At 48.2% G+C, this 55,285-nt stretch carries 65 protein-coding genes and 1 pseudogene; 16 read left to right on the top strand and 50 right to left on the bottom strand.

Features of this window, described 5'->3' with window-relative positions:
- Together EA392_10105 and EA392_10100 are read left to right on the top strand one after the other, a co-directional pair.
- A partial coding sequence (locus EA392_10105) for a transposase (GenBank protein TVR38439.1) occupies positions 1-162 on the top strand: 162 nt, incomplete at its 5' end.
- A 193-nt stretch (positions 163-355) separates the two neighbouring features.
- Positions 356-517, top strand: a pseudogene (locus EA392_10100) (transposase).
- Between the two features lie 218 nt (positions 518-735).
- Here EA392_10100 and EA392_10095 read toward each other — a convergent pair.
- From EA392_10095 to EA392_09905, 39 genes are all read right to left on the bottom strand, one after another.
- A complete protein-coding gene (locus EA392_10095; protein ID TVR38444.1) occupies positions 736-1,647 on the bottom strand; it encodes a 1-aminocyclopropane-1-carboxylate deaminase/D-cysteine desulfhydrase in 912 nt (303 codons plus the stop codon).
- Positions 1,648-1,769: 122 nt separating this feature from the next.
- Complete coding sequence (locus tag EA392_10090) at positions 1,770-3,053, bottom strand: phosphopyruvate hydratase (protein TVR38438.1); 1,284 nt, start codon at positions 3,051-3,053, stop codon at positions 1,770-1,772.
- A gap of 12 nt (positions 3,054-3,065) precedes the next feature.
- On the bottom strand, positions 3,066-4,181 hold the full coding sequence (locus tag EA392_10085) for a carbamoyl-phosphate synthase small subunit (protein TVR38443.1): 1,116 nt from the start codon (positions 4,179-4,181) through the stop codon (positions 3,066-3,068).
- A 74-nt stretch (positions 4,182-4,255) separates the two neighbouring features.
- Entirely contained in the window at positions 4,256-4,927 is a 672-nt protein-coding gene (locus tag EA392_10080) for a 50S ribosomal protein L17 (protein TVR38437.1), read from the bottom strand.
- Positions 4,928-4,966: 39 nt separating this feature from the next.
- Positions 4,967-5,959: a DNA-directed RNA polymerase subunit alpha gene (locus EA392_10075; protein ID TVR38436.1), complete on the bottom strand. Its 993-nt coding sequence runs from the start codon at positions 5,957-5,959 to the stop codon at positions 4,967-4,969.
- 33 nt (positions 5,960-5,992) lie between these two features.
- Positions 5,993-6,598: a 30S ribosomal protein S4 gene (locus EA392_10070; GenBank protein TVR38435.1), complete on the bottom strand. Its 606-nt coding sequence runs from the start codon at positions 6,596-6,598 to the stop codon at positions 5,993-5,995.
- A gap of 24 nt (positions 6,599-6,622) precedes the next feature.
- Positions 6,623-7,009, bottom strand: coding sequence for a 30S ribosomal protein S11 (locus EA392_10065; GenBank protein TVR38434.1), 387 nt, complete (start codon positions 7,007-7,009; stop codon positions 6,623-6,625).
- A 9-nt stretch (positions 7,010-7,018) separates the two neighbouring features.
- Positions 7,019-7,396 carry a 30S ribosomal protein S13 gene (locus EA392_10060; GenBank protein TVR38433.1) on the bottom strand — a complete coding sequence of 126 codons (378 nt, stop codon included), beginning with the start codon at positions 7,394-7,396 and terminating at the stop codon, positions 7,019-7,021.
- A 17-nt stretch (positions 7,397-7,413) separates the two neighbouring features.
- Complete coding sequence (locus EA392_10055; GenBank protein TVR38432.1) at positions 7,414-7,530, bottom strand: 50S ribosomal protein L36; 117 nt, start codon at positions 7,528-7,530, stop codon at positions 7,414-7,416.
- 30 nt (positions 7,531-7,560) lie between these two features.
- Complete coding sequence (locus EA392_10050; GenBank protein ID TVR38431.1) at positions 7,561-7,779, bottom strand: translation initiation factor IF-1; 219 nt, start codon at positions 7,777-7,779, stop codon at positions 7,561-7,563.
- Positions 7,780-7,787: 8 nt separating this feature from the next.
- Entirely contained in the window at positions 7,788-9,128 is a 1,341-nt protein-coding gene (secY, locus tag EA392_10045; protein ID TVR38430.1) for a preprotein translocase subunit SecY, read from the bottom strand.
- A 5-nt stretch (positions 9,129-9,133) separates the two neighbouring features.
- Positions 9,134-9,580, bottom strand: coding sequence for a 50S ribosomal protein L15 (locus tag EA392_10040; GenBank protein TVR38442.1), 447 nt, complete (start codon positions 9,578-9,580; stop codon positions 9,134-9,136).
- A gap of 22 nt (positions 9,581-9,602) precedes the next feature.
- Positions 9,603-9,785: a 50S ribosomal protein L30 gene (locus EA392_10035; protein TVR38429.1), complete on the bottom strand. Its 183-nt coding sequence runs from the start codon at positions 9,783-9,785 to the stop codon at positions 9,603-9,605.
- An 11-nt stretch (positions 9,786-9,796) separates the two neighbouring features.
- Positions 9,797-10,315, bottom strand: a complete 519-nt coding sequence (locus EA392_10030; GenBank protein TVR38428.1) for a 30S ribosomal protein S5 — start codon at positions 10,313-10,315, stop codon at positions 9,797-9,799.
- A gap of 13 nt (positions 10,316-10,328) precedes the next feature.
- A complete protein-coding gene (locus EA392_10025) occupies positions 10,329-10,682 on the bottom strand; it encodes a 50S ribosomal protein L18 (GenBank protein TVR38427.1) in 354 nt (117 codons plus the stop codon).
- A gap of 13 nt (positions 10,683-10,695) precedes the next feature.
- The gene (locus EA392_10020; GenBank protein ID TVR38426.1) at positions 10,696-11,250 is read right to left on the bottom strand and encodes a 50S ribosomal protein L6; all 555 of its coding nucleotides are present in this window, start codon (positions 11,248-11,250) and stop codon (positions 10,696-10,698) included.
- A gap of 10 nt (positions 11,251-11,260) precedes the next feature.
- Positions 11,261-11,659 (bottom strand): 30S ribosomal protein S8, encoded by a 399-nt coding sequence (locus tag EA392_10015; protein ID TVR38425.1) that lies wholly within the window; start codon positions 11,657-11,659, stop codon positions 11,261-11,263.
- A 21-nt stretch (positions 11,660-11,680) separates the two neighbouring features.
- Positions 11,681-11,950 carry a 30S ribosomal protein S14 gene (locus EA392_10010; protein ID TVR38424.1) on the bottom strand — a complete coding sequence of 90 codons (270 nt, stop codon included), beginning with the start codon at positions 11,948-11,950 and terminating at the stop codon, positions 11,681-11,683.
- A gap of 7 nt (positions 11,951-11,957) precedes the next feature.
- On the bottom strand, positions 11,958-12,506 hold the full coding sequence (locus tag EA392_10005; GenBank protein TVR38423.1) for a 50S ribosomal protein L5: 549 nt from the start codon (positions 12,504-12,506) through the stop codon (positions 11,958-11,960).
- Positions 12,506-12,829, bottom strand: a complete 324-nt coding sequence (locus EA392_10000) for a 50S ribosomal protein L24 (protein TVR38422.1) — start codon at positions 12,827-12,829, stop codon at positions 12,506-12,508. The genes EA392_10005 and EA392_10000 overlap by 1 nt, the downstream gene beginning before the upstream one ends.
- Before the next feature lie 13 nt (positions 12,830-12,842).
- Positions 12,843-13,211 carry a 50S ribosomal protein L14 gene (locus EA392_09995; GenBank protein TVR38421.1) on the bottom strand — a complete coding sequence of 123 codons (369 nt, stop codon included), beginning with the start codon at positions 13,209-13,211 and terminating at the stop codon, positions 12,843-12,845.
- 23 nt (positions 13,212-13,234) lie between these two features.
- Positions 13,235-13,492, bottom strand: coding sequence for a 30S ribosomal protein S17 (locus EA392_09990; GenBank protein ID TVR38420.1), 258 nt, complete (start codon positions 13,490-13,492; stop codon positions 13,235-13,237).
- A 4-nt stretch (positions 13,493-13,496) separates the two neighbouring features.
- A complete protein-coding gene (locus EA392_09985; protein TVR38419.1) occupies positions 13,497-13,697 on the bottom strand; it encodes a 50S ribosomal protein L29 in 201 nt (66 codons plus the stop codon).
- Between the two features lie 13 nt (positions 13,698-13,710).
- On the bottom strand, positions 13,711-14,130 hold the full coding sequence (locus EA392_09980) for a 50S ribosomal protein L16 (protein ID TVR38418.1): 420 nt from the start codon (positions 14,128-14,130) through the stop codon (positions 13,711-13,713).
- A gap of 32 nt (positions 14,131-14,162) precedes the next feature.
- Positions 14,163-14,873 carry a 30S ribosomal protein S3 gene (locus EA392_09975; GenBank protein ID TVR38417.1) on the bottom strand — a complete coding sequence of 237 codons (711 nt, stop codon included), beginning with the start codon at positions 14,871-14,873 and terminating at the stop codon, positions 14,163-14,165.
- A gap of 24 nt (positions 14,874-14,897) precedes the next feature.
- Positions 14,898-15,293, bottom strand: a complete 396-nt coding sequence (locus EA392_09970; GenBank protein TVR38416.1) for a 50S ribosomal protein L22 — start codon at positions 15,291-15,293, stop codon at positions 14,898-14,900.
- Positions 15,294-15,315: 22 nt separating this feature from the next.
- Positions 15,316-15,585, bottom strand: a complete 270-nt coding sequence (locus tag EA392_09965) for a 30S ribosomal protein S19 (GenBank protein ID TVR38415.1) — start codon at positions 15,583-15,585, stop codon at positions 15,316-15,318.
- Between the two features lie 7 nt (positions 15,586-15,592).
- Entirely contained in the window at positions 15,593-16,417 is an 825-nt protein-coding gene (locus EA392_09960) for a 50S ribosomal protein L2 (protein TVR38414.1), read from the bottom strand.
- A 17-nt stretch (positions 16,418-16,434) separates the two neighbouring features.
- Positions 16,435-16,725 (bottom strand): 50S ribosomal protein L23, encoded by a 291-nt coding sequence (locus tag EA392_09955; protein TVR38413.1) that lies wholly within the window; start codon positions 16,723-16,725, stop codon positions 16,435-16,437.
- Positions 16,726-16,730: 5 nt separating this feature from the next.
- Complete coding sequence (locus EA392_09950) at positions 16,731-17,360, bottom strand: 50S ribosomal protein L4 (GenBank protein ID TVR38412.1); 630 nt, start codon at positions 17,358-17,360, stop codon at positions 16,731-16,733.
- The gene (locus tag EA392_09945; protein ID TVR38411.1) at positions 17,351-17,977 is read right to left on the bottom strand and encodes a 50S ribosomal protein L3; all 627 of its coding nucleotides are present in this window, start codon (positions 17,975-17,977) and stop codon (positions 17,351-17,353) included. Before EA392_09945 ends, EA392_09950 begins: the two co-directional genes overlap by 10 nt.
- 22 nt (positions 17,978-17,999) lie before the next feature.
- Positions 18,000-18,305 carry a 30S ribosomal protein S10 gene (locus EA392_09940; protein ID TVR38410.1) on the bottom strand — a complete coding sequence of 102 codons (306 nt, stop codon included), beginning with the start codon at positions 18,303-18,305 and terminating at the stop codon, positions 18,000-18,002.
- 15 nt (positions 18,306-18,320) lie between these two features.
- The gene (fusA, locus tag EA392_09935) at positions 18,321-20,429 is read right to left on the bottom strand and encodes an elongation factor G (protein TVR38409.1); all 2,109 of its coding nucleotides are present in this window, start codon (positions 20,427-20,429) and stop codon (positions 18,321-18,323) included.
- 25 nt (positions 20,430-20,454) lie between these two features.
- The gene (locus EA392_09930; GenBank protein TVR38408.1) at positions 20,455-20,922 is read right to left on the bottom strand and encodes a 30S ribosomal protein S7; all 468 of its coding nucleotides are present in this window, start codon (positions 20,920-20,922) and stop codon (positions 20,455-20,457) included.
- A gap of 19 nt (positions 20,923-20,941) precedes the next feature.
- On the bottom strand, positions 20,942-21,316 hold the full coding sequence (locus tag EA392_09925) for a 30S ribosomal protein S12 (GenBank protein ID TVR38407.1): 375 nt from the start codon (positions 21,314-21,316) through the stop codon (positions 20,942-20,944).
- A 254-nt stretch (positions 21,317-21,570) separates the two neighbouring features.
- The gene (locus tag EA392_09920) at positions 21,571-25,092 is read right to left on the bottom strand and encodes a hypothetical protein (GenBank protein ID TVR38406.1); all 3,522 of its coding nucleotides are present in this window, start codon (positions 25,090-25,092) and stop codon (positions 21,571-21,573) included.
- Positions 25,093-25,286: 194 nt separating this feature from the next.
- Positions 25,287-26,408 (bottom strand): DUF3078 domain-containing protein, encoded by a 1,122-nt coding sequence (locus EA392_09915; GenBank protein ID TVR38405.1) that lies wholly within the window; start codon positions 26,406-26,408, stop codon positions 25,287-25,289.
- On the bottom strand, positions 26,350-27,156 hold the full coding sequence (locus EA392_09910) for a mechanosensitive ion channel family protein (GenBank protein ID TVR38441.1): 807 nt from the start codon (positions 27,154-27,156) through the stop codon (positions 26,350-26,352). Before EA392_09910 ends, EA392_09915 begins: the two co-directional genes overlap by 59 nt.
- A gap of 191 nt (positions 27,157-27,347) precedes the next feature.
- Entirely contained in the window at positions 27,348-28,517 is a 1,170-nt protein-coding gene (locus EA392_09905) for an MFS transporter (protein TVR38404.1), read from the bottom strand.
- A gap of 219 nt (positions 28,518-28,736) precedes the next feature.
- On the opposite strand from EA392_09905, the gene EA392_09900 reads away from it, so the two are divergent.
- Positions 28,737-30,104, top strand: coding sequence for an insulinase family protein (locus EA392_09900; protein ID TVR38403.1), 1,368 nt, complete (start codon positions 28,737-28,739; stop codon positions 30,102-30,104).
- Positions 30,105-30,116: 12 nt separating this feature from the next.
- Complete coding sequence (locus EA392_09895) at positions 30,117-31,487, top strand: insulinase family protein (protein ID TVR38402.1); 1,371 nt, start codon at positions 30,117-30,119, stop codon at positions 31,485-31,487.
- A gap of 43 nt (positions 31,488-31,530) precedes the next feature.
- Here EA392_09895 and fabD read toward each other — a convergent pair whose 3' ends face one another.
- The gene (gene fabD, locus EA392_09890; GenBank protein TVR38401.1) at positions 31,531-32,412 is read right to left on the bottom strand and encodes a [acyl-carrier-protein] S-malonyltransferase; all 882 of its coding nucleotides are present in this window, start codon (positions 32,410-32,412) and stop codon (positions 31,531-31,533) included.
- 194 nt (positions 32,413-32,606) lie between these two features.
- On the opposite strand from fabD, the gene EA392_09885 reads away from it, so the two are divergent.
- The 10 genes from EA392_09885 (at position 32,607) to EA392_09840 (ending at position 43,891) form a co-directional block, all read left to right on the top strand.
- Entirely contained in the window at positions 32,607-33,398 is a 792-nt protein-coding gene (locus EA392_09885) for a hypothetical protein (protein TVR38440.1), read from the top strand.
- The gene (locus tag EA392_09880) at positions 33,395-34,186 is read left to right on the top strand and encodes a nucleotidyl transferase AbiEii/AbiGii toxin family protein (protein ID TVR38400.1); all 792 of its coding nucleotides are present in this window, start codon (positions 33,395-33,397) and stop codon (positions 34,184-34,186) included. Before EA392_09885 ends, EA392_09880 begins: the two co-directional genes overlap by 4 nt.
- 440 nt (positions 34,187-34,626) lie before the next feature.
- Positions 34,627-35,106, top strand: a complete 480-nt coding sequence (locus tag EA392_09875) for a hypothetical protein (protein ID TVR38399.1) — start codon at positions 34,627-34,629, stop codon at positions 35,104-35,106.
- A gap of 391 nt (positions 35,107-35,497) precedes the next feature.
- On the top strand, positions 35,498-36,310 hold the full coding sequence (locus EA392_09870) for a hypothetical protein (GenBank protein ID TVR38398.1): 813 nt from the start codon (positions 35,498-35,500) through the stop codon (positions 36,308-36,310).
- A 20-nt stretch (positions 36,311-36,330) separates the two neighbouring features.
- Positions 36,331-37,791 carry a hypothetical protein gene (locus EA392_09865; protein ID TVR38397.1) on the top strand — a complete coding sequence of 487 codons (1,461 nt, stop codon included), beginning with the start codon at positions 36,331-36,333 and terminating at the stop codon, positions 37,789-37,791.
- Between the two features lie 14 nt (positions 37,792-37,805).
- Complete coding sequence (locus EA392_09860) at positions 37,806-38,726, top strand: nuclear transport factor 2 family protein (protein ID TVR38396.1); 921 nt, start codon at positions 37,806-37,808, stop codon at positions 38,724-38,726.
- A 48-nt stretch (positions 38,727-38,774) separates the two neighbouring features.
- Positions 38,775-40,208 (top strand): PEGA domain-containing protein, encoded by a 1,434-nt coding sequence (locus EA392_09855; GenBank protein ID TVR38395.1) that lies wholly within the window; start codon positions 38,775-38,777, stop codon positions 40,206-40,208.
- Positions 40,209-40,212: 4 nt separating this feature from the next.
- The gene (locus EA392_09850) at positions 40,213-41,424 is read left to right on the top strand and encodes a PEGA domain-containing protein (GenBank protein ID TVR38394.1); all 1,212 of its coding nucleotides are present in this window, start codon (positions 40,213-40,215) and stop codon (positions 41,422-41,424) included.
- Between the two features lie 11 nt (positions 41,425-41,435).
- Positions 41,436-42,776, top strand: a complete 1,341-nt coding sequence (locus EA392_09845) for a PEGA domain-containing protein (protein TVR38393.1) — start codon at positions 41,436-41,438, stop codon at positions 42,774-42,776.
- A 2-nt stretch (positions 42,777-42,778) separates the two neighbouring features.
- Entirely contained in the window at positions 42,779-43,891 is a 1,113-nt protein-coding gene (locus tag EA392_09840) for a DUF1566 domain-containing protein (GenBank protein TVR38392.1), read from the top strand.
- Positions 43,892-44,035: 144 nt separating this feature from the next.
- Here the strand turns inward: EA392_09840 and EA392_09835 are convergent, their stop codons facing one another.
- The 10 genes from EA392_09835 to EA392_09790 form a co-directional block, all read right to left on the bottom strand.
- Complete coding sequence (locus tag EA392_09835) at positions 44,036-45,001, bottom strand: hypothetical protein (protein ID TVR38391.1); 966 nt, start codon at positions 44,999-45,001, stop codon at positions 44,036-44,038.
- Positions 45,002-45,240: 239 nt separating this feature from the next.
- Positions 45,241-46,224 carry a hypothetical protein gene (locus EA392_09830; protein ID TVR38390.1) on the bottom strand — a complete coding sequence of 328 codons (984 nt, stop codon included), beginning with the start codon at positions 46,222-46,224 and terminating at the stop codon, positions 45,241-45,243.
- A 56-nt stretch (positions 46,225-46,280) separates the two neighbouring features.
- The gene (locus EA392_09825) at positions 46,281-46,850 is read right to left on the bottom strand and encodes a hypothetical protein (protein TVR38389.1); all 570 of its coding nucleotides are present in this window, start codon (positions 46,848-46,850) and stop codon (positions 46,281-46,283) included.
- A gap of 185 nt (positions 46,851-47,035) precedes the next feature.
- Positions 47,036-47,368, bottom strand: a complete 333-nt coding sequence (locus tag EA392_09820) for a hypothetical protein (GenBank protein TVR38388.1) — start codon at positions 47,366-47,368, stop codon at positions 47,036-47,038.
- Positions 47,369-47,663: 295 nt separating this feature from the next.
- Positions 47,664-47,897, bottom strand: coding sequence for a hypothetical protein (locus EA392_09815; GenBank protein ID TVR38387.1), 234 nt, complete (start codon positions 47,895-47,897; stop codon positions 47,664-47,666).
- 142 nt (positions 47,898-48,039) lie between these two features.
- Complete coding sequence (locus EA392_09810; protein ID TVR38386.1) at positions 48,040-48,270, bottom strand: hypothetical protein; 231 nt, start codon at positions 48,268-48,270, stop codon at positions 48,040-48,042.
- Positions 48,271-48,292: 22 nt separating this feature from the next.
- A complete protein-coding gene (locus EA392_09805; protein ID TVR38385.1) occupies positions 48,293-48,742 on the bottom strand; it encodes a hypothetical protein in 450 nt (149 codons plus the stop codon).
- 111 nt (positions 48,743-48,853) lie between these two features.
- On the bottom strand, positions 48,854-49,279 hold the full coding sequence (locus EA392_09800; GenBank protein ID TVR38384.1) for a hypothetical protein: 426 nt from the start codon (positions 49,277-49,279) through the stop codon (positions 48,854-48,856).
- Between the two features lie 236 nt (positions 49,280-49,515).
- Positions 49,516-50,010 carry a hypothetical protein gene (locus EA392_09795; protein TVR38383.1) on the bottom strand — a complete coding sequence of 165 codons (495 nt, stop codon included), beginning with the start codon at positions 50,008-50,010 and terminating at the stop codon, positions 49,516-49,518.
- Between the two features lie 74 nt (positions 50,011-50,084).
- Positions 50,085-50,621 (bottom strand): hypothetical protein, encoded by a 537-nt coding sequence (locus tag EA392_09790; protein ID TVR38382.1) that lies wholly within the window; start codon positions 50,619-50,621, stop codon positions 50,085-50,087.
- A 501-nt stretch (positions 50,622-51,122) separates the two neighbouring features.
- On the opposite strand from EA392_09790, the gene EA392_09785 reads away from it, so the two are divergent.
- Both EA392_09785 and EA392_09780 read left to right on the top strand, forming a co-directional pair.
- Complete coding sequence (locus EA392_09785; GenBank protein ID TVR38381.1) at positions 51,123-53,792, top strand: hypothetical protein; 2,670 nt, start codon at positions 51,123-51,125, stop codon at positions 53,790-53,792.
- Positions 53,793-53,801: 9 nt separating this feature from the next.
- The coding region (locus EA392_09780) for a hypothetical protein (GenBank protein ID TVR38380.1) at positions 53,802-55,285 on the top strand (1,484 nt) is incomplete at its 3' end.

The raw sequence follows: 55,285 nt of genomic DNA, 5'->3' as shown, positions 1-55,285 counted from the left end.
GCATTTTCTTATTCCCACTCGGCCCTGGACAATGTGATTAGATACATTCAGAATCAAAAAGAGCATCATCGAAAAAGAACGTTCAAAGAGGAATACAAAGACTTTTTGGCCAAATACCAGATTGAACATCAGGATGAATACCTTTTCGAATGGATAGAATAAGACCCTGAAAGGGTCGAATGTATAAAGACAATCAAACCACAAAAAGGTACGACCCCGTCGGGGTCGAATTTATCCCACTACATGCAATGCTATGTAGGTTCAATCCCTTCGGGATGGTGAATTGGGCCAAAAAATGCGAATCCATTGAAATATGAGGCTGCAACCGAAAAATTGTATGGGAAGAATGCTATAGGCATTTTCTTATTCCCACTCGGCCCTGGACAATGTGATTAGATACATTCAGAATCAAAAAGAGCATCATCGAAAAAGAACGTTCAAAGAGGAATACAAAGACTTTTTGGCCAAATACCAGATTGAACATCAGGATGAATACCTTTTCGAATGGATAGAATAAGACCCTGAAAGGGTCGAATGTATAAAGACAATCAAACCACAAAAAGGTACGACCCCGTCGGGGTCGAATTTATCCCACTACATGCAATGCTATGTAGGTTCAATCCCTTCGGGATGGTGAATTGGGCCAAAAAATGCGAACCCATTGAAATATGAGACTTCAACCGAAAAATTGTATGGGAAGATTGCTATGAGATTTCACGATTCACCATCACTCACTCACCACCCCCACCTCTCTTCCATTCCCTGCAATCCCTGCAGGCCACCGGTGTGAACAAGGAGCAAGGTGGTACCACGCGCAAAGGCGCCCCTATCGATCATATCCCACACACCAAAAAACATTTTGGCCGTGTACACGGGATCGAGCTTAAAACCGTGCTCCCTGTAAAAATGCTGCATAAAGGCAATAAGATCAGGAGTAACGCGGGCGTATCCTCCAAAATGGTATTCCGTTTGGATGGTCCAATTGCGCGAAGCGCTACTGTGGCCTTCTGCAGCCACAAGTGCGGCTACTTCATCATCCAGAAAAGCGCCGTTCTTCAGTGCCGAAAAGCCCATAGCCTGCTGACCGGGTTGCAAAGCCATTGCGATTCCCGCCAATGTGGTTCCGGTTCCACAAGCCACCGCAACTTTGTCAAAAGGCATGGCCACTTCCTCAACAATCTCCTTGCAACCGCGCACTCCGGCCGCGTTGGCCCCGCCCTCAGGCACAAGGTATGAACCGGGATAATCATCCAGCAAAGCACGCTGAAAAGTTTCCTCATTTCGCAGGCGGTATTCAGAGCGCGACACATACTGCAGGTGCATTCCCTGCTCTGTTGCAAAGCGCAATGTGCTGTTGAGAGGCAGTGTTTCTTCGCCTCGCACCACTCCAATCGACGACATTCCCAACATGGCGCAGGCTCCTGCCGTGGCGTGCAGGTGGTTGCTATAAGCTCCACCAAAAGTGAGGATACGCGTACAACCGCGACGCCGGGCCTCCTGCAAATTATATTTCAGCTTTCGCCATTTATTGCCCGAAATGACCGGGTGGATGAGATCATCTCGCTTAACCCAGACAAACAGCCCTTTGCGCTCAAACAATGGTGATGTAAGTTCCTGAAGAGGCGAGGGTGTTGAAATGAATTCCATCGATGATTTTTCACTAGGCGCAGGCATTATGGAAAGCTTTAAGGCCAAAACATCCAGTCTGACAAAGAATCTTCACCGAGAAACCGAAGGCTCTGAGATAATGCGAGCCCTGAGTCTCACTCTCACATTCTCAAAGCGGCACGGCCCGGGTAAAAGGCCATCTTGCCAAGCTGCTCCTCGATGCGAAGAAGTTGGTTGTATTTCGCCACCCTGTCGCTGCGCGAAGCAGAGCCTGTTTTAATTTGCATGGTTTGGAGCGCCACAGCCAAATCGGCTATGGTGGTATCTTCGGTTTCGCCCGAACGGTGACTCATGACCGATGTATAACCATGACGTGTTGCGAGTTGAACTGCGTCGATGGTTTCAGTAAGTGTTCCGATTTGGTTTACCTTCACAAGAATGGAGTTGGCCACTCCATCGCTGATTCCACGCGATAAACGCTCGGTGTTGGTTACAAAGATATCGTCACCCACAAGCTGCACCTTGTCGTCCAGGGTTTCAGTAAGTTGTTTCCAGCCATTCCAGTCGTCTTCGTGCATTCCGTCTTCAATGGATACAATGGGATATTTCTTCACCCAGTTATCCCAATAGTTCACCATATCTGATGGGCTCAGCTCATCACCGGTTGATTCAAAACGGTAGAGTTTCTTTTCGGCGTTGTAAAACTCCGATGCTGCAGCGTCGAGTGCAATGGCGATATCGTCGCCGGGCTTGTAACCAGCCTTTTCAATGGCCTGCAAAACGGCTTCAAGGGCGGCTTCGTTGCTATCCAGTTGGGGGGCAAAACCGCCTTCATCGCCCACGTTGGTTGAATGGCCACCTTTTTTAAGCACTTCTTTCAGGTGGTGAAAAACCTCTACGCCCATCCGCAGGCCTTCGGAGAAGCTCTCCGCACCAATGGGCATCACCATAAATTCCTGGATATCTATTTTGTTGTCGGCATGTGCACCACCATTCAGTATATTCATCATGGGCACGGGCATGTAACTGGCCGACGGGCCGCCGATGTAGCGGTACAGGGGCATGCCTGCTTCCTGCGCTGCGGCTTTGGCTATTGCCAGCGAAACGCCAAGAATAGCGTTGGCGCCCAGTACGCTTTTGTTGTCACTGCCATCGATGCCTATCATGGCGCGATCAATCATTTGTTGCTCAAACACGTGGGCTCCGTGCAGCTCATTATTCAACACGTTAATCACATTCTGCATGGCCTTGGTAACCCCTTTTCCGAGGTATCGACCCGCATCTCCGTCGCGGAGTTCAACCGCTTCGTGCACCCCAGTTGAAGCACCCGATGGCACCGCTGCCCTGCCGAGTACTCCGTTTTCGGTGATTACATCAACTTCGAGGGTGGGGTTGCCGCGTGAATCGAGTATCTCGCGGGCTTGAATCTGCGCAATAAGTGACATATTGTGTTGGGTTTAAATCGTCAACATTTCGGACTTTACACCGGCCATATTCTCTACAAACTGATCAAAAAGGTAGCGTGAGTCATGCGGACCCGGTGAGGCTTCTGGGTGGTATTGCACCGAAAACACCGGGCGACCCTTGAGTCTCAGCCCAGCCAGGGTGCCGTCGTTGAGATGCACGTGGGTGATTTCCACTTCGGGGTGTGCTTCAGCGCCGGCGTAGTCAACCACAAAGCCGTGGTTCTGCGATGTTACCTCGCATTTTCCGGTAATCAGGTTCTTCACGGGATGGTTAATACCACGGTGGCCGTTAAACATTTTGGTGGTTTTGAGTCCCTGGCTCAGCGCCAGCACCTGGTGTCCTAAACAAATACCAAACACCGGTCGGCCGGTGGCTGCGATACCTTTTACAGTTTCAATCACTCCGGGCATGGCTGCAGGGTCGCCGGGACCATTAGAGAGCATGTATCCTTCAGGCTTCCAGGCTTCCATTTCATCGAGACCTGTGTGCATGGGAAATACGCGAACCACGCAACCACGTTCGGTAAGGCAACGAACAATATTTGTTTTTACGCCCAGATCCAGCAGAGCCACCTTCGGACCGTTGTTTCCTTCGCCTGCGGTGTAAGCCTTATCTGTGGTAACACGCGATGAAAGCTCAAGCCCTTGCATAGACGGCACTTCTGCGAGCCGCCTACGGAGTTCATCCAAATCTTCTATTTCAGAGGAGATAATGGCATTCATGGCCCCTTTATCGCGAATGTGGCGAACGAGGGCTCGTGTATCCACGTCGGCAATACCCACCAGGCCGTCGCGTTCCAGATAATCCTGAAGCGAAGCATCTCCGATGGGGCGACTGTAGGTTTTAGAAAACTTCTTCACCACCAGCCCGGATATCTTCACACCTTCGGATTCAACCTCTTCGCTGAAGGTTCCGTAGTTTCCGATGTGTGAGGTAGCCATTACGAGAATTTGCCCTACGTAGGACGGGTCTGTAAAGATTTCCTGGTATCCGGTCATTCCGGTGTTAAAAGCGATCTCGCCGGTAGTGGTTCCACGAGCACCTACCGACCTGCCTTTGAAGACGGTGCCATCTTCGAGCATCAGGGTTGTGTCAAAAGTTTCCATGGGTACAAATTTGGTCAAAAAAAAGGGATAATGCGGTTGGCATTATCCCTTTCGGTGTGAGTAATGTTGTCAATTTAGGCTTCGTCTTTTTTTGTTTCGCCGTCGCCTTCTTCTTTCTTCTCTTCGCTGGCGGGAGTCTCACCGGCGGCTGCATCAGGAGCAGAAGCTTCGGGATCCTCGTCGGTAGCCTTTTTCGTTGTGTCTTCTGCTTCGGCTGAAGTTTCAGCGGGTGCTGCCTCAGTAGCTTCTGCAGCGGCTGCTTCACCCTTGGGCTCTTCCTGCTTTACTTCAGCTTCGGCGGCAGGGGTTGCTTCCGGAGCACCTTGCTTTTTACCACCACGACGGCTTCTGCGCGATTTGGTTTTCTTCTCGGTGTTCAGCAACAGCTCGTTGAAGTCAACCAGTTCAACCATGCAAAGCTCGGCACCATCACCGAGGCGGCGACCGGTTTTAAGGATACGCACGTACCCTCCGGGGCGCTCGGCAATTTTAGGAGCTACTTCGCGAAACAGCTCAGTTACCGCCTCCTTGCTGCGCAGGTAGCTGAATACCACGCGGCGTGAGTGGGTTGAGTCTTCTTTTGATTTGGTGATCAACGGCTCAACGTATTTGCGCAATTCTTTACCTTTTGCGAGCGTGGTGTTGATGCGCTTGTGCTCAATAAGCGAGCAAGCCATGTTTGACAACATCAGTTCGCGGTGGCCTTTCTTACGTCCGAGCGGATTGATTTTCTTTCCGTGTCTCATCTTCTTGGTGTACTATGTTCAGCTTTGCTGAATGGGTTTTTAGTCTTTGTCAAGTTTGTATTTCGAAACGTTCATTCCGAAAGAGAGTCCTTTCGCTTCGATAAGGTCCTCGAGCTCAGTAAGCGACTTCTTACCGAAGTTGCGGAACTTGAGCAGGTCGTTCTTGTTGAAGCTAACCAGGTCTCCAAGGGTTTCGATGTCGGCTGCCTTGAGGCAGTTGAGCGCGCGCACCGAGAGGTCCATGTCAACCAGTTTGGTTTTGAGTAACTGACGCATGTGCAACGATGATTCGTCGAACTCTTCGGTTTCGAGTTTTTCTTCATTGTCGAGGGTAATTTTCTCGTCTGAGAAGAGCATAAAGTGATGAATCAGCACTTTTGCGGCTTCCTGAAGCGCATCTTTGGGGGTGATTGAACCGTCGCTTGTAAGCTCGATTACGAGTTTTTCGTAGTCGGTTTTCTGCTCAACACGGTAGTTTTCCACGTGGTAATTCACGTTTTTCACAGGGGTAAAGATGGCATCTGTAAAGATGGTTCCAACCGGAGCATTAGATACGCGATTCTCTTCGGCAGGAACATAACCGCGACCTTTGCTGATGGTGAGTTCCATTTCGAGTTTTACTTTGGGCTCGAGGTGGCAGATCACGTGGTCGGGGTTCAGTACCTGGAAAGCAGAAGTAAATTCACCGATATCGCCGGCTGTAATCACGTCTTTTCCGGTAATCGAAACGTTCACCTTTTCGGTTTCGGTATCGTCAATCTGACGCTTAAAGCGCACTTGTTTAAGGTTGAGCACAATGTTGGTCACATCCTCTACCACACCTTTGATGGTGGCGAATTCGTGATCTACACCTTCAATCTTCACGGAAGTGATGGCAAAGCCCTCGAGTGAAGAAAGCAAAATGCGGCGAAGTGCGTTACCGATGGTGATACCGAATCCCGGTTCAAGCGGTCTGAACTCAAACTGACCTGATTGGTGGTCAGAACTGATCATCACTACTTTATCGGGTTTCTGGAATTCTAAAATTGCCATGGCGGTCTATATTGACGGTTTGTTGTTCAGTGATTATTTCGAGTAAAGTTCCACGATGAGCTGCTCCTTGATATTCTCAGGGATTTGCTCGCGCTCAGGAAGGTTGAGGAAGGAGCCGCTCATGGTGTTGCGGTCAAACGACAACCAGTCGTGCTTCTTGTTGCTTGAAGCGAGCGCTGATGAAATTACTTCGAGCGATTTTGATTTCTCGCGTACAGCAATGCTATCGCCCGGACGCAACTCGTACGAAGGTACGTTCACCACTTCTCCGTTTACGGTGATGTGACGGTGCGTTACGAGCTGACGCGCCTGACGACGGCTGTTAGCGAGCCCCATGCGGAACACGGTGTTATCCAGGCGTGCCTCGCAGAACTGGAGCAGCAATACCCCGGTGATACCTTTTTTGCGTGAGGCACGCTCAAAGATGTTGCGGAACTGACGCTCCAGGATTCCATAGGTGTATTTGGCCTTTTGCTTCTCGGCGAGCTGCACGGCGTATTCCGATTGCTTGGAGCGGCGTTTGTCCGGTCCGTGCATTCCGGGGGGGTAGTTCTTGCGCTCAAGCGCTTTGTCGGGCCCAAAGATGGGCTCTTTGAACTTACGTGCAATCTTTGATTTGGGGCCTCTGTATCTTGCCATTACTGTGCTTTTTCTTGCGGATGATTATACTCTTCGTTTCTTGGGAGGACGGCATCCATTGTGAGGAAGCGGGGTTACGTCCACGATTTCGGTTACTTCGATACCGCTGTTGTGAATGGAGCGGATAGCAGATTCGCGGCCTGAGCCGGGACCTTTTACAAACACCTTCACCTTGCGCAGGCCGTATTCATAGGCTTCTTTCGCGCAATCCTCAGCAGCCACCTGGGCGGCGTAGGGGGTGTTCTTTTTTGAACCGCGGAAACCTTGTTTACCGGCCGAAGACCATGAAATCACCTGACCTTGTGCGTTGGTAAGCGATATGATGATGTTGTTGAAGGTAGCCTGGATGTGGGCTTGTCCAACCGCATCCACTTTTACCTGCTTTTTCTTTTTTGACGCTGCTTTTGCCATGTTTAAAGCTTATTTAGTAGCCTTCTTCTTGTTGGCTACGGTTTTTCTCTTTCCTTTTCGGGTACGCGAGTTGTTCTTGGTTCGCTGTCCGCGCAGGGGCAGCCCGGTACGGTGGCGAATACCACGGTAGCATCCGATGTCCATCAATCGCTTGATGTTGGTTTGGATTTCAGAACGGAGCGCTCCCTCTACCTTGATTTGATCGTTGATGATCGAACGGATGGCAGTAAGCTGCTCATCGTTCCAGTCGTTCACCTTCACTTCGAAACCAACATTGGCATCGGTCAGAATTTTGCGGGCCGTGGTCGATCCGATTCCGAAAATGTAGGTGAGAGCTACTTCTCCTCTCTTGTTTTTGGGCAAGTCAATCCCTGCTATACGAGCCATAATTCAGTGCGTATTAATTATCCTTGTCGTTGTTTTAACTTGGGGTTTTTCTTGTTGATGATGTACAACTTCCCCTTTCGCCGTACAATCTTGCAATCGGCGCTTCGTTTTTTGAGTGATGCTCTGATTTTCATCGCTTCCTTCTTTGGGGTTCCAACCGGAACCTATTTGTATCTGAATGTTATTCTTCCTTTTGTTAAGTCGTATGGCGACATTTCCACTTTCACTTTATCACCGGGGAGAATGCGGATGTAGTTCATTCGCATTTTACCAGAGATGTGCGCAACGATGGTATGACCGTTTTCCAGCTCTACCTTGAACATTGCGTTGGAGAGTGCCTCCACAATTACGCCGTCCTGCTCTATGGATGTTTGTTTTGCCATGATTTGTTTTATCCTGTCATTCCAAACACAGAATCTCTTCTGCCCTTGAGTCGGCCGGTTTCCATCAATCCGTCGTAGTGACGCATCAACAGGTGGCTTTCAATTTGCTGCAGTGTATCAAGAATTACCCCAACCATGATCAGCAGAGAGGTTCCTCCGAAGAAAATGGCAAAGCCCTGCTTTACGCCAAACTGAACTGCAAAAGCAGGCAGGATAGCCACCAGACCCAGGAAAATGGACCCCGGCAGGGTAATGCGCGAAAGCACTGTATCAATAAAGTCGGCAGTTTCACGACCGGGTTTTACACCGGGAATAAAGCCGCCGTTACGCTTCAGGTTATCGGCCATTTCGTTGTGGTTCACTGTAATGGCTGTGTAGAAGTAGGTAAATGCAATAATCACCACAAAGAACAACACGTTATACCAGAGTCCGTTAAAATCCACCAACGAATTCAGGAACGCTCCGGGCTCAGCCTCGAGGGCCTGAGCCACATAAAGCGGAATGAACATGATTGCCTGGGCAAAGATGATAGGCATTACCCCTGCTGCGTTCACCTTGAGCGGAAGGTACTGACGTGCTCCTTGCACCTGTGCTCCTCCCGGTCCGGCAGTTCGGCGGGCAAATTGAATAGGTACACGTCGAACGGCTTGCACCAGCGCAACTGTTGCACCGATTACCACGAGCAGAATCACCATTTCAATGAGGAGAATTACCAAGCCTCCACCACCTGGGCCGAGGCGCCCTACTACTTCCTGTGCAAAGGCTGTGGGCAACCCGGCAATGATACCAATCATGATAATCATTGAGATTCCGTTTCCGATTCCTTTGTCGGTAATCTTTTCTCCCAGCCACATTACAAAGAGTGTACCTGTAGAAAGGATAATGGTTGTCATGGTCCACCAGAAAGCGGTATCATCCAGACGCGCTTCGGCAGGCACGGTAGCCACGATATAGGTGGGTGCCTGGAAAACGGTAATCAGGATGGTGAGCAAACGGGTGTACTGTGTGATTTTCTTTCGACCGCTTTCACCTTCTTTCTGCATCTTTTGGATGGCTGGAACCGCCACACCCATCAACTGCATGATAATCGAAGCAGAGATGTAGGGCATAATTCCCAGCGCGAAGATAGACGCACGAGAGAAAGCTCCTCCGGTAAAGAGTGAGAGCAGGTCGCCAAGACCTCCTCCACCACCGGCATTGGCTACTTCGAGTGCCGCCGAGTCAACACCGGGAAGCACCACAAAAGATCCGATTCGGTAAATAAGCAGGAAACCCAGGGTAATGAGAATCCTGAACCGAAGGTCTTCGATTTTCCAGATGTTCTTGATGGTATCGATAAAGTTCTTCATGCCGTTTACAGGATTACCGCTTCACCTCCCTGCTTTTCGATGGCCGCTTTGGCCGAAGCAGAAAAAGCGTGTGCTTTTACGGTCAGTTTGGTATTGATTTCACCACGTCCGAGAATTTTCACCCGGTCGCTTTTATTAGCAAGGCCGCGCTCGATGAGCGTTTCGAGGTTAATTTCGGTGAGCTTGTGCTCATCTGCAAGCCCCTGAAGCGTATCCACGTTTACTCCGCGGAATTCCTTGCGATTGATGTTTTTGAAACCAAATTTGGGCACGCGGCGTTGCAGGGGCATTTGGCCTCCTTCAAAACCTTTCTTGCGCGAGTAGCCAGAGCGTGATTTTGCTCCTTTGTGTCCGCGTGTTGATGTGCCTCCGTGTCCGGAGCCTTCGCCCCTGCCAACTCGCTTTCGCTTCTTAACAGATCCTTCGGCTGGCTTAAGTTTACTCAGATCCATGATATCTTTTTGTTGCATGTTATTACTTTACCTCTTCAACCTGAAGCAGGTGTTTTACTTTGTGAATCATCCCGAGAATCTGCGGTGTAGCTTCTTTCTCTACAGGGCGGTTCATTCTTTTGATGCCAAGTGCTACCAGGGTTGCCTTTTGGTCCTTGGGCCGCTTAATGGCGCTTTTTACTTGAACAATTTTCACTTTGGCCATGACGCTCTTTGTTAACCGTTGAATACTTTATCGAGTGGAACTCCGCGGTGAGCTGCTACGGTGTAGGCATCACGCATTTTTTGGAGTGCATCCAGGGTAGCCTTTACCACGTTGTGCGGGTTTGACGATCCCTGAGATTTTGCAAGTACGTCGTGTACACCTACACTTTCGAGCACGGCACGCATCGCACCACCAGCAATTACTCCTGTACCACTTGCGGCGGGCTTCAGGAAAACCAAGGCACCACCGTACTTACCGTATTGCTCATGGGGTACTGTTCCGTTTACAATAGGAACTTTGATGAGGTTTTTCTTGGCGTCATCAATACCTTTGGCAATGGCGGAGGTTACTTCGTTGGCTTTTCCCAGTCCGTGACCTACCACACCATTTTCATTTCCTACTACCACGATGGCAGAGAAGGTGAAGGTTCTACCTCCTTTGGTTACCTTGGTAACACGGTTGATGGCCACGAGCTTATCTTTCAGCTCGATGTCACTCGATTTTACTCTTCTGACGTTTTCTGTTGACATGACTTTCCTTTCGTTAGAATTTGAGACCAGCTTCGCGGGCAGCTTCGGCAAAATATTTCACACGACCGTGGTAGAGGTATCCGCTGCGATCAAAAACCACATTGGTAAAACCTGCAGCGATTACTTTTTCGGCCATAGCCTTTCCAATAAGCTTTGCCTGCTCAATCTTGGCGATGCCTTGAGCTTCTTTCAATCCCAGTGAGTTGCATGAAGCAAGGGTTTTTCCGGTGCTGTCATCAATCAGTTGAGCGTAAAACTGGGTGTTGCTGCGAAATACGCAAAGACGGGGGCGCTCAATGGTACCACGGGACTTATCCAGTGACCGGCGCTTGATTCGCATACGACGCTGTTCTTTACTTAGTGCCATTTCTCAATGTTTGTTATTTAGAGGCCGATTTTCCGGCTTTTCTTCTCAGTTGTTCGCCCACGTAGCGAATACCTTTTCCTTTGTATGGTTCAGGCTTGCGGAATGAGCGGATTTTAGCGGCTACCATACCCACCAGTTGCTTATCGTGCGACTCGAGTGTGATAACAGGGTTTTTACCTTTTTCGGTTACGGCCTCCACCTTTACTTCAGACGGAATTTCGAACACGATAGGGTGTGAATATCCGAGGCTGAGTTCCAGCAACTGACCGGTGGTTTTGGCACGGTATCCAACCCCTACCAGCTCCTGCTTGATGATGAAGCCATTTGAAACACCTTCTACCATGTTGTTCAGCAGGGCGCGGGTAAGTCCGTGCTGTGAGCGGGTAGATTTCTCTTCGTTGGCGCGCTCTACGGTAACCACTCCTTCTTCAATCTTTACAGACAGGTTATCGGCCAGAGGCTGCGAAAGCTCACCTTTGGGGCCTTTCACTGTTACCACGTTATCGTCGGAAACCTTAAGCTCTACTCCGCCTGGCAGGTTGATGATTGCCTTTCCTATTCTTGACATAACTTCTGGTTTAGTAAACGCGGCAGAGAACTTCTCCACCCACATTTTGTTGTTTGGCCTCCTTGTCGGTCATCACTCCACTGGAGGTTGACAGGATGGCAATTCCGAGTCCGTTCAGTACCCGCGGCATGTTATCGGCTCCCACGTAGTATCGCAATCCCGGGCGGCTGGCGCGCTCAATTTTGCGAATAGCGGGAATCTTGGTTCGCGGGTTGTACTTAAGGGCGATTTTGATGGTGCCCTGTTTTCCGTCCTCTTCAAACTTGTAGTTGAGGATATAACCTTTCTCCTTAAGGATCTTGGTAATCTCCTTTTTGAGGTTTGAAGCGGGAATTTCAACCACTTTGTGACGTGCGCTCACCGCGTTGCGGATGCGTGTCAGGTAGTCGGATATTGGATCGCTATACATGATCGTTTCTTTTTACTTCGTTTACCAACTGGCTTTTGTAACTCCGGGAATAAGGCCAAAAACTGCCATTTCGCGGAAAGTAACCCGTGAAATTCCAAACTGGCGCATGTAACCGCGCGGACGGCCTGTGAGCTGACAGCGGTTGTGCAGACGCACTTTGGATGAGTTCTTGGGGAGCTTCTGGAGACCTTCCCAGTCGCCGGCAGCTTTAAGGGCTGCGCGTTTTTCGGCGTATTTTTCCACCATTCTCTGGCGTTTACGCTCCCGGGCTTTCATTGATTCTTTTGCCATGCTTCAATTATTTTTTCGCGAACGGAAATCCGAATTCGTTTAACAATGCTTTTGCTTCTTCATCGGTTTGGGCGGTAGTCACAAAGGTGATGTCCATACCGTTGATGTTTTTCACTTTGTCGATATCAATCTCCGGAAAGATGATTTGCTCTTTCACGCCCATGGTGAAGTTTCCGCGACCGTCGAAACCGGTTGCTTTCACCCCGCGGAAGTCGCGCGTACGTGGCAGAGATACTGACAGAAGTCGGTCGAGGAATTCGTACATACGATCACCGCGAAGGGTTACACGCGCTCCGATGGGCATACCTTTACGGAGTTTGAAGTTCGAGATGTCTTTTCGCGAGTAGGACGCAACTGCGCGCTGGCCGGCAATGGAAGACATTTCCTCGATGGCGTGTTCAACAATTCGTTTATCGGCTACGGCATCTCCGAGACCTTGATTGATGCAGATTTTCTGGATTACCGGAACTTGCATCACGCTTGAGTAGTTAAAATGCTTCATCAAAGCAGGAACTACTTCTTCGCGGTACTTGGTTTTTAATCTTGGCGTGTACATTACTTTACAACCTCCCCTGATTTTTTGTAATACCTAACTAATTTTCCGTTGTCGTCCTGCTTTCGCCCGATTCGACTAACCTCTTTGGTAGCGGGGTCAACGAGCATAAGGTTCGACACGTGGATACCGGCTTCCTTTTCAATGATACCACCCTGCGGGCTGGAAGCGGTGGGCTTCACATGGCGCTTAACCATATTGAGGCCTTCAACGAGCGCGCGGTTGGTTTTGCGATCTACGGATACAACGCGTCCGGTTTCACCCTTTGCGTTTCCGGCCATCACCTTCACCTGGTCGCCCTTTTTGATATGCAATTTCTTTGTCATCTTGATGCGGTATTTAGATCACCTCGGGTGCCAGTGATACAATCTTCATAAACTGCTTGTCGCGAAGCTCACGCGCTACCGGGCCAAAGATTCGCGTTCCGCGCATTTCGCCGGCGTTATTCAACAGCACGGCTGCGTTTTCGTCAAAGCGGATATAAGATCCGTCCGGACGGCGAACTTCTTTTTTGGTGCGTACCACAACGGCTTTCGACACGCTTCCTTTTTTCACGTTGCTGTTGGGCATCGCATCTTTTACCGATACCACAATGGTATCACCAATGGAAGCGTAGCGACGACCGGTTCCACCCAGGACCCGGATGCAGAGCACTTCTTTTGCTCCGCTGTTGTCTGCCACTTTTAATCTGCTTTCCTGTTGTATCATCGCTGATTCTTATTAGCCTGTTGTTACTTCGCTTTTTCGATAATTTCAACCAATCGCCAGCACTTTGACTTGCTCAGCGGGCGGGTTTCCATGATGCGCACACGGTCGCCAATTCCCGACTCCTGCTTTTCGTCGTGGGCCATGAACTTACGCGACTTCTTGATGAATTTTCCGTAAGCCGGGTGCTTCACTTTGCTCTCAACAGATACCAGGATAGACTTGTCCATCTTGTTGCTGACAACAATGCCGATGCGCTCTTTTCTTAAATTTCTTTCGCTCATTGTGTTACTTGTTAGCTTGCAATTCTCTTTTACGAAGTTCGGTCCGGAGGCGTGCCAATACGCGACGTTTGTTGCGGATTTGCAGGGGGTTCTCCAGGCTCGAAACCGTGTGCGACATGCGCAATTTCTCAAATGCTTCCGACTCTACCATGAGCTTGTCTTTCAGCTCATCCAATGTCAGTTCTACAATCTCTGCTGTTTTCATGATTCGGATGCGTTTATTCTGCGTAATCAGTTCGTACTACAAATTTGGTTCGCACGGGAAGTTTCTGAGCTGCGAGGCGCATGGCTTCTTTGGCGATATCCATAGGAACTCCTTCCGCTTCGAACATAATTCTGCCCGGACGTACAACCGCTACCCAGTGGCTGGGAGCCCCTTTTCCCTTACCCATACGTACTTCGGCGGGTTTGGCTGTGATAGGCTTATCTGGAAAAATGCGGATCCACACTTTTCCTTCACGCTTCATGTATCGTGTTACCGCGATACGTGCAGCCTCAATCTGCCGTGAGGTAATGAAGCCCTCATCGAGGGTTTTGAGTCCGAAACTTCCGAAGGCCAATTGTGCACCGCGGGTAGCATTACCCTTGATGCGGCCTTTCATCATCTTGCGGTACTTCGTTCTTTTCGGTTGTAACATCGCTTATCTTTTTACTTGCTCAGTATGCGTTCTTATCTTCTTTTGCGTGGTCCTCCGGCAGGTTTAGCGGGTCCACCTTTTCCTTTGGCCTGGCCAATGTTGGGTGATAGGTCGCGTTTTCCGTACACTTCACCCTTACAAATCCAAACCTTTACTCCGATACGACCCATTTTGGTGTGTGCCTCAGAAAGCGCGTAGTCAATGTCTGCGCGGAAAGTGTGCAAAGGAGTACGTCCTTCTTTAAAACTTTCCTGACGCGCCATTTCAGCACCATTCAAACGACCGGCAATACCAACTTTGATTCCTTCAGCTCCCATTCGCATGGTTGAAGCAATGGCCATTTTAATGGCACGGCGGTAAGAGATACGGCCTTCTATCTGACGGGCAATGCTGTCGGCTACCAAACGGGCATCCAACTCGGGCCGCTTAATCTCAAAAATATTGATCTGCACTTCCTTGCCGGTGAGTTTTTTCAACTCTTCCTTTAATTTGTCAACCTCGCTTCCACCTTTACCGATGATTACACCGGGGCGGGCAGTATTGATGGTAACGGTAACCAGCTTCAGTGTGCGCTCAATGATAATTTGCGACACGCTGGCTTTGTGCAGACGCGCATTGAGGTACTTGCGGATTTTGTCATCCTCTACAAGTTTATCCGTGTAGTTGCGGCCTCCGTACCAATTCGAATCCCATCCTTTGATGTATCCGAGTCTGTTTCCGATTGGGTTAGTCTTTTGTCCCATATTGCTTTGATCGTTCTTTGAGTCTTAATTGGTATTGTCAACCACAATGGTTACATGATTGGAGCGCTTGCGAATGCGGTGTCCGCGGCCTTGTGGTGCCGGACGAAGACGCTTCAGCATGCGGGCGCTGTCAACAAAAACTTCTTTCACCACAAGGTTGGCATCATCTACACGCTGGCCTTCGTTTTTTGACTCCCAGTTGGCTACTGCCGACAGCAGGAGTTTCTCCATGCGACGAGCAGCATCCTGAGGCATGTGGCGCAGCGTATTGAGTGCCGGCATCACTTGCTCTCCGCGAATCACGTCGGCTATCAGGCGCATTTTGCGCGGTGAAGTCGGACAGTTGCGCAGCTTGGCGTAACTGATTTGCTTCTTTTCTTCCTTGATGGCATTTGCCATATTTTGTTTTCGAGAACCCATTGCGCTAATTGGTTATTCTGGATTACTTATTCTTTTTACCTGAGTGACCCCGGAACTGACGCGTGGGAGAGAACTCACCAAGCTTGTGACCTACCATGTTTTCGGTAACAAACACCGGGATAAACTGACGGCCGTTGTAAACAGCTACGGTGAGGCCCACAAAGTCGGGGGTAATGGTGCTGGCTCGAGACCAGGTTTTGATTACACCTTTCTTGCCTGAGCTTTGTGCTTCTTCTACCCTGCGCATCAATTTGTAATGCACGAACGGCGGTTTTTTAAGGGATCTGCTCATGATCTAATTATTTCTTCCTTTTCTCAATGATAAACTTGCTGGTAACTTTCTTGGGGGCGCGGGTCTTTTTACCTTTAGCCATCAAGCCTTTGCGTGAACGCGGGTGTCCTCCTGAAGAGCGGCCTTCACCACCACCCATGGGGTGATCAACCGGGTTCATCACTACTCCGCGTACGCGTGGGCGGCGACCCAGCCAGCGGCTGCGGCCTGCTTTACCCGACACGGTGAGGAAGCTCTCCGAGTTGGATACAGTACCCACCGTTGCCTTACAGGTTTGGAGTACCATGCGAATCTCGCCCGAAGGCATCTTCAGCAGTGCGTACTTTCCATCGCGGGCGTTCAGCTGGGCGTATGATCCGGCGCTGCGGGCCAAAGCACCACCGCGACCGGGAGAAAGTTCTACGTTGTGCACCACAGTACCCAATGGAATATCACTCAAATAAAGTGTATTTCCGGGCTCGGGCGCAACATCTTTTCCCGACTCAAGGGTTTGACCTACCTTCAGGCCTTCGGGAGAGATGATGTAACGCTTCTCTCCGTCGGCGTAAACCAAAAGAGCAATACGCGCCGAGCGGTTGGGATCGTACTCAACGCTTTCAACGCGTGCGGGAATCCCGTCTTTGTCGCGCTTAAAGTCAATTTCACGATACCGACGCTTGTGACCACCACCGATGTAGCGCATGGTCATTTTACCTGTATTGTTACGTCCACCGGATTTGTTGGTACCCTTCAGCAACTTCTTCAGCGGCTTGTCGGTGGTAACCTCCTCAAAGGTGCTATTCACCTTGTGGCGTTGTCCGGGGGTAGTGGGTTTAAATTTCTTTACTGCCATGACTTTGAGTCTTATCTTTAGATGTTGCCGTAGATATCAATCTCGCCTTCCGACAGGGTTACGATGGCTTTTTTGTAGGCGTTGGTACGCCCTTTAACCATTCCTGTTTTGGTGAATTTAGATTTGTTTTTGCCGGCGTAGTTGATGGTCCACACTTTGTCAACCACTACACCGTATGCATCTTCCACGGCCTTTCCGATCTGGATTTTGTTGGCGCGTCGATCCACCACGAAACCGTAACGATTCAGTCGTTCGCTAACGTCTGTCATTTTCTCGGTGATAATCGGCTTGATCAATATCCTGCTCATCGCTGTTACTTGTTAAGCGTTTGTTGAATCTCAGCCAGCGAACGCTCGCTAACTATCATTTTCTTGTACTTGAGAATGTCGTACGTATTCAGATCCTTGGCCATTACCACTTTGATTTGTGGAATATTGCGGGCCGAAAGCACTACATTCTTGTCGTTTTCTGCAAGTACCCACAGCGTGCTGTCAGTACTTACCTTGAGGTTTCCGAGAATACCGGCAAACTGCTTGGTTTTGGGTGATTCCATTTTGAAATCCTCAACCACCAACAGGTTTTGATCTTTTGCCTTGTAGGAGAGCGCCGACTTACGGGCAACTGCTTTAGACTTTTTATTCAGCTTGAAGCTGTAGTCTCGCGGTTGCGGACCAAAAATGCGACCTCCTCCACGGAAGAGCGGGTTCTTAATATCTCCTACACGGGCGCCTCCGGTTCCTTTCTGCTTGCGCAGTTTACGGGTGCTTCCTTTCACGTCGCTACGACCTTTGGTTGCGTGTGTACCCTGGCGCTGGTTGGCAAGATACTGTTTCACATCCAGGTAAATAGCGTGATCGTTGGGTTCTACACCGAACACGGCATCATCCAGCTTAACTTTCTTGCTGGTTTCCTTACCCTCTATGTTCAGAACTTTTAATTCCATTTTCTTACGATTACGTATGATCCTTTAGCTCCGGGAACTGCTCCCTTTACAATCAGGAGGTTCTTTTCGGCATCCACTTTAAGAATTTGCAGGTTTTCGATGGTTACCTGCTTGTCGCCGGTTTGACCCGCCATGCGGATTCCCTTGAAAACGCGAGCCGGAAAAGAGGCTGCTCCAATTGAACCCGGTGCACGAAGTCGGTTGTGCTGGCCGTGGGTGGCCTGTCCTACTCCGGCAAAGCCGTGTCGTTTCACAACCCCCTGAAATCCTTTACCTTTTGAGGTACCCACGACACTCACAAACTCACCTTCGGCAAACACGTCGCCAACCGCCAGTGAATCGCCAATGCCGAATTCATTCTTGAAGTCGTAGAACTCTACCACCTTGGCTTTGGGGGTGGTTTTAGCTTTTTTGAAATGGCCCATCAATGCAGCGGGAGTGTTTTTCTCCTTGCGGTCGCCAAATCCAAGCTGTACAGACTCGTACCCGTCTTTTTCAAGGGTTTTAACCTGCGTTACCACACAGGGGCCTGTTTCGATGACCGTACAGGGAAGGGCTTTCCCCTCCGCACTGTAAATACTGGTCATTCCTATTTTCTTTCCAATTAAACCGGGCATCTCTCAGCTATTGTTTAAGTGATCAAACTTTAATTTCTACTTCAACTCCGCTTGGAAGCTCCAAACGCATCAGCGCATCAACAGTCTTTGATGAAGAGCTGTAGATATCAAGCATTCGCTTGTAGGAGCAGAGCTGGAATTGCTCGCGTGATTTCTTGTTAACGTGAGGTGAACGCAACACGGTGTAGATACGCTTGTGCGTGGGCAGTGGAATGGGGCCACTTACTACGGCACCGGTGGTTTTCACCGTTTTTACGATCTTCTCAGCCGACTTATCCACCAGGTTGTGGTCGTACGACTTCAATTTTATTCTGATCTTCTGGCTCATCCTGGTATGGTATGATTAAGCGGTTACTTTTCCTTTTGATTTTGCGATCACGGTCTCTGCGATGTTCGAGGGACATTCAGCAAAGTGAGAGAACTCCATGGTAGAAGTTGCACGACCTGAAGACATGGTTCGGAGGGCTGTTACGTATCCGAACATTTCTGACAAGGGCACCTTAGCTTTCAATACTTTGGCTCCGGCACGGTCTCCCATACCTTCAACCTGACCACGACGACGGTTCAGGTCACCAACAATGTCACCCATGTTTTCTTCGGGGGTGAGCACTTCAAGTTTCATGATGGGCTCGAGCAACACGGGGCGCGCTTTCGGCATTGCCGTCCGGTAAGCCAGTTTAGCACAAAGCTCAAATGACAACTGATCCGAGTCAACAGCGTGGAATGAGCCGTCTTTAAGAACCACACGTAGGCTGTCGACGGGGTAACCGGCCAACACACCGTTTTTCATGGCTTCTTTAAATCCTTTCTCAACAGAAGGGATAAATTCTTTGGGGATATTACCACCTTTTACTTCGTTCACGAACTCCAAACCTTCTTTTTCGGGGTCAGAAGCAGGCTCGATGGTAACGATGATGTCCGCAAATTTACCACGACCACCTGTTTGTTTTTTGTACACCTCGCGGTGGTCAACGGTTCCTGTGATGGTTTCTTTGTAAGCAACCTGAGGAGCTCCCTGGTTTACCTCTACCTTAAACTCACGACGCAAACGGTCGATGATAATGTCGAGGTGAAGCTCACCCATACCGCTGAGTACAGTCTGACCTGAATCCTCATCGGTGTGGATGGTGAGGGTTGGATCCTCTTCGCTGAGCTTTGAAAGAGCCACACCGAGTTTATCCACATCGGCCTGTGTTTTAGGCTCAATGGCGATTCCGATTACCGGATCGGGGAAATCCATAGACTCGAGTACGATAGGCGCTTTTTCGTCGCAAAGGGTATCTCCCGTTTTAATATCTTTAAATCCAACCAGTGCTCCGATGTCACCACAGTGCAAACGCTCAATCTGGTTTTGCTTGTTGGCATGCATCTGGAAGATACGTGAAATACGCTCTTTGTTTCCTGTGCGTGTGTTGAGCACGTACGAACCCGATTCGAGAATACCTGAGTAAGCGCGGGTAAAGCAAAGACGTCCAACAAAGGGGTCAGTAGCAATTTTAAAAGCAAGACCAGCAAAGGGCTCGTCGGGTGAAGGCTTGCGGCTCACTTCTTGCTCAGTTTTGGGGTTGGTTCCGATGATGGCTTCCACATCCAATGGTGAAGGAAGAATTTCCATCACCATATCGAGCATGGTTTGCACGCCTTTGTTTTTGAAGGCTGTTCCGCACATCATGGGAACTACTTTTCCGGCGATGGTGGCCTCGCGGAGGGCAGTGAGGATTTCGCGCTCGGTAATGGAGTTTGAATCTTCAAAGTACTTTTCCATCAATGACTCGTCGAATTCGGCAACAGCCTCGAGGAGTTTCTCACGGAATTCGGTGGCTTCATCCACCATGTCGGCAGGTATATCCACCTCTTCGAAAGTCATACCCATGTCGTGCTCATTCCAGATAATTCCGCGGAAGTTGATCAAATCAACCACACCTTTAAAATCATCCTCTGAGCCGATAGGAAGCTGCAAGGGCAGTGCGTGACTGCCAAGCATTTCCTTCACCTGTGCACAAACATTCAGGAAGTCTGCACCCTGACGGTCCATTTTATTCACGAAACCGATTCGGGGCACGTTGTAGTTATTGGCCAGGCGCCAGTTGGTTTCTGACTGCGGTTCAACACCGTCAACGGCGCTGAAAAGAAACACAAGGCCATCCAGTACCCGAAGTGAGCGGTTTACCTCTACGGTAAAGTCAACGTGACCGGGGGTATCAATAATGTTTACGTGGTATGTATCGCCACGATAGTTCCAGTTGAGGGTAGTTGCAGCCGAGGTAATGGTAATACCTCGCTCCTGCTCCTGCTCCATCCAGTCCATGGTAGCTGCACCATCATGCACTTCACCAATCTTGTGGCTTACACCACCGTAGTAAAGGATACGCTCAGTGGTAGTTGTTTTGCCGGCGTCGATATGCGCGGCGATACCAATGTTGCGTGTGAATTTAAGATCTCTCTTTGCCATTTTTGCTTATACTATCGGTGATGAATTAGAATCTGAAGTGTGAGAAGGCTTTGTTTGCCTCAGCCATGCGGTGCGTATCTTCTTTCTTTTTGTAGGCTGCACCTTCCTGCCGGGCCGCTGCCATAATCTCGTTGGCCAGACGCTCGCCCATGGATTTCTCATTTCGTTTGCGAGAGAACAGAATAAGCCACTTCATAGCCATAGACAGTTTACGGCTGTCGCGAACAGGCGTAGGAATCTGAAAGGTAGCACCTCCTACACGACGGCTTCGAACCTCCACCTGGGGTGTAATATTCTCGATGGCTTTGCGCCATACCTCCAGGCTGCTTTCCTGGGTTTTTTCTTCAACCCGGTCCATGGCTTCATAGAACACCTGGTAGGCAACGTTCTTTTTGCCATCCAGCATCAGATTGTTTACAAACTTGGTCACCATCCGGTCGTTGAATTTTGGATCGGGCAGTACCACATGTGCTTTAGCTCTTCTTCTTCTCATCGCTTTACGGATGTATCAATTATTTCTTCGGACGCTTGGTTCCGTATTTAGATCGTCGTTGGTTACGGCCATCCACTCCGGCCGTATCAAGGGCACCACGTATGATATGGTATCGAACACCCGGAAGGTCTTTTACACGACCGCCACGAACCAGCACGATACTGTGTTCCTGCAGGTTGTGCCCCTCACCACCGATGTAAGCGTTCACCTCGTTTCCGTTGGTGAGGCGCACACGCGCTACTTTTCGCATGGCTGAATTCGGCTTCTTGGGAGTGGTAGTGTACACGCGCACACAAACTCCACGGCGCTGCGGGCATGAATTGAGCGCGGCAGACTTACTCTTCTTACCGATCACCTTTCGGCCCTTTCTTACTAACTGCTGTATTGTAGGCATTCTAATCCCTTATTTTACTTGGTGTTCGAATCTAATTTTCCCAATCCTTGATTTTTTTGGGGCTGCAAAGGTATAAGATTTTTAATACAATCCAACGCCCAAAGCATTTTTATTTCTGATTTTTCACAGGGTATTGTGGAGAAATAAAAACGACAGAGAAACTCACCGAAAATACAGCAGAAAAATGGGTTGAAATGAGAGTCATCAGCTGAATTCACTCTTCATCTTTAACCTGAATGGAATGACAAGCCAGCTTACTTAATGAAGTTTCCCTCCCAAGAGGTTTTCCGGATGTTTGAAATGGTTGATCCGGCTACCGTGCGAGATGCGCCCAAAAGACGAAGATCAACTGTGTCTCCCGCTTCCAGCACCATTGTCCATGAAATGTGCATTGCAAAATCAGCCGAAGCAACGGCCTTTACAGTTGGGTAATGTCTTCTTACCAGTCCGTTTTTAAACACTTGAAAACCCGCAGCAGTTCCGGCACCGGCTCCGGTGTACTCTATGTACGAGAATTGATAGAGACCATCATAAGGCGCTGTGAATACTCCTGTTGCAAGGTTGTAGTTGTTTCCTCTGTTGTGGTTTTCATAATTGAAAACCATGATGTTGCCGGCGTTCAAGGTGGTATTCGCCGAAAAATTCACACTGAAACCCTGACTGATTTCCCACGAGGCGTTTCCATCATCGTCGGCAACCAATGTTCTACCTGCCACTTCCTGCCCGTCCTGATAGCGCAAAGTACCGTCTATATGAACTGTGGCTTCCGGTGTGTCGGTTCCAATACCTACATTTCCATTCTTCATTACAGTGAGGGCGTTGCTGCGGTTGGCATTGCTTGTTCCGTTACCAATTACAAAAAGCCGGTCGTTGTTGTTCCATCCTGTTGCTGATACTGGAGTATAGTTAGTACTGAACCTTCCGAGCACAGTCTCTACGAACGATGCAGCCGTGTTCTGCACACCAAACGCAGTAGATTGGGCCCCGGAAGCCGTGTTATCCCAGCCCCACACTGTTGACCTTAGTCCGCTGGCTGTTGTGGTTTGTCCCCAACTTGTAGAATGAACCCCTGAAGCATTTGTTCCGGAACCCCATGCCGTGCTATTGGTAGCACCGGAATGGTTATTCTGCCCCCATGTCATAGATTGCTGACCTGTGGAAGCAGTGTTCCAGCCCAGCGCAGTGGCCCGTATGCCTGAAGCCTCCGTTCCCTGACCCCATGCGGTGGCATATACTGCCGCTGCTTCGGTGGCATTTCCCCACGCGGTAGAACCATTCGCAGAGGCCATGGCATTAAAGCCAAAAGCCACGGCATACAAACCCGAGGCTGTGTTCATGTATCCAAATGCCGATGAGTAATTTCCTACGTTGGCATCATCCCATTGCGCGGCAGTAACCCTACCTGCTCTAAAAGCTCCTTTGCGCGGGTTAAAAAACATGCGCGTACCGGCACCAGGAGCACCAATGGCAGCACCAGAGCCAAACGTACCTGTAACTTCAACCCCGTCGGCGCCTTGTATGGAAACCACTCCTGCATCAGCGGTAATGACCCTTCCGTTTCCGGCGCCGCCAAAATCGTAGGCATCGTCCAGCGTGCCTCCGGCAGGTGGAGCATCAACCCAGGTGGCATTGCCGTTTGCGTCGGAAACGAGAATTCTGCCGGCAGCCTCAGAGCCATTTTCAAAGCGCACAGAACCTTCAACATGCAAGGTGGAAGTAGGTGTAGATGTCCCTATTCCCGTATTTCCATTTTTGAGCACAGTTACAGCGTTGTTTGTGTTGCTCGCACTTACCCCATTGCCAATTTCGAACAAGGGGTCGGTTGGAACCCACGAATTTGGACTTCCACCGCCCTCGTTAAAGCGACCAAGTGCGAATGCATACTGCGCATCGGCAACAGCGTTCCCGAAAGCCGATGAGCTGAAACCATTGGCTGTCGTAGCATTTCCAAATGCCGTGGAATTCTGACCATTGGCCAGTGCTGTTTTACCTATAGCCACAGAACTGTTTCCGTTGGCCACGCTTTGGTTTCCCATAGCTATGGCGTAATCACCGGATGAAATACAATTCTCTCCCAATGCGATGGAGCCTACACCAGTTGCCGATGAGTTTTGTCCGGATGCAAAAGACCCCGTGTTGCTGGCAACATTCGATTCACCGATCGCAATTGCCCCCTCTCCTGAAACAACGTTTTCTGCACCCAGACCAACGGCATAGTCTCCTGATACATTATTTGCTTCTCCCGCAGCAAATGAGCTTACACCACTGGCTGTGTTACCATATCCCATGGCAGTTGAGTAGTTGCCCACATTGACCTGGTTCCACTCAGTACCCGAAGCCCGGCCCGCTCTGAATGCAGCTTTTCGCGGGTTAAAGAACATTCGTGTTCCGGCACCGGGAGTTCCAATGGAGGCGCCCGAGCCAAACACGCCCGTAACTTCAACCCCATCCGTGCCTTGTATGGAAACCGCTCCTGCATCAGCGGTAATTACTCTTCCGTTTCCGGCGCCGCCAAAATCGTAGGCATCATCCAGTGTGCCTCCTGACGTCGGAGCATCAACCCATGTTGCATTGCCGTTCGCGTCGGAAACGAGAATCCTGCCCGCTGCCTGCAATCCGTTTACAATACGCAGCGATCCCGCCACATGCAAGGTTGCTGTAGGTGTAGAAGTTCCAAGACCGGTATTTCCGTTCTTCAGCACCGTTACTGCGTTACTGCGGTTGGCGTTGTTTGAACCATTGCCAATCTCGAAAAGCGGGTCTGCCGGAACCCATGAGCCAGGATTGCCACCGCCCTCATTGAATCTACCCAGTGCAAATGACATATGGGCGTCGGCCAAGGTGTTCAATCCAAAGCTTGTAGAAGTAAATCCATTGGCAGCCGAACTAAACCCAAATGCCATAGAATTCTGGCCATTGGCCTGCGCGACATTTCCAAGTGCCACCGAATTTTCTCCGTTGGAAAAGCTCTGGTTTCCCATGGCAACTGAAAAATTTCCCACTGCACTGCAGGCCTCACCCAATGCTATTGACGCCTCTCCAACAGCAGAAGATGTGCGTCCTGAGGCAAACGAGCCGTCGTTTATGGACAAGTTTGACTCCCCGAAGGCAACAGCCCCCTCTCCTGAAACGAGATTGCTGTTTCCTATTCCTACCGCAAAGTCTCCTGAAACATTGTTAAAGACTCCTGCGGCAAAAGAGCTTTCGCCACTGGCCGTATTGCCAAATCCCGTGGCGGTTGAATAATCGCCCACGTTGACCTGGTTCCATTCATTACCCGACGCCCTGCCGGCTCTGAAAGCAGCTTTGCGGGGGTTAAACATCATCCGCGTGCCGGCACCGGGAGCCCCGATGTTGGCGCCTGAGTTGTACGTTCCGGTGACCTCAAACCCATCTGTTCCCTGCACGGATACCGAACCTGAGTTGGCTGTAATAATCCTGCCCGCCCCCGCACCACCCTGGTTGTAAGCCTCATCGAGCGTGTTCCCATCCACAGTTCCTGAAACCAGTTCTACCCAATCGCTTGCGTCGTAGAACCAGAAGGATGAAGTGTTCCCGTCATAAACCAACAACCCGTTTGCGGGTCCGGTTATGGCGATCCGCTGAGCGGTGGTCATTCGCGGAACCAGTATGCCTTTGCTGGTCGAACTAACATCGAGAATAGCAGAACCATGGGGATTGGCCCCGGTTTCGTTGATGCCAATGTTTTGGGCAAAAGCGCCGGCAGTAGCTAGCGCGAATGAAATAGATAGAAGCAGTAAAGCAATTGTTTTCATAGGTGCTGAATGGTGAACCTTCCAATTGGCAAATCTATTTCGGCATCATCGGGCACGGCTCACCCAATTGGGTGAAATTGCGTGCCTTCACGATTTTATCATGAATGCTGTGAACCTCATCTTGTATGGCGCGAAAAAAGAAAAACCCCTCCGGGCTTTCCGAAGGGGCTTTGAAAAGGAAAAACAGAGTTTCTTTACTTAATGGTGTAGGTCAATCCTACGCTCAATACTTCGCGAAATTGGGTACGGGGGCCAAATTTATCCTGGCTCGGATCATCTGCATCCACCACTTCGCGGATGGTAATATCATGATCATACATGAGCAAGGTGGCCAGGTTTACGTTCAGGAATTTATTCACCCTGAAGCTCAACAACGTTTCCCAGTTTACATCCACATTTTGCGGGCGATCGAGGTAGTTGGTAAACAGTAAAAGCCTGGTAGAAAAAGCTATATTATCGTTAGCAAATTTGGCAGCGTAAGCAGCAGTCAGCGATGCTCCCAGTTCAAATCGGAAATTTTCGCCGTCGCGGATTTTCACGCCAAATTCATCAAACTCGGCAGCCGTAACTCCAAACTGACCTGCATCGGCAAATCGCTGGTTCATCACGAAGGTCATCTTAGAAGTAGCCGGCGAAATCATGAACGTGAGATTCTTGGTGGGCTGGTAATCGATACCCAGTGCAAGCGTCAGGTAACCGGGTGACATAAACTCAGAGATTGAAACCGAGTCATTGGGCAGGTTAAAACCCTGGTCGAACTGCGTTCTGAAGTTCATCAAACCGCTCCAGAACAATTTATCATTGATTTTGTGTCCATACTTCGAATTCAGCTCAATGCGATCGTCAGTTTTACGCATAGGCCCCGCACCTAGCCGGGTTTGGCCATAAGCAAGATCAAGACTGGTAACCCATTGGGTGTTTCCTTTTTCATACTTGGCCATAGCGCTACCGAGCGCGGTGTAAGCGATGGAATTCTCCCCTCCCGCTGCCCAGTTAATAAAGGCTGCCTGGTTGAAGTTAAGGCCAATCACACCACCAAATACCCACGTGGTATCTTTGGTATCACTGTCCTGAAACAGGCGAAACATGTTGTTGCGGTTGTTTTCCAGAAAGAGGGAATAGGTACCGAGATAGCCCGGGTCTTTCTTGTCCTCAGTTTCGGCATTGGTGAAGGCAGACCCTGCAATTAGCAGCAGCCCCAGGGTACACATCATTTTTCTCATCGGAATGTATTTTAGGTTAGTTATCTGATACAACTTATTGGTTGTTGACATGAACATCCATTTGCGGGAAAGGAATCGAAACTCCTTCCGCATCAAAGGTTTTCTTCACTTTCTCGTGCATGTCGAGATACACACCCCAGTAGTCGGCAGATTTTACCCACGGGCGTACGTTAAAGTTCACAGAACTATCTGCCAGCTCCGCAACGGCCACTGTGGGTGCTGGATCTTTCAGCACGCGCTCGTCTTCTTCCATCAATCGCATCAGGATGGATTTCGCCTTGTCAATATCGTCGCCGTAGCCTATGCCAAAGCTCATGTCTACACGGCGTGTGGGCTCGGTAGAAAAGTTCACCATGCTTCCGGTAGCCAGACCGCCATTGGGAATGATAATGGTCTTGTTGTCGGGAGATTTCATAATGGTGTTGAAAATCTGAATCTCCTTTACCGTACCGGCATGGCCTTGTGCATCGATGAAATCACCCACCTTAAAGGGCTTAAAAATCAAAATCATCACACCACCGGCAAAATTCTGAAGCGTACCCGAAAGGGCCAGACCAACGGCAAGACCCGCGGCTCCCAGTATGGCGATAAACGAAGTGGTTTCTACCCCGAGCATGCTCACTACCGAAATAACCAAGGTTACTTTCAGGAGTATACTCACCAGGCTGCGAAGGAACGGCACCAGGCTCGGATCTACATTTCGTTTTTGCATTAGGCGCACCAGTGCGTTGGATATTGCTTTGATAATCCAAAGACCCAGCACCAGAACAACAATGGCAAGCAGAACGCGCGGGCCAATCTCCAGTATCATGTCGGTTGATTTATCTACGTATTCTTCCATGACATTCAATGTTTTAGTTAATGATTTTGTAGTTCAAGGCGGGCAAAAGTACAGGATAGCTTGGGATTAGCCCAATTTCCGCGGTAAAATTGCGCTACTTCGAAAAGCAAAAATTGCGTCAGGCTAAACAGTTATCATCGCCAACATGTATTATCGTGATGCGGTTCTGGTTGATTTTTGACGGGCTTATGCTAGCGGTGAAAAGCAGGCCAGCGTTTAAGCAAGTAGTACAGCGAAAAGGCAGTAAAGAAGGCGCCAAGCAGAAAAGTAACCGGGAAGCGATCACTTTGGTTGTTGTACAGAAAACCCGATCCAAGGGCCCCGAGCAGGATACCTATCTCAAGGGCAAGGAACAAGGTTGACATAGCTTTGCCTCGCTGATGTTCCTGGGCAAGATCCGCGGTCCATGCAAAAAGCGCGGGAGAAATCACCCCTGAGCCCAGTCCAAACACCACTCCGGCCGCGAGAAAGGCCGCCTTGAAAGGCAGCAAGGCCATCATCACCAACGCAACAAGTTGCAGAGCCACACCCACCTTCAGCACCTTTTGTCTACCGTGGCGATCACTGGCATGGCCTGCTGTGGCTCGCACCAACAGCGAGGCAGTAAGAAAGTACGTGAAGAACACCCCCTTGTTTTCCATTTCCAGAAATTCGCTGTAATCCGGAACAATGGTGAGCAACAAACCAAAACTGAAGATGGTCATGAGCATCACCAACGAAGGGGCCATGACATCGCGATCTATCACCTCATCTTTGTGAATGATGAGCATTTTGGCAGTGAAAGGCTGCTTCTTTTTGAGTGTCTCTTTGATACCGGCTACGGCAACCAACGCCAGCAAGGCCGAAGCGGACGATGAAAAGAACAACACATCGTGCGAATAATTCATGGATATCCAGCTACCAACCGGCGGACCCACCGCCATTCCCAAACTGGTAGCTATACCTACATAGCCCATGGCCTGGCCCCTTTTAGCTGCGGGTATAATATCAGTGAGCAAACTGGTATTCCCTGTGGGTGTAAATCCCGCACTCAATCCGTGAAGCAAGCGGATGATAAAGAATCCGATAATTCCTGTCACCACCGTGTAGAGCAACCCTGAGATGACGCTAATGAAAATACCAAAAACGATAATAGGAATTCGGCCGATTCTGTCGGTGAGTTTACCGCTGAGCGGGCGGGCAAGACCTGCCGTGAGCGCGAAAAGCGAGATGATGAGGCCCAGATATTGCTCACCTCCCATGGCCCGCAGGTAGGCAGGAAGTTCGGGTATCAGCAGGTTAAAACTCCCCAAAAACAAAAACAAGCTAAGGCATAACAACCAGAACTGCAATGTGTAAACGCGTTTTTCAGGAGCCACCATAAACGGGTGTAAAGGAAAAGATTAAAACAACGCCATTACAACCTCCACCGCGAGATAAAGTTGCACGTGGTGCATGTAGCATCCTTCATTTTTTTCTATCACTTTACTACAAACAAGATGCGGCATACCGTGTTAAAAGTTTTAAACTTGCAACCGATTTGCACGATTTATGTCTATTGCTCCACTCCATAGTTTTACTTTTCGGAAAATCACCCAACCATGAAAAAATCGCTCTTGTTGTTATTCATGCTCGCCACGCTGGGAGCCACGGCCCAAAAAGGTCTGCCTTCCAACTTTCATCACCGCACTTTGTCGAACGGACTGGAAGTACTTGTGGTTGAACATACGGCGGCACCTCTTGCCACCATCAAGCTGGCAGTGCGCAACGGCGCCTTTGCCGAAACCGCCGAAACCAATGGCCTCGCTCACTTGTACGAACACCTTTTTTTTAAGACTAACCAGGAGTTTCCTACCGAAGATGATATCACCGGACGCATAGAGGAATTGGGCATTGTGTTTAACGCCAACACCAGCGACGAGCGCGCCAATTACCACATTACCCTGAGCAATCGCTCTACCCGCGACGGCCTCGCTCTGATGAATGCAGCTGTGCGCTACCCGTTATTTTCCGAAGATGACGTCAAGGCCGAACTGGATGTAATGGACGCCAAAATTGAGCGGGCGGAAAGCAACCCTGTACATTTTTTGGTGAACGAGGTATATGAAAAGTTGTGGGGCGATCAGCATCATCGCAAAAATGCTTTGGGCAACCCGGAAGTTATCTTCAATGCCACACCTGCCCAGTTGCGTATCATGCACGACCGCATGTACGTACCCAACAACACCTTGCTGCTGGTTTCGGGCGATGTAAAGGCATCACAGGTTATGGACTGGGCCGACGAAATTTTTGGCGACTGGACGCGGGGCAAAAACCTCCCGACAGAAGCCGATATCCCGGAGTTTGCGCCTCTGACGGTTTCACAAGGAGTGCTCACCACCAATGAAAACGCCCAGGCACCGGTGATGCTCGTGGCTTTTCAGGGACCCGACACCCGTCGCAACCCCAAACAAACCCACGCAGGCGAGGTTCTGGCCTACATGCTCAGCCAGGGAGACGGAGCCCTTCAGCAAGAGCTTGCAGAAAAAGAGCTGGTGTACCAGGTAGCGGTAGGCTATTCAACCCAAAAATACACCGGACCGATTACCATTTTTATGGTTGCCAAACCTCAGGGTTTGCAGGAGGCCCGCGACATTGTACAGAAACACCTGCTCCGATGGGCCAATCCCGATTACTTTAGCGATGAACAACTGGAACGCGCCAAGCGGATGCTCACCTATCAGGAACTTTATGGACGTGAGGTACCTTCAGAAATAGTGCACGGCATCTCTTACTGGTGGGCCTCGGCCAACCTGGACTTTTACGGTGCATACCTCGATGGCATCCGCTCGGTGACCAAAGCGGACGTGCAGCAATTTGTGCGGGATTATATTCTGGACAAACCCAACGTTACCGGACTGCTGGTTACCGAAGAAATGAAAAACATGATGAACCTGACCCAGGTGAATCCCATTCAATCCATCCGATAAAACGAACAAGCCATGCGCATCCTGAATATATCTCTTTTTCTTCTAGGCATCTACGCATTTGCACCGCAGCAGGTTGTGGCCCAGGCCAACGCCGAACAATTTGACGTGCGCGAAATTCCGGTTATCCTCAAAAAGGTTCCCGGTGACGTAATTTCCGTGCGTCTCTACGTGCGCGGGGGTACCGCCAACTACTCAAAAGCACAGGAAGGCATTGAAAGTCTCGCCCTGGAGCTTGCTGTGCTGGGTGGTACGGGCGACCTCAACCGCGAAGGTTTTAGCCGGGCTGCTGAAAACCTCGGCATGGGAGTGGCCACCAAAGCCGGGCTGGACTATAGCTATGCGGGTATGACAGCGCTCAAACAGAACTGGAATGAAAGCTGGTCGTTGTTCTCACGCGCACTTACACAGCCCAATCTGGATGAAGCCGTTTTTTCGCGATTGGTGGGTGAGTATTTTGTGCGCAACCGCCGGCACCGGGCCAATGCCAGCAACTACATTGATGAAATTGCTACCCGCGCCGCTTTTGGCGATACCGATTACAACGACCTTCCACTCGGCTCAGTGGAAAGCTTACAGATGCTGAGCATTGATGACGTTCGCGAATACTACGACTGGATGATGAGCAAGTCCAACATCTTTATCGTGGTGGTGGGAAATGTTGAAACCGCCGATGTTCGCCAGAAAATTGCCAGCGCCATGGGCGACCTGCCTCCCGGTACTCCCCGCGGTGAAGTGGAAACAGGAACCGTGCGCTTTCCGGGTGTGGCTATTGAGCACCAGGACCTGGATGTAAACCACGTGCTCGGCCTGATGCCTGCACCCCCCGCATTCAGCGAAGAAAAGTTTGCCAACCTGCTTGCCATGAGTATGTTTTCTGACAGAATTACCGATGAGCTGCGCAACAAACGCCGGCTGTCTTTCGGGCCAAACGCCTACGTGGGAACGGGTCTTCGATATCCCGTAAACGGATTGTACGCGAGTACCATCAGTCCGGTGGCAACCATCAAGGTAATGGTGGAGACCCTGAACGAAACCATCCAAAAGGGCTTTGAGAAGGATGAGCTGGAAAAGAAAAAGCCCTCGTTCCTCACCTTTCACTATTTGGGTAAGGAAACGGTGGATGCACAGGCCCACGACCTGGGTCACGCCTTTGTTGCGGGCAACTGGCGATGGGCGGGCGATATAACCGACGCCATCATGAACACCACATTGGAAGAGGTGAACGCTGTGTTTCGCAAGTACGCCCGAAAAATTAACTGGTCGTACCTGGGCAACGAGAGCCAGATCAGCACTTCAGACTTTCTGCAGCCCACCCGTTGGGAGGAGCCCAAGGCGGTTGAGAACAAAGCAGAAGACAGCGAAGAAACCCGCGACGAAGAGTAAACTTCGCACCGCTTAAAGTTTAGCGATTGCAGGGCCTGCTGCCCTACTCGCCTGCACTGCTTGTGGGCAGGGCGCGATCCATTTTTTTGAAAAGACCTTGCAGCACTTTTCCCGGACCTACTTCAACCACTTCTTTGGCACCGTCTGCCAGCATGTTCTGCATGGTTTGCGTCCAACGCACGGGTGCGGTAAGCTGGGCTATAAGGTTGGCCTTGATAGCTTCGGGGTTTTTCTCCGGTTTGGCATGCACGTTTTGGTAAATGGGGCAGCGCGGCTCGCGGAATTGGGTAGCAGCAATGGCGGCGGCGAGTTCCTGGCGCGCAGGCTCCATCAGCGGCGAGTGAAAGGCTCCGCCCACCGGCAGCAGCAGGGCACGGCGCGCGCCGGCATCGGTGAGTTTATCACAGGCCGTTTTTACGGCTTTTACCTCTCCGGAGATGACAAGCTGCCCCGGGCAGTTGTAATTGGCCGGCACCACCACACCCGGTGTTTCGGTGCAGATGCGTTCTACTACTTCGTCTTCCAGTCCGAGGATGGCGGCCATGGTGGAGGGCGCCAGTTCGCATGCCTTTTGCATGGCCATGGCGCGTGCGCTCACCAGTTTGAGTCCGGCCTCGAAGTTGAGGGCACCGGCAGCCACCAGCGCAGAAAATTCGCCGAGGGAATGACCGGCCACCATGTCGGGTTCAAAATCAAAACCCAGCACCTGGGCCTGAATAACCGAGTGCAGAAAGATGGCGGGTTGGGTTACTTTGGTTTGTTTGAGGTCTTCGTCGGAGCCCTCAAACATACTATCGGTAATGCGAAATCCGAGCACTTCGTTGGCGCGCTCAAACTTGTTGCGGGCATCAAGGCTTTGGTGGTACAGGGTGTGCCCCATTCCGGAATATTGCGAGCCCTGCCCTGGAAAAACATATGCTTTCATGGGTTGTGTGCTTTGGGCGCGAAGGTAGGAAAAAGGGGTGGGGAAATGGGGATGGGTGGTGAAGATGCAGGGTTGGAATTTGGAAGAATCGACGTGGGTATTACTTCGGGTTACACCTGAGCGGCCTGAATTTGCTTAGAATTTTTTCGAGATTATTACCGGAAAAGCGTATCTTGCTCGAAATTTTACTAAGCTTGGCGGTCTCGGCGTACATCAAGAAGTTACAGTCTTATGAAGAATACTCCTTCTCACTGGACGAGGCTTTGGCGCAAGTGCCGAGAGACGAAACTGCTGTTAAGCGTGAAATAGCCCGATTGGTCGCGAAGGGTGAAATCATCAACTTGAGGAAAGGTTTTTACCTGATTATTCCACCGCGATATGCTATTGCAAAAAAGCTACCGCTCCCACTGTATGTCAACAAACTGTTCAAATACCTGAATCGAAAGTACTATGTGGGCCTTTTCTCTGCCGCTAAAATGCATGGCGCCAGCCACCAACAAATTCAGCGAGATTACATCATAACGGAAACGCCGAAGCTCATCTCGATTAAGAAGAAGAACATTGACATTCTATTTTTTACGACTGGTAATTGGCCTCAGCAAAATATCGTTCTGAAAAAATCTGATGCCGGGCAATACCAGGTATCCTCACCTGCACTCACTTTCGTTGACCTTATCCATCACCATTCGAAAACCGGAGGACTAAACCGAACATTGGCTACCCTGGAGGAGCTGACTGAAGAAATTACGGAAAATGATCTCATTCAATTGCTGCAATGGTACACCAACAAAAGCGCCCTACAGCGAGCCGGGTTTCTTTTTGAACAATTCCCTAAAGGTGAAATGCTGGCCGACATTATCTATAACGAGCTAAAAAAGACCCCTTACTATCCCGTTCTATTAAGTCCGCGGAAAAACGAAAAGGCTGGCAGTGCGCGAAACCGATGGAAGGTGGACATCAATCAGAAGCTCGAAAGCGACTTATGATTCCGAGGCCTCATATTGCAAAATGGCAGGAGCAAGCACCCTGGAAGGAGTTCGCTCAGGTTGAGCAGGATTTGATCATCAGCAGAACATTGGTCGAAATATTCTCTGATGACTTTCTCAGGAGGCACCTCGCTTTTCGGGGAGGAACAGCGCTGCACAAGCTTTATCTGCGACCAGCGCCGCGATACTCGGAAGACATTGATTTAGTACAGATCAAGCCAGGTCCTGTCAAGCCCATTATGGAACGCATTGCGGAGGTGATTACCTTTTTTGAAGAAGGGCGAAATACAGAAAACAGAGGACACGGCATCAAAGCCCTGTACCGGTTTACTTCTGAATTTGAAGCAATTCGGATGCGGTTGAAACTGGAGATCAATTGTCGAGAACATTTTAATGTGGTGGACTGGGTGGACTTCCCTTTTGAAATTAGCAGCGATTGGTTTACGGGCAACTGCGAAATACGAACATACAGCATGAATGAGCTGCTCGGCACCAAACTGAGGGCGTTATACCAAAGAAGCAAAGGTCGCGACTTGTTTGATCTTGATTATGCCAGACGCAACAAGGAAATCAATGTGGATGAAATGATACTTTGCTTTCGCCGGTATATCGAATTCGCAACCAACAAAAAGCCGCCCAGTCCAAAGGAGTTTTTACTCAACATTGAAGCTAAACAAAATGATCCGAATTTCACTGGTGACATGGAAGGTTTACTCAGACCGGAAATCGAATACAACCAGGAAGAAGCCGTTGAATGGCTCAAAAGTGAAGTAATCGCCCGGCTTTAATCGCCTCATTCACCTCCGACCTGCCTTATCAGAACAGGATGATTGAACTGGCCTCAACCAAGGAAGCCAAAGACATCGCCGGGATGATTCACAAACAACTGAAGAAGCCACTCAGCGTGCTTAGATGTCTCGAAGTAGTGATGTACGAAACGGATAAAGTGAACATGCGAAAGAAAAATTAACTGCCGTTCAGAAAGCGTTTGGTGACAGGGACTGAGATCTTTTGCCGGGAGTTTGTGAGATAACGTGAGACATGTACCACCATCCAAGCTGCCTCCGCAAATAGCGGCATTCGGTTCTCCATATCGGGGGGCTATGTTGTATTGGTCAACTCAAAACCGTGGAACAGAGGAGATGTTAAAGTCCGTGATGCGATAGCGGTGTTTGGGTGAACGCACCATTGATGCATTTCTTTTTATTTTCGGGAAAAATCAACCAACATGGATACGAGGAAAACACTCAACCGCGTCAAAGGGCGGGTAGCCGAAACACTGATCCAGGAATTGTTTCTTGCCCACAATTACAACGTGTTTCACTATGGCATGGAACGCAGCATACCGGGTATAGAAAACCTTACGCGCAAAACCTACGGCGCTGTAAAGGACAAAATCAGTTCCATGCCCGATTTCGTGGTTCAAAATCCCGAAACCCACAAGCTGCATTTTGTGGAAGTGAAATTCCGACGGTCGGGAAAGTTCAGCATCGATGACTTACCGGGGCTCTACCCCTGGCACCACAGTTACTTTATCATTCTCTCCAAAAAGCACATCAAGTGCCTCACCTACCGGCAACTGGAATCCGGCAAGGTAATTTCACCAGAATGCAACAACCTCCTCATCAAAAGAAAAGACCTCGGGCTGGACCGCGAAAAGATTCTGGAGTTTATGGATGTGGCGGAAAGATTGTTTCGGAATATGTGAGCGGGGGTGGAGTGTTTTGGGGGGCTGTACTCACTTTGTGATCTCGTGAAACCGATGCGATGTTTGCTCCAGATTCCCTCTCCTTGAGAATTTTAACAATCTGGGCTGGGGTAAACTTGCTTTTTTTATACGCATTCAAAGATGTTTTTTTTTAACTGTCTGGTTTTTGCGGAGTTTACAGCTCCTAAACAAAACGAGTTTACGACAAGGTCGTTTTACCACTGGAAAAGCTAAAAGTCAATTAAATCATCTATTTTCAATATATTGCGCGGAGCGATGGCAACTCAACAAGGCTGTCCACAATATTTGTTTTAAACGTACTACATTTAGGGTCGCTTTTATCATGAATTGTCACTCATTCATCTATCTATTGGCCACGGGGCTCTTCCTGATGTGCTCAAATTGCTTCGGACAGCAAGCCATTGAACAAATGTTCGATTGGTCGGTATTGATTGATTCTGATAGGTTTCGCTCAAATGCAGTTGTTAAGCGCGATGGAGAAACAATTGACTGGGTGCAATTCACCAATAAGGGTGATTATCAAGAAGCCCAATACACATTTTCAACAGACTCGGTACACTGGCAATTCCAATTGGAAAACGAACGCTACCTCGTATCATTTCCCAACGATGTGAGTTTGTTGACTAATCGTGACAAAGGTGAATTGACGAGTGAATTGTATGCGAAACTGGCGAACATACAGTCCTCCGCTCCAATAGCATATCCGGATAGCATATTGACCGAAAGGTCATTTTTACACGCAGAAGGTGAGAGGGATGAAATCCTGCAACAACAAGTATTTCTTAAAACATCAGACTCCTCTCTGGTTTGCCATCCCGCAGCGCCCATTGCATCAATACTCAGTTCGCTAGTGGACACCAGCTATTGCCCCGGGGTTATACTCAAGTTGATTACATACAATTACGGTTACAAAGCCGACACTCTTCAATGTAAGATTGCCGATATCATTTTGGTTACCGAAAGTGGCCATTGGGAAAAATGGAGTGCATTCTCGGGTGACACCTTGCTTATACTGCTGGCCCATCCATTGATTAGCTTTGATCATATGATTCAAATTTACCCGCAACCAAAATCCAAATTGATGCTCGCCCATTTCCACAGCTATATTCCCAGACACAATATCCGTAATCGATTTGCCACCTATCAGGCCAAAAGTAATCAATTACCAATTGAAATTAAATGAGGTACATTTTGTTCATATCGATGTTGCAACTCTTTCATCTCAATATTCAGGGGCAATTCAATTGCAATGACATTCTCTCTTCAGAAAATTTCGTGAGTGCAACTGCCACCGCTCAAACTGAAGAAGCTGCCAGAAAGAGCGCTTACGACCTGTTGGCAAATCAACTCTCTTCGCGTGTTTCTTCCCGCACCAGTCTGTCTACTCTAGAAGAAAACAATCAGCTTACCCAGCGTTTTTTTAACTCAACCGAAACGGTATCCCGGCTCCGATTGGACGGCCTTAAATATCAGATTTGCGAGCGTCCGGGTCGAAAAAAGGATAGTCAAACTTATTCCGTTTTGGCATACATCAGTCATGATGATCTGAAAAAAACCGCAGAATCTGTAAAAAACATTGTTCATCAATACCTGGAGCTGGCTGAACAAAAAAAGGCTCTGAAGATTGGTGGTATCGCAGAAGCTTATGCCGCCTATCTACACTCATTTTACAGCCCTCGTCCTATTTCATGGAACTCCGCACATGACACCATTCACAATGTACAACCCTACCTGGAAGCCATGTTGCGGAATCACCTGAACGGACTGGGATTGTACTGCGAAAAGGTAAAACCTCACCCACAATTTCCCGGTGAACAAATTCAGATTGACCTGAGTTTCGCCGGAAAGACTTCCCCGGGAGTAGTATATCACATTGACTGTCCGGCGCACAACGCCACAACTAGTCTCAATGAAATGGGAGGCACAATGAACCTCCTCATGCAGCCTGTTTCTGAAATAGAACAGATGCGAATGAAAATCACCCTTGACCCACAAATTATTGATTCACATTTAAATGAAATTCGTAGCGAAACCAATTTCTCAAAAGATGTAATCATTGATGTCGATTTTCGCGAAGTCATACATTTAGATTTCATTATTGAGGAAGACATGGAGACAGTGCATTTATCTCCGGAAATACAAAATTTGAGTATCCGTTCCATTCAATGGTCAAGCGGTGCAAGGGTACTCAGTACAGAGCCGTTAACCACACTTGACAAAAGCGACTTGGGGGGCGAAATCAGAATGACCGTCAACAACTCAGAATCACTTACTGTAAGCAAAATGTTTAACAACAACCTCCACCCAATTACAAGAACGTTCACCCAGCCAAAGCCCAAACCCACACTTGAGGATGAGATGCCTCTGCCCCACTCCGGAATTCCAGCGGATCCTTACGGTTTTGCTCGATTGACTGATTTTGATGCGGTGCAAGCCAAACTCAAAAAACTGAAACAACAAGGAAAAGTGATTTTTGGCAAAGAGACAGATTTTGTCAATCCCAATCGCTGCTGGATATTGCTAATTGAACCCAAAAGCAAAATACTGCTTCATGCGCTTGCGCCTAATGATGGCGGTCGAATCGACTTGAAGTCATCGAAACGATTTGCCAATTTTGAAAGTGAACTTAAAGGAATGATAGCCATATGGGTCGAACTTTATTAATAGCAGCCTTTTTGATGAATTTGTCACTGGCTTTGTCGGCACAGGTCAAAACAGCGGTCCAATTTGGCAATGCAGACAACAGTGCACTGCAACAAGTCATAGCTCACAATTTAAGCGCATTGCTTACAGAAATGAATACGGCATTTGTCGATCAGCGAGACATCCGTTGGGAAAATATCGATGCCTCGGAAGCTGCCCGAAATCGTATCTCTACCCTTTGGAATACATCTCGATTTCGCTGTACCGAAGCGTTGCTGAAAGAAAATCTACTTCGCACACCAGGGGGGCAATTTCAAATTCGCCATATACCATTGCAACTGGAAAAGGAAGCTACAGAGGAAGCCGTGATAACCATTAACGAACAAGGCCATATTGAAGATTTATATTTCGGCATTGAGCAGCACCAATATCGTAGATTAATGGCCGACGGACGCGATCTCACCGACTTTCATCGCCGACAAATGATACTTGACTTTCTCGAAAACTTTAGAACAGCATACAACCGGCAAGATCTTGAATTGCTGGAACAAACATTTAGTGAAAACGCCCTTATTATTGTTGGGAGAGTAATTAATGTAAAACCAGACAGCCCAGATATGATGGCTTCTTTGGGGCAACAAAAGGTTGAGTTAATTCGCTACAACAAAAGCCAATACATTGACAATCTGAAAAAGGTTTTTAACCGGAACCGATTTATTGATGTTCGCTTTGACAATATCGACATTATACGGCATGGTGCACGCAAAGAGATTTATGGCGTAAATCTGCGACAGCAGTGGCGGTCCTCAACATACGGCGACGAAGGCTACTTGTTTTTGATGATCGATTTTGAAGACCAGACTCGACCAATGGTACATGTGCGATCGTGGCAACCAGAGAAACATACCACTCGTGAAGACGTGATTGAACTCGGTGATTTTGATATTATCAAATAACGCAAAGCAGTGAATATTCTCCTTCAAAATTCCTATCTCATCGTATGTATGGCAATTGAAGTTTTTGTGCTCAATCCGGCCTATGCCCAACTCAATGAGTTTGAAATAAGTAAACTTCCAACCCCAAATGAAACCATCGTTCAAGCGAATACTCAATTCTCTGACAATGCCTTACTGCTTATCTACTCAGATCTGGATGGACTACAGTTTCGCAGTTCGATGGGAGCCATTAACAAGCAAACATACAACAGCCGGGCGGGACGGTACGAAGTGCTATGCAACCCGGTGAAGCAAATAATTTTTGTGGCCAGTTCAGGGTTTATGGAAGTACGGGTGGGCACTATCAACCCGGAACCGAAGGCCGTGTTCTATTTCAAAGTAGAAAAGAAAATTGAAACTTTGAGCGGTTCAACTCCTACTCCGCTTTCTATTTTCACCGAACCTTCAAATTGTGAACTTTGGCTCAACGGTATTAAAACCGCCGAATCGACTCCATTTGAATCCGAAGTGAATTCCGGACTTGCGACTATCAGAATCCAAAAGCAAAACCACCACCCTTTGGACACTTCTGTGTATCTCAATTCCGGTGAAAAAGCTGTTTTTCGGTTTGCACTTAATAAGCACAAAGGGTTTATTGAAATTGAAACAAACCCCGTTGGATCTTCCATATATATTGATGACGAATACATGGGCATCAGTCCGTTTTCAGATTCAATAGAAGTAGGATCCTACCAGCTTAAAATAAATACTCGCCAGCACATACCTTTAGTTCAAACAATTGAAATTCAAAAGGGGAAGTCCTATGAATTTAATTTGAGTCTGCGGGAAACAAAGAGTAAGGATTGTATTGATGCGGACGGCAATAAGTACAAAACGGTAACAATTGGCAACCAACAATGGATGGCTGAAAATTTGAAAACCCAGCGTTTCTCCAATGGTGACCCTATTCTGGAAATAAAGAACGACTACGAATGGGATTCAAAAGAACCAGTCCGATGCCAATATGAAAACAATAAGAGAATGGCCAAAAAGTATGGAGAATTGTACAACTGGTATGTGGTAAATGACGAACGCAATGTTTGCCCATCAGGATGGAAAATTCCTTCGGATCGGGAATGGACAGAACTGGCGGTACATATCGACCACAGGGCTGGCAGGCCAGACGAAAGTATAAATTACCTGGGGCACGGAAGTGGATTACAAAGTGCCACTGCCGGAGGTAAAATGAAACGAATTTCAGGTGGATGGGATAAACCGAATATCGATGCCACCAACGACAGTAAGTTTTCGGCGGTACCGGGAGGTTGCCGACATTTTAGAGGGTATTTTGAATCTGAAGGTACGGGGGCTTATTGGTGGACAGCAACGCCGGTTGATGAAGTAGAAGCCTGGAATCGAAGTGTCCATTCTGAATCGGGAGAATTGTTTCGGAAAGCTTTTGATAAGGAATATGGACTCTCAATTCGATGCATAAAAGAATGAATCGATGAAAACAGTTTGGCCACATTCTTTCCTATTGACATTCCTCCTAATATTGGGTGGGCAAACCGCTATAGCCCAACTCAATGAGTTTGAAATAAGTAAACTTCCAACCCCAAATGAAACCATCGTTCAAGCGAATACTCAATTCTCTGACAATGCCTTACTGCTTATCTACTCAGATCTGGATGGACTACAGTTTCGCAGTTCGATGGGAGCCATTAACAAGCAAACATACAACTCAATATCTAACAGATACGAAGTGCTTTGCAGCCCCGTGAAACAAATAATTTTTGTGGCGAAAAAAGATTTTATAGAGCAACGTATAGAAAACATCAATCCAAACCCGAAATCATTACACACCTACAAAGTGACAGGTAAACAAATCGCAAGCAATGAGCCTGGAAATTTGCAGATTATTACGCAACCTGAGGGCTGTACTATATTTCTTAACGAAATAGCCTTAGGTGATAAAACACCGTTCGAAGGTGCATTGCCTGCTGCCACGTATAAAATCAGAGTCATAAAACAGGATTATCATAGTATTGATACGGCCGTGACATTATCTGCAGGAGCTGCAACATCGGTTTACCTGAAAATGCAAGAAGACCAGCGCCCAAACTCAGTTACAGATATTGATGGAAATGAATACAAAACGATAAAGATTGGAAATCAAATCTGGATGTCGGAAAACTTAAAAACAGGACGATATCGTAATGGAGACCCAATTCCGAATATTTCACAGAGAAAGGAGTGGCGCACGTCTGAACAAGGTGGATGGTGTTGGTATGACAACAACTCCGAATATGAAAATCCGTACGGAAAACTTTACAACTGGTATTCAATTGGTGACAGCAGAGGAGTCTGCCCTGCAGGTTGGCACGTACCCAATAATCAGGAATGGAATCTACTCATCAAATATCTCGGGGGCAATCGTAATGCCGGTCTAAAAATGAAGAGTGCCGATAGAACTTTTTGGAAAGTAAAAAACCAAAAAGCAACCAATTCCAGCGGCTTCAATGCATTGCCAGGTGGATTGAGACAGCCGGGCAGAGCCGTTGGATTTCAAAAAGCTCGAATGTATGGGTTTTTCTGGTCTTCAGATTCACACGGAAAGCACCATGCTAATATGCTTTTTGTTAGGGGAATCAAAAAGCGAATTAGAAAAGGTACCTATCTAAAACGTGTAGGACTTTCGGTACGCTGCATCAAAGATTAACAGCAGAGAAAATGAAGTTCATAATCATCATTTTGGGCATATTGATGGCTAGCAGTGCTACCCTAGCCCAACTCAACGAGTTTTCAGTCACCGAACTCCCCGCCCCCGAAGCATCCGTTGTGCAAGCCAATACAAAATACCCGGACAATGCACTATTGTTGATATACTCCGACCTGGAAGGACTACAGTTTCGCAGTTCGATGGGGGCGATTAATCAACAATCCTATAATACCACTGCCAATCGCTATGAAGTGTTTTGCAGCCCGGTGAAGCAGATGGTTTTTGTGGCGAAGCCGGGATTTATGGAACGTCGGGTGACCACGATCAACCCACAACCCAAAGATGTGTTTTACTACAAAGTAGAAGAAGTACTCACCACTTCAGACGAGCGCGGCACTTTGAGCATCACCTCCAATCCTCCGCAAATCCGCATTATTCTCAACGACCTGGAACTGGCCGAGCGCACCCCGTTTTCGCAACGCTTACCGACAGGAACGCACCGGGTAGTTCTTCAAAAAGAGCGTTACATTGAACTGGACACTGCGTTGCAAATCCACAAAGACCAGGAGCGTTTCTTACATGTAAACCTCAAGCCAATCTGGGCAAATCTCAGCGTGCGGGCCATGCCCGAAAACAGTGAGATTGTACTGAATCAACAGGTCAAAGGACAAGGCGACTATCAAGCAACCGGACCGGAAGATGGATTGGATCCGGGAATTTACCAACTCAAAGTTCAGCTCGAAAAGCACTACCCTTTCGAAACGCAATTGACACTGGCCTCCGGAATGGATAGTGTATTGAACATTCATTTAAAGCCCATTACCGGCTGGCTGCAAATCGACAGCGAGCCGAGCGGTGCAACGATACGAATTGACGGACAGCAGGTGGGGAATACTCCGTACAGGGAGCAGCGGTTGATTGGCAAATACCACATTGAGCTGCAAAAAGGTGGGCACCTTGAAACAGAAAAAAGCATTGTTGTGAATGAAAATGCAGAGTCCAAAGAAAATTTCCGGTTGAAGAATTACCGCAAAGCGCTAAATCCACCCAAAATAGCCAAATGGGGATTACTCACCGTTGGTCTTGCGGGTGTGGGTACCGGAGGATACTATTTGTATTCGGGCATTAACGACTACAACAAATACCAAAACGCCACCACTGAAGCTGCGGCATTGCGCGAGCAAGTGCTCACCGCACGCACCATCTACCCGATTGCCTTTGCGGCCGGAGGCGCTGCGCTCATAGGCTCCCTCCTGTTTAACAACAAGCTGCAGAAACAGAAACGCGAATGGGGACTGACCGCAATACCTGTTGAAGGGGGCGCAGCCATTGGTTACACCAGCAACTTTTAAAAATGAAAAGCCCCGTTACATATTTCTTGCTGTACTGCCTGGTGATATTGACGGCGTGTGAGAAAGACTTCAACAACCCCTACGACCCCGAAACACCACCTGAAGCCTGGATGCCCGCCAATCTGCAGGTGGAAATTCTAAGCACCAACGCAGTAAAATTAAGCTGGGAGCAGGACGAAACACGAATTGATGGACTGGAAATCATCAAGGAAACAAGCGGTGAAACGGAAACCATTTTCCTCGAAGGGCATCGCACCGAATGGACAGACGAGGCTGTAATTCCTGACAGCCAACTGGAAGAATGTCACGAAGTGAAGTTTCAGGTTCGTGCGGTAGCGGGTGCTCAGCGAAGCTCGACCACCAAACCAACAGATGCGCTCAATATGCCCGTCACCACTGTGGCCGACGCCGGACCGGATCAGCTCTATACAGCCAGTAGCAACCTGGTGACTTTATCGGCAAACCCGGTTGCCTTGGGTGAGAGTGGCACCTGGACCATCCTCTCCGGTTCGGGCGGAAGCCTCAGCGACCCCAACAACCCGAACGCCACCCTGAGCGTGCAACCTGAATCTTCTTACACGCTGCGCTGGACGATTGCCGGGCCGTGTGGACAACATCAGGATGATGTGAATATTGACTTTGCAAGTCCGGGAATCAGTGCATATGGTGGAATACTGGCCTATATTTTCCAACCCGGCGACAATGGATATGTTGCGGGCGAAACCCACGGACTTGTTGCCGCAAGTGACGATGCCGGTACCGGTGCGTGGTGCTGTCAATTGGAAACATTCGGCACATCCGACATACTCGGATCGGGGCAATCCAATACACAATTGATTCTGAACTCGTGCAGCAGTTGTTTTCAGGCCGCTCAGCTTTGCAACGACTACAGCAACGCAGGATATGACGACTGGTTTCTGCCCAGTATTGATGAACTGGAATTGCTGTATGCACATCTTGCTGAGGCAGAAATGGGCAACTTTGAAAGTGCTGCCTATTGGAGTTCAAGTGAAGACGGCGCGGCGAGCGCCAAAAGCATTCATTTTGGCACAGGCCAATCGGGATTCTCGGCTAAAACCACTTATCTCCGCGTCCGTCCGGTGCGGTATTTCTAAGGAATTGCAGAGGCCTGAAAAACGACAGACCATAAAGGGAAAAAATCTCCCAATACGGTCTGCCGAATGAACCACAAAACACAAACCAATGAGCAACCGGGTGGAACCCAAAAACACCCGGTCAATCTCAAAAAATAACAGCCCTTAATTTTTGCGGGGCATCTCAATGCCCTTCAACATAGGCTCCAGTTCAGCGAGTTCATAGCCGTCGTAAGTAAGCCACAAATTAATTCCGCCCGACGTCTCCTCATCTGTCTGCAACCCGTCGTAGTTGGTGACATCAAAAGCATAAGATTCGCTCACCCACTCAAAAGGCTCGTGTATGCTGATTTCAACTAAACCATTTGCCACCGCCCAGGCCAGCTCGATTAAGACAAACTCTATGATGAATTCCTCCCGATCGAGGTTGCGCAATTTTTCCTTATCATATTCATCGCCGCGTAAAAATTGAATGCACTTTTCAACTATCTCAAATGGCACATGCTCAATCTGAAAAACAATAGAATTTCTCAAGGCTGCGCGCTTCTCAAGATCACCAAGGGCTGAAGAATGGGTGTTCAAAAAATTACTGAAAATTGCGGGGTCATACTTTTCCATAATCTGTTGCGCCATATCCTCAGCGCCCTGAATGACTGCTTCAGAAACTTCCCCCATGGACATTTCTCTAACAATATGCACCTTGTCTATTTTACGCTCAAGGGATTCCGAAAGAATCATCATGGCATCATCTTTCTCGTCTGCTGACAATTCATTTTGCTTCAGATCACGGGTAAAATCTGCTCGTTCTGTCGAACCCATATATCCCTCTTTTGCAGAAAGCCCAACAAAGTTCTGCAACTTACCCAACGCGAGCGAAACAGCTTTGCCGTTTACTGTTCCTTTCACCAAAAATTGCCCTTCAGTTTCTTTATTTCCCGTTGAATTACAATGGGTCAACAGAACTGTTCGGAACAATAATTCATGTAAATCTTCCTTCGAAAAAATCGAAAAAACGCCAACTTTAGCCATTAGCTGAAACAACAATTTCAATTCATCTTGTTGCTGTTCACTTGCCTTTGCGAAATTATTGGGGAAACTCATTAAAGAAAAATCAGGTACGATAAAGTTCATATTTTAAATGTTTATTGTTTGTTAATCCCAAATTATGCAATAGGAGGAGCGATAAGCTCCGAACTACTTGCATTAGTTGGGATAACCCCGATCTAGCGAATCACTTTTTCAGTACGGCGAAGCGGACTGTAAAAGTTTGATTCTCTTTATCGAATATGCAATAAGCCGTGCTTATTGCATATTTTGGGTTAATACTTATTTGCTTCTAATCCGGTAATACTTGCCTTTCGCTATTCAAATCATTGTCCTTTCACCTTTTCCGTTGCCATCTCCACGCCCTTCAACAAAGGCTCCAGTTCAGCGAGCTTATAATAATGGATGGTGTCCAGCAAATTGATGCCGCCAATTTCATCGCCCTGCAAACCCTGGTACTTATCAATATCCAGGTCGAGTATTTCTTTGGGCCAGGCAGCCACAGGCACGGATTCCATGATTTCGTATTCGCACAGGTCATTGGCAAATGCCCAGGCCAGTTCAATCAAATCGAAATCCAGCGCGAACTCCTCCGCATCTCGCTTTTTCAATAGCTCTTTGTCGTAGCCGTATTCCTCGCGCAAAAAGGCCACGCACTCCTCCATAACCTCAAATGGCACCTTTTGAATATGGAAGGCCACAGACCCCCTCAGCGCAATCCGCTGTTTCAAGGCATCGATGGTGTCAGTGTGTTTTTCCTCAAACTCCTCAAACACCTCAACATTGCTTTGCGCAAATAGCTTCTCTGCAAGAGCCGCACAGCGCTCAATGATGTCATCACTGATATCAATGCCTGAATCCTCTCCTTCAATCTGCATAGGGCCAACATAGCGCACTACGTTATCAGGAAGGTTTTTGTCTGCCGCTTTTCGGGCTTCAGATGCCGTATGCGTTTTTCGGAGGTATGCAATGAAATCCTCCCTGTCTGAAAACCCGAGACTTCCTTGCTCTGAAGCGATCCCCACATACTCATGCAATGTGGTCAGGTCAATCGCAACAGGCTTTTCATCTGCTATGGCCTTCACAACAAATTCACTTCCAGCGTCCCCCAACATGAGACGGTCGCGGCCATACAATAAAATCACTCTGAAAATAAATTCGCGCAGGTCTTCCACCGAATACAGCGTCTTCACCTGAGCCTCGCGCATCATGCGAATCAAAACACTGATGACGGGTGTGGTGTGCTCACCATCTTCACTTATTACTAACGAATCATTGGTCAAAGAAAAATCGGAATTCAGGTATTTCATACAATTGGGGGTTAAAGTGAATAATGAAGTTAGTGTTATTTAGTCTCTGTCCTATTCTATGCCGATTGACGCAGGAATTTGCTGTGGTTCAAAAGCAATTGATAGGCGTGGCAAGGCAGGTTATCCAAGCCTTTGCGCGCAATAACATCGAGGATCTCATTCAATTCATGCTCCGACAACGCCCTGCGACTATAATTCAACAAATGGGTGTCGATCATTTGAATCATTTTTTTGAACTTGACTATCTGATTGTCCGTCCAGAAATCCTGTACTCCTCCTTTCATGCTATTCACAGCATCCGCGGAGACTTCGAGAATTGTAAACTCTACACCTATATAATCCCCGAGCAAGTCATTGATATCGGTAAATAGCTGGCCACCATTACTCGGAAGGTAAGCCAGGCATTTCCAGTTGGTCAGTCCGATTACAAAAGGAATCCCAGCCCAGTTCAGCAAGTGGGTAAGTGAACTGAACGCGCTGCAATCTGACTGAAAATCACGCAACTTATCGATGTCTTCTATTTCAACAGTCAATAAATGAATGGTCCACGTTGCGTCGTGATGTTGATGTATAAAAGGTGTGAACATATCGAAACACTTTATGGGATTCTGATTTTCTTGTCTCATTGGCAATTGGTTTTGGTTATTATCATTCTAGCCACTTCTCATTAAGGCGGTATCATCCCGTTGATTTGCCCGGAAACACCGGTGATGAAGCCTTGCGTAATTCATTAAACGCAAAGGGGCAAAAATCCTTGACACCCCCACTGCCGTTTTTATTCAAAAAGATTCCTGCTGCACATTGCCAGGCTCTAATGTACATCGGCTGTTTCTTCTACTATGGAATCGAGCATACTCTGATCCAGTTCAACTTTCTGTTCCAGGTTCAGTGCTGTTGAATCCGAACCCTGAGCTGACAACGCATTGCGCATCAACGACTCCTGTTCCGTCAGGTATTCCAGCCGTCGTTCATAGTAATGGTAGGTGGAAATAACCTGGCTGGTGTCTATTTCAAAAGCCTTGGCTATTCCCGAATGCAACCTATCCACATCTTTCTGATTAAGGGCCGTTCCTTCCAGATCAAAAAAGAGGTTCTCGGCATGTCTTGAAATATCCATAAGGATGGTAAATGAAGCTGTTGTCATTTTGTTTTGTCTTTCTATCTACAATAAACGATACGGAGGGTAATCTTTGACAGTAGTCATTAAATAAACCCAATACTGCTCACACGAAAATGCCTGAAAACCTAACCAGTGAACCCCTTACATCTGCTTCACGAGCTTCCTTCAGGATAGCCAGCTTTTCTTATTGGTGAACTTCTTGGTTCCTTTTTCATTCTTTTTCACGTTCGTGATTACGAATTATTTTTCCGTAATCGTGTCCGGCTATTTAGAGGGCAGCAACATGATGTAGATGCTAAAAAGCAACAAACACCATTTCCTAAAGATTCAACTGCTTTCCAAAAGTCTTTTCGTAGTGATTCCGAATAATGAACGCACCCTGCATTAATGAGCTTACTCTGAAATCATCAAAAGGCTCGGAAGATTCAAATTCCAAAATACAATCGTACCCGTTCCATTCAGCGGTTCGCAGCAATCTTCCTATGATTTTGTCGCCTACCTTTATAGCGAAATCATCATTTTCCAATGCTTCTATGTGTACTCTCTCTTTCATGTATCCAATGAGTTTTTATGAAGAGTTTGCGTGAAATTGGACCACTGAATTTTCAGATTCATCCATATCATCAATTCCTGTATAAGGGTCTTTTGGCAAATATCTTATCAAGTGCATCGTCCAATTTTTTCGGCTTTTGTGGTTATGGCTCGGCCTGCAGAATAAACAGCCCTTTTTCATTGATGACAAAATGAAGAGATCTGTAAATTCCGAATATATCTTCTCTATCCAAATCTGAGGTGATCAGAAGCATGCGGTCGTTAACAAATTGCAGTGATCTGCCCGGGATGGTTATAAGCTCCCAGCTCAAAGCCTCTAAAATTTCAGGATCGCGATGAAAGAGCATGTAGCAGTATTCAGGTCCAGAAATCATAAACAAGGTATTTTAAGGTTTATCACGGCCATACTTCTTTTGCATAGGTATTCAGACCCAAGGCTATTGTTATTCTGTTGTTTACAGGGTATCGGGACATACATTTTCTTCCGAGGTCATACCTGTCTGATTCCGACAATGGATGTGCGTCCATTTCGACACGCATTTCCTTTACAAGCCTTTCATATTCTTTCAACCTGGAAAAAATACGGGCCATCATCTCCTCCTCACCAACTGGAGTCAGATGATCAATTTCTGATTTCAGGTCTGAAACAACAATCGGGGTTTTGACATGCTCCTCAATCATATCATTGACCATTCCCCAAAACGACGGACGGATGACTGGAGCGTACATCAGCACCGTATCATCATCAATGGAGTGCACAAAACTGAAACCTATAGCCCGCAGAACAATTTCCAATGTGGCTTCTGCTTCTTTATGGTATTGCGGTTGACCGGCGTACGATACCATCTGAATGCTCCACGAATGGTTTACAAAATAATACACATGTTCACACCTGTTCATGGTGAACGAGTTACTTAGCTGTATTTGTGATTGATACATGTTGACTCATTTCATTTATTACTCTTCTAACACCTCATCGCACGCGGCAGCTAAATTTTCCTGCATAGCAGCACCCCAATGCTCCACATTGGCTGCATACCTGTCGGGCGCGAACGACGCATTGTTCTGGCACCTGGCCAATTCATCCCTGGTTTCCTGTATTACAGGCTTTAACTCCTCATAGGCAGCATTCAGCCTGGCAGTTCCGAACGCCGCGAATGGTCTGTCTTCTGGATGGGTATGCCGCAGCCCATAGACGTTTCCCTTAAACTTTTTGTAAAGCACGTAATTTATTGGTTTCCATAACGCTTCCTCTGCCGTAGGCAAGAAAGCCATTCCTGTACGTTCACTCACCAATACAATTTTGGCAAACCCCGCTTGCTCCAATGCCCCGAAAACTTTTCGCGGCGGATTTTCATCATCCAGAACTGCACAGGTCAGCAAATGGAGTTGCCATTCGTGATGCGAAAAAACGCACATCAAGCGATTTCTGCCATCCTTATTAAAATCATCCTTTCTGTCTGTTTTGTTTTGACTCACAAGTATTGGTTTTAATGGTGAATACTGCCTTACCCCATGCCGGCAGGAATAAATACGCAGGAGGCAGAAATCATTGACACCCTTTGGCGAATCAAATGATCATTCCATTCCGAAACCTCCACGCTACCAGAGCTGCACGCCTATTCTTCTTCCATCGAACGCAAGCCAAGCGCTGCGGCCATTCTGCGTTTTACGTAGTGTTCGGACTCATATTTCCTGCGCAAGCAATCTCTTTCTGATATGGTAAGCGGATGGTCGGATACTTCTTCTACCAGCTCGCTCACTACAGTTTTATAATGTTTGAATCGATGGAGCGCCAAACCTGCTGGATTTTCCTGCCCTGTTGCAAAAAGATCCTCCATGGCTGTATTCATGTTGATTACAACCAGGGTGGTTTTAATTTCGCGCTCAAGGTATTGGTTCACCATGCTCCAAAACGACCTGCGCACCAACGGACCATAAACCATCACAGTATGGTCGTTTAGGCTGTGTACAAATGTAAACCCCACGGACCGCATCACCACTTCGAGCGTAGTTTCAATTTCCTGGCGGTACTGAGGCATTTTTTCGTAAGACACCATCTGAACATTCCACGGGCGGTTCATAAAATGACACACGTGTTCGCGCCAATCCATTCCCAGGTAATCCTTCACCTCTAATCTATCGAATTCATTTTTCGGCATATCGCTTTATTATCTCAGTTTGTTCTTTATGGCTTTGGTACCTCACAGGCTTCACATGCAGCAGCGAGTCCATTTTTCATTTCCTCAATCCAATCGGGTACACCGTGCGAATACATATCCAGCATTAACGGCCCCATCATTCTGCACCAATCCAATTCGCCCCGAATCTCACGATAAAATGGACGCATCACTTCTACGGCCGCATTGAGACGCGCTGAACCAAAAACAGCTTCGGGCCGATTGACAGGCATGGAGTGTATAACAGCATACACTCTCACTTTGTAATAGTGATAGAGCACTTCGTTGATGGCTCCCCACAATACGGAACCCGCAGCGGGCAGAAATGCAAGTCCCGTAAAATCACTCACAACCGCAACTTTATGAAACACTGCCTCGTCCAGCAATTCAAACACCTGTTTCGGCGATATGGTGTTACCCCCGCTTGATAAGGTCAGGATATGTAAATGCCACTCGTACCGCGCAAAAGTAGAAGTGAACCGCTCTTTGTAGGGTTGTACATCATCTTCGAAATCATCCATGTCATGCTCTTCGTCTTGACGCATAATTTGTGGTTTTAATGGTGAATACTGATTTGGCTTTGCCGACAGGAATAAATACGCAGCTTGCAGAAATGATTGACAGGGCGGAGCGGAATGAACCCAAATTATGCGATAAGCACCGCTTATCGCATAATTTGGAACGAATTTTAATCCTGCCAGGATTGATTCTTCAACAGTTTGTAAATGTTTGACTTACGTTGACAACAAGAGAATATCTTAAAATACTTTGTCAATGATTCCGTGACCAGACGTAATGATATGGTGACAGCAGCTCATAACACACGGTACATTTATCCCAAAATATGCAATAAGCCTTGCTTAGAGCATATTCGATAAAGAGAATCAACCATTTTCAGCACGCTTCGCCGCACTGAAAAAGTGATTCTCTAGATCGGGGTTAACCCAACTAAGGCAGATAGTTCAGAGCTCATCGCTCCTCCTACTGCATAATTTGGGTTTAATTTAATTAGATTAGCGAGCCAACAGTCAACCAACACGATATCCATGAAACTACTTTTTTCTACTGCCTACGACGGACGCCCGTACAAAGAAAACGATGATGGCAGCCGCCCGGTGGGGCCGTTGACCTTGCTGAGTCTGCTGGAGCGCGAGCTTGGGCTGTTCGATTTTTTTCCGCAGCCCGACGAGCGGCTGAAAGCCTGGCTCGATTGCCTGAAAAAATCCGGCGACGATAACTTCTTTTACAATTCACTGCAAAAGGATGAGCTCAAAGTGTCCCAGGAATTATTGGGGTATCGCGACGAGCTGATCGCTATGGGGTGGCAGCACAATATGAAAAACCAGCCCCAACGACTCGGCCAACTGGCAACAGTTGAAGCGGCCTTTCAGCAAACTCCATTCTTCACGGGCATACCCGACCGGTGGCGCAATGTGCTGCAGGCCATTGAAAAAGCCAATCCGAAGGAAATTTGTTTCGAATATATCGTGCTGCACGACAAAACCGAACACCTGCCACCCATGATTCAGCGGGTACTGAAGGCCCTCGGGAACAGGGTTTCTGAAGCGGATTCTGCGGAACCTGAGCCCACCAACAACCTCGGGATGTTCCAGGCCGCATTGCGCGGAAAAAAACCAAAAAGAACTTTGGCTCCTTTAGATGAGGACCCCAGCCTGCAACTTATCCGTTTCAACAACCAGCAGGAAATGTGCGACGCCATGGCCTATTGCGCCGACGCCGAAAAACACGTTTTCATCAACCGCGACAACGCCAACTTCGACTACAGCCTTGTTTCATTTGGCAAAAGCGCCAGCGGCTCAAAACAACTGGCCGCCAACCCGATGACCATTCAACTGTACAAACTGGTTATTCCGTGCATTACCGGGGAGTTGAATATTCACGCGTTGCTTTCGTTGTTGCAGTTGCGCTACTCCCCCATTGACAGAAAACTATCGTACCAACTTACCCGCTGCCTGGCCGACAAACCCGGTGTGGGCAACGCGGAATGGAATGCGGTGATTGAAAATTACCTGAGCGGCCAAGGCGAAGATGCCGCGCCCGAGGAACATGAAATCAAAAGGCGCCAAAATATCATTGAACTGTTTCTGACTTTTGAAAAACGCGACGATGCCACGGTGCGCAAACGGGCGAAAAGCTTGCTGCAGTTTTTACAAAAATGGATTCAGGAAAAGTGCAAGGCCGGACTGCCCCCAGAAATAAGGGAACAGTTTACATACCTCGACAGCTTGTGTCAGCAAACCCTTCAGTTGATTCCGGAGCAAGGCAACGCAAAGGAAATAGAAAAAATATTTCAGGGAATCTACGAATCGACGCATTTCACCAATTACCAGCGACAGCAAAACAGCGTTTGCGTTGTGGACGATTTCGGTGCTGTTGCCTCCACTACCGCCAAAGAGGTTGTTGCCCTGAATTTTTACGATCACCCGCTCAAAGCAACGGTGGGGAAATTTTTGCTGCACGAGGAGCGCGAATTCCTGAAAGATCACAGCACCTATTACAGTCCTGAAGCACAGGTCAACCTTCAACTGGAACAATGGGTGCGTGGCATTGCGCGCACGCAAAACAAACTCAAGCTTTGTTTCATCGAACAAGAGGGCGTCGATAAGCACCCCTTACACATCCGTATGGAATCGCTTTTTGGCGAAAGCACCGAAAACATTCTCGCTGTTGTACAGGATATCCAAAACGATATCGCGCTCATTGATCGCGCTATCTTTCAATCTGCCTTTGAGACCCAACGCATGCTTCCGCTTCAGGAACAAGTTGAAGCGCTCTCGGATCAAACGTTCAAAATCATCCCCAGACGGCCTGTTGAAAGCGTCAGTTCATTGGAGCGATTTATCGAATACCCCTTGGACTGGGTACTGCAATACGTGGCGCTGTTTGAAGACAATCGCGGGTTGAGCATCCCCTCGGACAACCTGCTGCTCGGAAACATTGCCCATAAAGTGGTAGAGAACCTTTTTATTCAACACGCCATTGGTCAATCTACTTTCAATATTTCCGAAAATGAATTCAAAATTACTTTTGACCACGTGATCCATACAGAAGGAGCTACATTTTTACAACCCGAAAACCGGTTCGCTATGAGCGCGTTCCGTTACAAACTCTGGAAATCCGTTCGCAACCTGCAGGAAATCATCACTGGAAACAATTTTGTGGTGGAAGCCTGCGAACAATCTTTCGGCTACGATGAAGATTGCATTGTGGACGAGGCTTTGGGATATGTGAGGGGCTATATTGATCTGTTGCTCAAAGACAGCAATGGACAACACTTTATCATCGATATGAAGTGGACGTATTCGGACAAAAAATACATCAAGAAAATTGAGGACGGTGCCGCCATCCAATTGGCGCTGTATACCGCAGCGCTCAACGAACGCGAACAAGCCCGCACCGCTTATTTCCTGCTGGACCAGGGTAAACTCCTCACTGCTGCTGACCTCAAGGGGAGAGGTGTACAAAAAGTACCATCAACGGCCGGGAATAGCGAAATTCTTTCCAAACTGAAGCGATCACTGGAGTTTCGCTGGAGCGAACTCAGGCAGGGTAAAGTTGAATTTGGCGAGGGTCCCGACCTCTCCAGCCTGGCATACCACCAGGAGCCCAACCTTATTCCATTGCCCGAAGAAAATAACACAAAGAAAACGATTCCCTACACAGGATTTAACTTCTTGAAAGGAACACTTCAATAGCCACCATCCATGAAAAACATCACCTTTATCAATGCCGGCGCCGGAAGCGGTAAAACATACAGCCTTATCGAGCACCTGTACTCCTGGGTTGTGGAGAAAAACAATGCCCCTCAAAAAGTATTGCTCACCACCTTTACCAAAAAGGCCGCAGCTGAAATACGCGAAAAAGCCCAGGGCAGAATGCTCAGTGAACAGCGCTTTAACGAGGCCAACCAATTGCAGGAAGCCCTGATGGGGACGATACATTCCGTAGGGTACACTTTTATCAAGAAGTACTGGTACCTGCTGGACATTTCACCGGAAGTGCGCGAAATCAGCGAAAATGAACAAGAGGTTTTCTTTACACAAGCCATTGCCGAAGTGCCTACAGATCAGGAACTAGACCGGCTTTCGCACCTCAACTTTTCGTTTAATTTTTGCACCCCACTGGGTCATTACATCCCCGAAAAATGGCGCCAGGATGTATTGAAAATAATGGAAGAGGCCCAAAGCAATCACATTGACCTCAACGATGAGCAAAGCCAGCAGTTCAGCCTCAAGAAAGCAGAAGAAATTTTTTCGGGTACGCTAAAAGGCAGTGTATTCCCGGAAGTGGTAGAACAGTGCAAAAATGTGATGTTTGAGAATGTACTCGACAACAAAACATATCCCAAAATCAAACAGGAATTTGACAAGTACCTGAGCAAACTGGATGCCCGGGAAGTCACTTTAAAGGACATCAGGGATTTCTGGAAGCTGTATAAGAGTATATGCGGTGTTTACAATGCTCAAAAATATACTGATATCTATACCCAAATTCCTGAGTTCGATTATCCCCAAATCGACCTGCTCCGCGAAATGGTGCTCGAATACACCACGCTCGTTTTCGATGTGGCCAGGAGGGCGATGGATTCCTACCAATCGTTTAAGCTCGAACGCGGCCTGGTGGACTTCACCGACATGGAAGTCTACTTCCTTCAGCTCCTTGACAATCCCATTGTAATGGAGGAAATCAATCACACCATTGACCTGGTGATGGTAGATGAATTTCAGGACTCCAACCCCATCCAGCTCAGCATTTTCATCAAGCTCTCGGAATTGGTAAAACATTCCTACTGGGTGGGTGACCCCAAACAGTCCATTTACGGTTTTCGCGGCACCGATCCGCAACTGATTCAAGGCGTAATCAATGAATTTACAAAGCAGGATGACAATCGAAACCTGAACATCGAACTGCTGAAAATGTCGTGGAGATCAACACCGAAACTGGTTGAATTCTCCAATACCATCTTCTCGGAACGCATGAAAGACCAGGCACCGGAAATCCACCTAACTGATCAAAAGGCCATCAAGGGCCTGGACAAAAGCGAAGCGTTTAAAAACTGGCGCGAAGCTGCCTCCATTACCCCATTGAGCGCTTCCGACACCATCAAGCTGATTCCGGCCCGACCTACTGAAAAAGAGGGTTCGGAGACCTTTGCCGGCATCTATTTCTGGCAGTCACATCGCGTGGG

The sequence above is a fragment of the Cryomorphaceae bacterium genome (genome assembly GCA_007695365.1).
GTDB lineage: Bacteria > Bacteroidota > Bacteroidia > Flavobacteriales_D > SKUL01 > SKUL01.
This window is presented reverse-complemented; position numbering and strand designations above follow the sequence as displayed.

Coding starts and splice junctions, on each gene's coding strand:
- EA392_10095 (TVR38444.1), bottom strand. CDS start 1,647: ATGGAATTCATTTCAACACCCTCGCCTCTTCAGGAACTTACATCACCA.
- EA392_10090 (TVR38438.1), bottom strand. CDS start 3,053: ATGTCACTTATTGCGCAGATTCAAGCCCGCGAGATACTCGATTCACGC.
- EA392_10085 (TVR38443.1), bottom strand. CDS start 4,181: ATGGAAACTTTTGACACAACCCTGATGCTCGAAGATGGCACCGTCTTC.
- EA392_10080 (TVR38437.1), bottom strand. CDS start 4,927: ATGAGACACGGAAAGAAAATCAATCCGCTCGGACGTAAGAAAGGCCAC.
- EA392_10075 (TVR38436.1), bottom strand. CDS start 5,959: ATGGCAATTTTAGAATTCCAGAAACCCGATAAAGTAGTGATGATCAGT.
- EA392_10070 (TVR38435.1), bottom strand. CDS start 6,598: ATGGCAAGATACAGAGGCCCCAAATCAAAGATTGCACGTAAGTTCAAA.
- EA392_10065 (TVR38434.1), bottom strand. CDS start 7,009: ATGGCAAAAGCAGCGTCAAAAAAGAAAAAGCAGGTAAAAGTGGATGCG.
- EA392_10060 (TVR38433.1), bottom strand. CDS start 7,396: ATGGCTCGTATAGCAGGGATTGACTTGCCCAAAAACAAGAGAGGAGAA.
- EA392_10055 (TVR38432.1), bottom strand. CDS start 7,530: ATGAAAATCAGAGCATCACTCAAAAAACGAAGCGCCGATTGCAAGATT.
- EA392_10050 (TVR38431.1), bottom strand. CDS start 7,779: ATGGCAAAACAAACATCCATAGAGCAGGACGGCGTAATTGTGGAGGCA.
- secY (TVR38430.1), bottom strand. CDS start 9,128: ATGAAGAACTTTATCGATACCATCAAGAACATCTGGAAAATCGAAGAC.
- EA392_10040 (TVR38442.1), bottom strand. CDS start 9,580: ATGGATCTGAGTAAACTTAAGCCAGCCGAAGGATCTGTTAAGAAGCGA.
- EA392_10035 (TVR38429.1), bottom strand. CDS start 9,785: ATGGCCAAAGTGAAAATTGTTCAAGTAAAAAGCGCCATTAAGCGGCCC.
- EA392_10030 (TVR38428.1), bottom strand. CDS start 10,315: ATGTCAACAGAAAACGTCAGAAGAGTAAAATCGAGTGACATCGAGCTG.
- EA392_10025 (TVR38427.1), bottom strand. CDS start 10,682: ATGGCACTAAGTAAAGAACAGCGTCGTATGCGAATCAAGCGCCGGTCA.
- EA392_10020 (TVR38426.1), bottom strand. CDS start 11,250: ATGTCAAGAATAGGAAAGGCAATCATCAACCTGCCAGGCGGAGTAGAG.
- EA392_10015 (TVR38425.1), bottom strand. CDS start 11,659: ATGTATAGCGATCCAATATCCGACTACCTGACACGCATCCGCAACGCG.
- EA392_10010 (TVR38424.1), bottom strand. CDS start 11,950: ATGGCAAAAGAATCAATGAAAGCCCGGGAGCGTAAACGCCAGAGAATG.
- EA392_10005 (TVR38423.1), bottom strand. CDS start 12,506: ATGTACACGCCAAGATTAAAAACCAAGTACCGCGAAGAAGTAGTTCCT.
- EA392_10000 (TVR38422.1), bottom strand. CDS start 12,829: ATGACAAAGAAATTGCATATCAAAAAGGGCGACCAGGTGAAGGTGATG.
- EA392_09995 (TVR38421.1), bottom strand. CDS start 13,211: ATGATACAACAGGAAAGCAGATTAAAAGTGGCAGACAACAGCGGAGCA.
- EA392_09990 (TVR38420.1), bottom strand. CDS start 13,492: ATGAGCGAAAGAAATTTAAGAAAAGAGCGCATCGGCATTGTTGTCAGC.
- EA392_09985 (TVR38419.1), bottom strand. CDS start 13,697: ATGAAAACAGCAGAGATTGTAGAACTGACATTGGATGAGCTGAAAGAC.
- EA392_09980 (TVR38418.1), bottom strand. CDS start 14,130: ATGTTACAACCGAAAAGAACGAAGTACCGCAAGATGATGAAAGGCCGC.
- EA392_09975 (TVR38417.1), bottom strand. CDS start 14,873: ATGGGACAAAAGACTAACCCAATCGGAAACAGACTCGGATACATCAAA.
- EA392_09970 (TVR38416.1), bottom strand. CDS start 15,293: ATGGGTTCTCGAAAACAAAATATGGCAAATGCCATCAAGGAAGAAAAG.
- EA392_09965 (TVR38415.1), bottom strand. CDS start 15,585: ATGAGCAGATCCCTTAAAAAACCGCCGTTCGTGCATTACAAATTGATG.
- EA392_09960 (TVR38414.1), bottom strand. CDS start 16,417: ATGGCAGTAAAGAAATTTAAACCCACTACCCCCGGACAACGCCACAAG.
- EA392_09955 (TVR38413.1), bottom strand. CDS start 16,725: ATGAGCAGGATATTGATCAAGCCGATTATCACCGAGAAAATGACAGAC.
- EA392_09950 (TVR38412.1), bottom strand. CDS start 17,360: ATGGAATTAAAAGTTCTGAACATAGAGGGTAAGGAAACCAGCAAGAAA.
- EA392_09945 (TVR38411.1), bottom strand. CDS start 17,977: ATGCCCGGTTTAATTGGAAAGAAAATAGGAATGACCAGTATTTACAGT.
- EA392_09940 (TVR38410.1), bottom strand. CDS start 18,305: ATGAGCCAGAAGATCAGAATAAAATTGAAGTCGTACGACCACAACCTG.
- fusA (TVR38409.1), bottom strand. CDS start 20,429: ATGGCAAAGAGAGATCTTAAATTCACACGCAACATTGGTATCGCCGCG.
- EA392_09930 (TVR38408.1), bottom strand. CDS start 20,922: ATGAGAAGAAGAAGAGCTAAAGCACATGTGGTACTGCCCGATCCAAAA.
- EA392_09925 (TVR38407.1), bottom strand. CDS start 21,316: ATGCCTACAATACAGCAGTTAGTAAGAAAGGGCCGAAAGGTGATCGGT.
- EA392_09920 (TVR38406.1), bottom strand. CDS start 25,092: ATGAAAACAATTGCTTTACTGCTTCTATCTATTTCATTCGCGCTAGCT.
- EA392_09915 (TVR38405.1), bottom strand. CDS start 26,408: ATGCGGAAGGAGTTTCGATTCCTTTCCCGCAAATGGATGTTCATGTCA.
- EA392_09910 (TVR38441.1), bottom strand. CDS start 27,156: ATGGAAGAATACGTAGATAAATCAACCGACATGATACTGGAGATTGGC.
- EA392_09905 (TVR38404.1), bottom strand. CDS start 28,517: ATGGTGGCTCCTGAAAAACGCGTTTACACATTGCAGTTCTGGTTGTTA.
- EA392_09900 (TVR38403.1), top strand. CDS start 28,737: ATGAAAAAATCGCTCTTGTTGTTATTCATGCTCGCCACGCTGGGAGCC.
- EA392_09895 (TVR38402.1), top strand. CDS start 30,117: ATGCGCATCCTGAATATATCTCTTTTTCTTCTAGGCATCTACGCATTT.
- fabD (TVR38401.1), bottom strand. CDS start 32,412: ATGAAAGCATATGTTTTTCCAGGGCAGGGCTCGCAATATTCCGGAATG.
- EA392_09880 (TVR38400.1), top strand. CDS start 33,395: ATGATTCCGAGGCCTCATATTGCAAAATGGCAGGAGCAAGCACCCTGG.
- EA392_09875 (TVR38399.1), top strand. CDS start 34,627: ATGGATACGAGGAAAACACTCAACCGCGTCAAAGGGCGGGTAGCCGAA.
- EA392_09870 (TVR38398.1), top strand. CDS start 35,498: ATGTGCTCAAATTGCTTCGGACAGCAAGCCATTGAACAAATGTTCGAT.
- EA392_09865 (TVR38397.1), top strand. CDS start 36,331: ATGTTGCAACTCTTTCATCTCAATATTCAGGGGCAATTCAATTGCAAT.
- EA392_09860 (TVR38396.1), top strand. CDS start 37,806: ATGAATTTGTCACTGGCTTTGTCGGCACAGGTCAAAACAGCGGTCCAA.
- EA392_09855 (TVR38395.1), top strand. CDS start 38,775: ATGGCAATTGAAGTTTTTGTGCTCAATCCGGCCTATGCCCAACTCAAT.
- EA392_09850 (TVR38394.1), top strand. CDS start 40,213: ATGAAAACAGTTTGGCCACATTCTTTCCTATTGACATTCCTCCTAATA.
- EA392_09845 (TVR38393.1), top strand. CDS start 41,436: ATGAAGTTCATAATCATCATTTTGGGCATATTGATGGCTAGCAGTGCT.
- EA392_09840 (TVR38392.1), top strand. CDS start 42,779: ATGAAAAGCCCCGTTACATATTTCTTGCTGTACTGCCTGGTGATATTG.
- EA392_09835 (TVR38391.1), bottom strand. CDS start 45,001: ATGAACTTTATCGTACCTGATTTTTCTTTAATGAGTTTCCCCAATAAT.
- EA392_09830 (TVR38390.1), bottom strand. CDS start 46,224: ATGAAATACCTGAATTCCGATTTTTCTTTGACCAATGATTCGTTAGTA.
- EA392_09825 (TVR38389.1), bottom strand. CDS start 46,850: ATGAGACAAGAAAATCAGAATCCCATAAAGTGTTTCGATATGTTCACA.
- EA392_09820 (TVR38388.1), bottom strand. CDS start 47,368: ATGACAACAGCTTCATTTACCATCCTTATGGATATTTCAAGACATGCC.
- EA392_09815 (TVR38387.1), bottom strand. CDS start 47,897: ATGAAAGAGAGAGTACACATAGAAGCATTGGAAAATGATGATTTCGCT.
- EA392_09810 (TVR38386.1), bottom strand. CDS start 48,270: ATGATTTCTGGACCTGAATACTGCTACATGCTCTTTCATCGCGATCCT.
- EA392_09805 (TVR38385.1), bottom strand. CDS start 48,742: ATGGTATCGTACGCCGGTCAACCGCAATACCATAAAGAAGCAGAAGCC.
- EA392_09795 (TVR38383.1), bottom strand. CDS start 50,010: ATGGATTGGCGCGAACACGTGTGTCATTTTATGAACCGCCCGTGGAAT.
- EA392_09790 (TVR38382.1), bottom strand. CDS start 50,621: ATGCGTCAAGACGAAGAGCATGACATGGATGATTTCGAAGATGATGTA.
- EA392_09785 (TVR38381.1), top strand. CDS start 51,123: ATGAAACTACTTTTTTCTACTGCCTACGACGGACGCCCGTACAAAGAA.